We start from the raw sequence: 57,671 nt of genomic DNA on the forward strand, positions 1-57,671 counted from the left end.
CGCGACGGCCGCCGGCGGCGCGCCCCAGAGGTTGATTGTGTCGGAGACGTCGGTCGCGCAGGGCGCGGTGCCCGGCGCGTAGAGCGGGATGCGCTCGTAGCCGGCGCGCGTCGGTGGAGCGGCGATCGTGCTGGCGTCACTCATCGCCCGCCTCCTCGCGCTCGTCGGCACTCGCCTCGCGGATGTCCTTCACGCGCTTCCGGAACGCCCGCTCCCGCAGCCGCGTCCGCCCCCCATCGCGGTCCTTCATCCACGCGCGCGCCGCCGCCGCGTGGCCCGGCAGCCCCTCCGCGTCGGCGAAGCGGCCCACGTCCCACGCCAGCTTGTTCGCCGCCTGCGGCGTCACGCGCTGGTACGTCGTCCAGCGCACGAAGTCGAGCGTCGACAGCCCCGAGTAGCTGCGCGCCAGCCCGCCCGTCGGCAGCACGTGGTTCGCACCCGTCATGTAGTCGCCGTACGCGACGCTGCTCGTCTCGCCCACGAACACCGTGCCCGTGTTGCGCACGCGCGCCAGCACCAGCTTCTGCTCCGGCTCCCCGATCGCCAGCAGCAGGTGCTCCGCCGCGTAGTCGGTCGCGAACGCCGCCGCCTCGTCGTACGTCTGCGCGACCAGCACGCCGCCCTGCGCGCCGAGCGCCGCCTCCACGATGTCACGCCGCGCGGCGTCGGGCACCAGGTCGGCGAGCGCGGCGACCACCTGCTCCGCCGTCTCGTCGCCCACCGCCACGCACACCACGGCCGCCAGCGGATCGTGCTCGGCCTGGGCGATCATCTCGCGCGCGACGGTCACCGGGTCGGCCGTGTGGTCCGCGATCGCGAGCAGCTCGCTGGGCCCCGCGGGGCTGTCGATCGCGCAGACGCTCGACACCTGCGCCTTCGCCTCCGCGACGTACGCGTTGCCGGGGCCGACGATGCGGTCCACGCGCGGCACGCTCTCGGTGCCGTAGGCCAGCGCCGCGATCGCGCCCGCGCCGCCGATCGCGAACACGCGGTCGACGCCGGCCAGCGCGGCGGCGGCCAGCACGACGGCGGACGGCAGGCCATCGGGCCCTGGCGGCGAGCAGAGGACGACCTCCTCGACGCCCGCGACCTTCGCCGGCACGACGCCCATGATGACGCTGCTCGGATACGCGGCGCGGCCGCCGGGCGCGTACACGCCCACGCGCCGCAGCGGATCGGGGCGGCGCCCGACGACGATGCCCGGCTCCGGCTCGACCTCGGTCGCCTTGGGCTTGAACGCCGCGTGGACGGTGCGGACGTTGGCGATGGTGCGCTCCATCGCGCGCATCAGCCCCGCGTCCAGCTCCTCCAGCGCGGCGCGCCACTCGGCGCGCGGCACCTCGAGCGCCGTCAGCTCCGCGCCGTCGAACTCGCGCGCCATCGCGCGCAGCGCCGCGTCGCCCTCGCGCCGCACGCGCGCGACGATGTCGGTCGTGCGCGCGCGGATCGCGGGATCGCCGGTACCCGCACGGTCGCACAGCAGCCGGCGCTCGTCGCCCGCGAGCGCGTCGATCCGGCCGACGAAGCGCAGCCGCACCTCGCCGGGCGCGTCGTCGTCCTCGCCGCCCTCTGGCGACAGCGGCACGCCCGCCTCCGCCGCCGCCTGCCGCAGGTCGTACGCGATCCCGGCCGAGACGAACTCGCCCTCGCGCGCCGCCTGCTCCTCCTCACGCTTCCGCGCCATCACCACGCTCCGTGTCCAGTTCCGCCCCACCCGTCCCACGCTTCATCGTCTTCCGCCGTTCCGTCTTCCGCCGTTCCGTCCTCCGCCCCATCGCGCTCTTCAAGGCATGAGGCGCTCGATCCGCGTCACCAGGATCCCCTCGCCCCCCAGCGACTTCAGCTGCGCGATCGTGCGGTAGATCGACGCCGCGGGCACCACCGCGTGCACCGCCACGTACGCGGAGGTCCCCACCGCGCCGCCGTTCAGCAGGTCGATGACCGTCGGGCCGTTGAGCCCCGGGAGTACCTGCTTGACCCGTTCCAGCGCCTCGCGCGGGACGTTGGCCATCACGTAGCGCTTGCCCCGCGCGCGCAGCACCGACTCCAGCGCCATGACCAGCTCGTCGAGCGCGCGCTGCTTGTCGGTGGGCGTCTCGCCCGCGGCGGCCAGCGCGCCGGGCGCGGCGATGAGGCGCGCGCTCGACTCCAGCACCGTGGCGACCTCGCGCAGGCCGTTCATCTTGAGCGTCGAGCCGGTCGACGTGAGGTCCACGATGACGTCCGCGATGCCGAGGTGGGGAGCGATCTCGACGGCGCCGGAGATCGGGACCAGCGTCACCGCCTGGCCGCGCTCCTCGAAGAACTGCCGCGTGACGCCCGGGAAGACCGTCGCCACGCGCACCGCGCCCGCGCCCGTCGGCCCGAACGCGTCGAGGTCGTCGGCGGTGCGCACGCGCGAGTCCTCGCGCGCCGCCAGCACCACGCGGCAGCGGCCGAAGCCCAGGTCGAGCAGCGCGCTCAGCGCACGCCCCGACTCGCACACCAGGTCCCACCCGGTGACGCCCGCGTCGGCCGCGCCGTCGGCGACGAACTCGGGGATGTCCTGCGCGCGGACGAAGATCGCCTCGAACTCGCCGCCGAGCGACGCGGTGAGCGCGCGGTCGCCCCGCACGCGGACCTCGAGCCCGGCGTCGTTGAACAGCTCGCGGGCTTCCTCGGCGAGGCGGCCCTTGTTGGGGAGTGCGATGCGGAGCATGGCGCGGTGGCGCGTGTGGGACGGCGGGCGCGTGGCGCGGCCCGCGGCAAAACGAAAACGGCCCGTCCGGTGAGGACGGGCCGCAGCGAGTGGCGAGCGGTGGTGTCGGCGGCGGTCGCCGTCTCACCCACACGCGCACGGCACGCCGCGGCCCGGACGGCCGTGACGATGATGCGCATGATGGTGGCGGGGCGCGAGCGACATGGGGCGGAAGCTAGGCGGGCACGTGGCCCGTGGGAAGGGCGCGCGTGGCGCGGCGGGAGTCGATGGCCCGCGAACCCGCATGGCGTACGGCTTCCCGGAGGGTGCGGGTGTGCAGGCCGCGTGGCGCCTGGCCTTGCGCGCGGCCGGCACCGCGGCGAGACTGCCGCCCGCCGCGCCGCGCCGCACGCGCGACGCGCCTGTTGCGCGTGACGCGCGTTGCGCGACGGGCGGGCCGCGCGTCCTGCGCGCGGCTGCTGCGCGTCGGCCGTGCCGTGCTCGATGCACTGCCGCTCCCACCTCACCGCCATGGTCGCCGGCGCGGTGCCGGCGGCCCCCACCCCTGCCCGAGGTCGCCCCATGAACAAGGCCGAACTGATCCAGCACATCGCCGACGAGCACGAGCTCTCGCGCGCGCAGGCGCAGCGCATCATCAACAGCATGTTCGACCCGAACACCGGCGTGATCGCGAAGGCGCTCAAGAAGGGCGACTCGGTCTCGATCACCGGCTTCGGCACGTTCGAGCAGCGCAAGCGCGGCGCCCGCACGTTCCGCAACCCGCAGACGGGCGAGCCCGTGAAGGCGAAGGCGAGCAAGGTCCCGGCGTTCCGCGCCGGCGCGACGCTCAAGGGCACCGTCCGCGGCACCGCCAAGGGCAAGTGAGCCACGCGTGAGCCGCACCGACGGCTCACCGGCACGTCCCGCAGTTACCGCACGTCCCGCACGTCCCGAACGCCCGGTCGGCAGCTGCCGACCGGGCGTTTCGCGTCGGGTGCGGTGACGGCGCGACGGTGTGGCGTCGATCACGCGGCGCGGCACCAGGTCTGCACCGGGGCCGCACCGCGCCTGCGGTTCCATTGCTTTCATTCCGGGGCGCGCATAGCATTCCGCTGCTGCCGGGGACGCTCGGCGGCCCGGTCGCACATGGTGTGCGCATCGGCTCAGTACGGCCTTTGGAGGCTTCCTTACATGCGTTTCAGCGCTTTTGCGTTTGCGGCCAGCGCGCTCGTGCTCGCGGCTTGCGGTGGTGAGAAGGCGGCGTCGGCGGATTCGGCGGCGGCGCCGACGACGGATTCGGCGGCGGTCGCGGCTCCGGCCCCGACGGCCGACGCGGGTGCGACGGCCACGGCGGCTCCGGCCACCGGCCAGACGCACGAGGTCAAGATGGTCGGCGACGAGAAGGGCTACCGCTTCGAGCCGGCCGACCTCAAGGTCAAGGCGGGCGACGCCGTGAAGTTCACGATGGTCTCGGGTGGCCCGCACGACGTCTCGTTCGACGAGGCCGCGATCCCGGCCGCCGGCAAGGCGCAGCTGACGGCGAACATCCCGAACCCGTCCGCGCCGCTCAAGTCGCAGATGCTGCTCAACCCGAACGAGACGATCACGATCAGCTTCGCGAACGTCGCGCCGGGCGCGTACAACTACCACTGCACGCCGCACCTCGCGATGGGGATGAAGGGCGTGATCACGGTCGAGTAAGACCGCACGATCCTCGCAGTGCCCGCAGTCGCGAAGGCGCCGGCCCACCAGGGCCGGCGCCTTCGTCGTCCCGGGGCACGGCGGGCGAGCGAGGTGCGTTGAGGTGCGGCGTCGCCCTTGCCGCTGCGAGGGACCCACGCGACGCTCGACGCTCACCGCTCGACGCTGCCTCCATGATCCGCTGGGGCCTCTGCTGCCAGTTCCTCGACGCGCCCATCAAGTTCCGCACGGCGACGCACCGCTACGTGTCGGGGCTCGACGCCGCCGCGCGGCGCGACTACCTCGCCGCCATCGCGCGCGACAACGCCGACGCGCTGGCCCGCGCCGTCGAGCGCTGCCACGAGATCGGCGTCGGCGCGTTCCGCATCAACAGCCAGATCCTGCCGCTCGCCACGCACCCCGTGAGCGGCTACGCGCTCGGCGATCTCGACGACGGCGAGGCGGGCGCGCTCGAGGCGGCGTTCGCCGCGGTGCGGCCGCTCGCGCACGCGCGCGGCGTCCGGCTCAGCCTCCACCCCGACCAGTTCGTCGTGCTCAACTCCGAGCGCGAGGCGGTGCGCGACGCGTCGCGGCAGGAGCTGGAGTTCCAGTGCTGGGTAGCGGAGGTCGTGGGCGCCGACACGGTGACGCTGCACGTCGGCGGCGCGGCGGGCGGCAAGCCCGCGGCGCTGGAGCGGCTGGCGCGCGCGGTCGACCAGCTGTCGCCGCGCGCCCGCGCGCGCCTCGCGCTCGAGAACGACGACCGGCTGTTCACGCCCGAGGACCTGCTCCCCTTCTGCGCGCGCACGGAACTGGCGATGGTCTACGACGCGCACCACCACCGCTGCAACCCCGACGCGCTCTCGGTCGAGGACGCGACGCTGCGCGCCGCCACGACGTGGGCGGGGCGTGACGCCACGCTCGCGCCGACGGCGCGCGAGCCCTACTTCCACGTCTCGTCGCCGCGCGACGGCTGGGACGCCCGCAACCCGCGCCCGCACGCCGACTACATCGACCCCGCCGACCTGCCGCCGCTCTGGCGCGACCTGGCGCTGACGGTGGACGTCGAGGCGAAGGCGAAGGAGCGGGCCGTGCTGGACATCAAGGGGCGGGTGGAGCAGGGGGCGGTGCGGTAGCTTACGACCGAGAAGGCTGCGTGCTGCGTGCTCCGTGCTGCGTGTGGAGCGTCCCGAGCGGCCGGACACGCAGCACGGAGCACGATGCACGCAGCTTCGGGATCCAGATCCTCATGTCCACCGACCTCCGCCCCGCCCCTGCCGCCGCCCCGCTGACGCCCCCCGGGGCGCGCGGCGTGGTCGTCGACGAGGCGCTGCCGCTGCCGCCCGGCGTGCAGCTGCGGGCCGCGTGGGCCGCCGCGCGCGCGCGCAACGCGATGCGGCATCGTGGGCTGCTCATCACCGGCGCCGTGCTCGCGCTGGTGCTCGCCCTCGGCGCGCTCGTGCTGGTGCCGCGCGAGGCCATGCGTGCCGCGCGCAACGCCGCCCCGCGCCCCGGCGAGAAGGTCGACACCACCGCCCTCGCCGCCGCCGTGCAGGCCGAGCAGCGCGAGTTCGCGCTCGCCGACTCGTCGGTGTCGGCGGGGCGCGCGGCCGCCGCGCGCGCGCGCCAGGTGCTGCTGGCCGCGCGCGCCCGCGCCGCCGCCGCGCTGCCGCCCGCGACGCCCGCCGCGCGCGACTCGCTGGCCGCGGCGCTGGGCGCGCTGGAGCGGCTGCTCACCCGCGCGCAGACGTCGCCGCTGCCGTCCTCCTACCGCGCGCTGGCCGAGTCGCCCGAGCTGCGCGGCGACGCGCGCGTGCGCGTGCTGGTGGACTCGCTGGACGAGGTGGAGCGCGAGCGTGAGGCGTTCGGCGTGGTGGGCGGCGTCGACCCGATCTACGTCTCGCTCACCAACACGACGACGCGACTCGGCCGCGCGATCGAGGCGGTGGCCGAGCGGCGGCGGACGGCGCTGCGCGACGCGCTGACGGCGAGCGAGAGCGCGCCGATGACGCCCGGAGCCGGCGCCCCGGGGGCCCCGGGCGCACAGGGCGCCGCGCCGGCGGCGCCGGCCGCTCGCGGCGCGGGGGTCCCCCCCCAAACACAGGATGCCGCCGGCGCTGCCCAACCCGCGGATCCCGCGAACGCGGCGCCGACCACCGGAACGCCGGCGCCGCTCGTGCTCTCCGCCGCCGACTCCGCGACGCTGGCCGCGCTCCCCGTGGCCGACACACTGGGCGTCGCCACCCGCCGCGACGCGGCGCGGACCCGGCTGGCGCAGGCCGAGGCCACGCTGCGCGCCGCGCGCGCGCGCAACGACGCCGTGGACCGCCGCGTCGCGGCCGCGCGCGCCCGCGCCAACTTCGACACGCCGCCCGTCGCCATGCTCGGCGCCGCGCTGGCGCTGGCGCTCGTCGCCGGCTTCGCGGCGGCGCTGGGGGGCGAGGTGCGCCGTCCGCGCGTGGCCGACGCGCGCGAGGCCGAGCGCGTGACGCGCACGCGCGTGCTCGCCGTCGTGCGCCCCGAGGCCGTGATCGCCGAGCGCGCGCGCCGCCGCGCGGACGTCGACACGCCGCCGCTCGTGGACACGTCGGTCGAGAGCTACCGGCTGCTCTACCTCAGCATGGCCGCCACGGGCGCGGCGGTGCCGGTCGTCACCGTCGTCGGCGCGGAGGCCGCGATCGCCGCCGCCGTCGCCGCCAACGTCGCCGCCATCGCGGCCGAGGACGGGCGCAGCACGCTGGTGGTGGACGCGGACATGGGACGCGCCGCCGCGTCGGTCGCCTTCGGCGTCGGCATGCGGCCGGGGCTCGCCGAGGTGCTGCGCGCGGGGCTGCCGGTGACGGAGGCGATCGTGCCCGTCCCGGTGGGGCGCGCGCTGCATGTCGATCTCGTGCCCGCGGGCCTCGCGCCCACGCCGCCGATCGTGCGCGCCGCGCACGAGCTGCCCCCCGGCGCGCAGCGCCACGACGACGATCCGGTCGTCCTCGGCTCCGCGCTCGAGCCGCTGCGCGACGACCTCGCGCGGCTCTCGCGCCGCTACGACCTGACGGTCGTCAGCATCCCGCCGACGGAGGTGGACCGCGGCGCGCACAGCGTGCTGGTGGCGCCCGACGTCATCGTCTGCGCGCGCACGGGGCACACGCCGCTCACCGGCCTCGCGCGCGAGATCACGCGCCTGCGCGCCCTCGGCGCGCGCGTGCGCGGGCTGGTGCTGTGGGAGGGCGAGCCGCCGGTGATCCCGACGCGCGCCGAGCTGCGCGAGGCGGCGCGGGACACGAGAGCCGCCTGAGCTTCTGCTGCGTGCTGCGAAGTACGAGACAGGATGACAGGATGAACCAGGAGGCTCCATGTGGCGCGCCGCTCCAAGCGCCCGCGTGGAGCCTCTTCGTCATCCCATCATCCTGTCGAAGGCATTCGCCGTTGCGGCTGCCGTGCGCCGCCCCCCTCTGCCTGTTGGAGAGGACGCGGATGCACTGGATGGAGCGGAGCTGCGGATCGTCCCGCGTGGCGGCGACGCCCCATGCACCGAGAGGGGCGATCCGAACGATCCGCCTTATCCGGAGCATCCGCGTCCTCCCCAATGGGCCAGCAGGTCCGGCGCGTCGACGCGTCCCGAGGCGGTTCACGCAGCACGGAGCACGCAGCGTTCAGGTGTCTCCGGCGAGCGCCCGCACCGTCGCCAGCGTGTCGATCTCCGCCACCGGCTTGTCGTCCCGCACGCGCAGGATGCGCGGGAAGCGCAGCGCGTAGCCGGCCTTGTGGCGCGCCGACTTCTGCACGACGTCGAACGTCACCTCCAGCACGATCTCCGGCCGCACCTGCTGGAAGCGCCCGAACTTCTGCACCGTCAGCGCCTGCAGGCGCGTCGTCAGCTCCGCGATCTCGGCGTCGGTCAGCCCGTTGTACGCCTTGCCGACCGTCAGCAGCGTCGCGTCCTCGTCGGAGGCGCGCACCGCGAACGTGTAGTCCGACAGCACCTTCGCGCGGCGCCCGTGGCCCCACTCGGCGCCCACGATCACGACGTCCAGCGTGGCGAGCGCCTTCTTCAGCTTGATCCACAGCTTGCCGCGCCGCCCGGGCGTGTACGGCGAGGCGAGCGACTTCGCGATCAGCCCCTCGTTCCCCGCCGCGCGCGCGGCCGCGAACGCCTCCTCCACCGCCTCCGCCGTCTCCGCGAGGCGGCTTGGCGCGAGGCGCGCGTGCGGGAGCGGCCACGCGAGACCCTCCAGTCGCGCGCGGCGCGTCGCGTACGGCTCGTCGAGGATCAGCGCGCCGTCCCACGCCAGCGCGTCGTACGCCACGAACTGCGCCGGCGCCTCCGCGAGGAGCGTCGCATCGGGCGCCTTGCGCCCCAGCCGCTTCTGCATCGCCGCGAACGGGAGCGCGCGCAGCGGATCGGCGGGATCGTGCACCAGGAGCTCGCCATCCAGGATGACGGAGAACTCCTCGACGCTCGACGCTCGACGCTCGACGCTCAGGCACGACAGCGCCTGCACGACTTCCGGGTATCCGTGGCTGATCTCGTCCAGCGTCCGCGAATACAGCGCCACGCGCGCCCGTCCGTCCGCGTCGCGATGCACGTGCGCCTGCGCGCGGATGCCGTCGTACTTGTCCTCGATCGCGAACGGCGCCGGCAGCGCGGCTGCGATCTCCTCGGCCGTCTCCAGCGGCTGCGCGAGCATGAAGCCCAGCGGGTGGAAGAGCGCGAGCTGTGCGTCGTCCAGCCGGTCATGGCGCGCCAGCACCGCCACCTCGCCGACGTCGCCGCGCAGCAGGTTCGCGTGGCGCACCGCGTCCAGCTTGCGGCCGAAGCCCTTCGCCAGCGCCTCCTCGACCTGCGCCTCCTTCAGCCCGATGCGCAGCTCGCCGCTGCCGAGCAGCAGCTTCACGACGTACTGCGTCTCGACGGGGCCGAGCGTCGCCAGCAGCGCGCGCACCTGCTCGCGCTTCGCGAGCGAGCCGCGCGTCGCCGCGATCGCGTCGAACGCGGCCGCGACGTCGACGAGCGTGCGCCCGCTCGCGGGCGGCGTGCCGTCCCGCTCCTCCAGCAGCAGGCGCGCGGCGTCGCCCAGGTCACCGACCATCAGCGCGCGCTCGCGCAGCGTCTCGCGCGCGATGCCCGTGGCCGCGGCGAGCGCCTCGTACACCGTCGCGCCGCCGACGCTCGTCGTGCGCGCGTCGTGCTGCGGGAACACGTGCCCCGACAGGAAGCGCGCCGCGATCGCGAGCGCGTCGTCGCCGAGCGTCGGCAGGTAGGCCGCGAGGGCGGCCCCCTTCTCGAGGCGCTTGGTCGTGGCGCGCACCGCTTCGGCCACCGAACACCAGGTCTGGAACGTCTCGTCGTCGCTCATGCCGGATCGTGGAGGGGCTGCGTGCTGCGTGCTCCGCATCATTGCGCCGGACCTTCCTGTCCTTTTGGAGGGATGCGGATGCTCCGGATGGAGACGGATGCTGCGGATCGCTCCGCGCGGCGGCGACGTTCCATGCGCTTAGAGGAACGATCCGAACGATCCGTTCCGATCCGGAGCATCCGCGCCCCCCCAACAGGCGAACGGGCCCGGCGCACCGAAGCGTCCCGAGGCCGTTCACGCAGCACGCAGCGCCATGCTCAGAAGAGCCCGAGCTGGTTGGACGGCTTCGACGGTGGCGGCCCCTCATCGGGCTCCGGCTCCTCCGCCTCGTTCGGATGCTCCATCAGGTGCTCCGCGTCGATCCCCAGCTCGCGCAGCCGCCCCGCGAACGTCGCCGGCCCGTGCACCGTGTACACCTTCGACGCGCCGCTCTCGCGCGCCGTGCGCACCAGCTCCGTGTAGTCCGCGTGGTCGGAGAACGGCAGCACCAGGTCGCAGTCCTTGTAGATGTTCCACGCGCCCGGATGCAGCGCCCAGCCCGTGAGGTACACCGTGCGCTTCGCCGGGAGCTTCTGCACCATCGCCGTCTTGCGCGTCTGCGGCGTCGTCATGAGCACGCGGTCGCCGATCTTCCCACGCTCGTAGCGGCTCCACGTCCCCGGCCCCGGGAAGGTGTAGCCGAGCTGCTCGTGCAGCGCGCAGAGGTTCGCGATCGCGCCGTGCAGCACCACGTCGCACCCGGCGCGCGTCAGGTGCCACAGTGCCTCCTGCCCCTTCCCCAGCGCGTACGCCAGCACGACCGGCGTCGCGCCCGCGGCGCGCGTCGTCTCCACGAACTGCAGCAGCTCCGCCACCAGCTGCTCCGCGGGCGGGAACACGTAGCGCGGCTCGCCGAACGTGCACTCCATGATCAGCGTGTCGACGCGCGGGATCGTCACCGGCGGCGAGAACGGGTTCTCGCGCAGCTTGTAGTCGCCCGTGTACGCCACGCGCCCGCGCGCCGACTCGGCCACCAGCATCGCGGAGCCGAGCGCGTGACCCGCGGGCGTGAGCGTGACGGTCGCGTCGCCGAAGCGCGCGGGCTCGCCGAACGGCAGCGTCACCGCCTCGCGCGCGCCGCGCCGCGCCGCGTGCAGCGCCGCCGTCTCGGGCGTGCACACGATGCGCGCGGCGTCGGAGCAGTGGTCGCCGTGCGCGTGCGACACGAACACCGTCCCCGGCGCGCGGCGCGCATCGAGGTGCAGGTCGGCGTCGGGGAGGTAGAGGCCGTAGGCGTCGCGAGTGACGAGCACGAGTCGGCGGTGAGGGCAGCCTGGATCCGGAGCACGCCTCAGGGGCACGATGCGCGCCCGCCGGGCTGCCCGATTCTTGCGGCACGCGCGCCGTTCGGGATCGGATAGCCGCGGTCACGCGTATGAAACGCATGACGTGGCCCTTCGCCGTTCCCGCCTCTACGTTTCCGCCGATTGGGGGAGCATGCGCGCCGACCGTGCGCGGCCCGGGCCCGGCCCGCGCCGCCGTCGGCCGCGTCTCCCCTTCCCGCTTCGCCTGCATGCCGTGACCGAGCCCGACCGCGACACCCCGCCCGAGCATCCGCGCGCGACGCCCGAAGGGACGGCGCCGCCCGCCGCGCCCGCCGGCGAGCCCGCGGCGCCGAGCCCGCTCGAGCGGCTCCAGCGGCGCTACCTCGAGGCGCAGCTCCGCGGCGACCGGCGCGAGGCGCTGCGCCTGATCGACGAGGAGGGGATCGCCCGCGGCCACTCGGTCCCGACCCTCCACCTGCACGTCATCACTCCCGCGCAGCAGGAGATCGGGCGGCTCTGGCAGCAGAACGTCATCCACGTCGCGCAGGAGCACGCGGCGACGGCGATCTCGCAGCTCGTCGTCTCGCACCTCTACCGCTTCCTCCCCGTGCGCCCTCCCGTCGGCCGACGGCTGCTGGTGGCCTGCGCGCCCGGGGAGCGCCACGAGATGGGCGCCCGCATCGCCAGCGACCTGCTCGAGGCCGCCGGCTTCGCCGTCCACTACCTCGGCGCCGACGTCCCGGTGCGCGACCTCGTCGCCCACGCCGTCGCGACCCGCCCCGACCTCGTCGTCCTCTCGGCCGCCACGGGCCTGTGCACCTCCGGGCTGGTCGAGGCCGTCCGCGCGCTCCACGCCGCGCTCGGCGACCAGCTCCCCGTGATCGTCGGTGGCGCCGCCTTCACCGAGGCGGACACCGCGCCCCCGTGCCAGCTCCCCGATGGGGTCCTCCAGCACGGCATCGATGCCCCCGGGCTCGTCGCGCTCGTCTGCGACCGCCTCGGCATCCCCCGCCCGCCCGCTCCCGATCCCGTCGTCCAGGCCGCCGCGTGACCTCCGCTCCTCCGCACGACCCCTTCGAGGCGCTCAGCCGCGAGGCCGCGCTGCGCTGTGCCCCCGACGGCACCGTGCACTGGGCCGACGCCCGCGCCGCGCGCCTGTTCGGCCTCGCCGAGGGCCGCCGCCTCGCCGACGTCCTGATGGCCGGCTCCGAGGACAAGGCGCAGCGCCTGCTCGACGCGGCCCGGCGCGACAGGGTGCGCGACTGGGAGCTGCAGCTGGTCGACCCCGAGGGCGTCCCGCGCGCCGTGCGCTTCGCCGCGGGCCCCGCGGGCGACGGCGAGATCGCCATCGTCTGCAGCGCGAGCCCCGAGGACGTCGCGACGCAGCTCCAGCAGATGGGCGACACGCTCGAGGAGCTCTCGCGCCTGCAGCGCGAGTCGTCGCGCCAGGCGCGCGAGATCCTCTCCGGCCGCGCCGAGATCTCGCGCCTGGGCACGGACCTCGACGACGCGGGGCGCGGCATGCGCGCCCTCTACGACGAGCTGGCCGAGTCGGCCGACTCGCTGAAGGTCGCCACCGAGTCGCGCGGCCGGCTGGTCGCCGACATGGGCCACGAGCTGCGCGCGCCGCTCAGCTCCATCCTCGGCCTCGCGAAGCTGCTGGCGAGCGGCATCGACGGCACGCTCGCGCCCGAGCAGGAGCGGCAGGTCGCCTTCATCCGCCGCTCGGCCGAGGAGATGCTGGAGCTGGTGAACGACCTGCTCGACCTGTCGCGCATCGACGCGGGCAAGCTGCGGCTGCGCCCCGCGCCGTTCACGGTGGACGCGCTGTTCGCGCTGCTGCGCGGCCAGCTGCGCCCCCTCGTCGCCGACGGCGCGGTCACGCTGACGTTCGCCGACGAGACGGGCGGCCGCGTGATCGAGAGCGACGAGGGCAAGGTCGCGCAGGTGCTGCGCAACTACATCACGAACGCGCTCAAGTTCACCGAGCACGGCTCGGTCACGGTGAGCGCGCGGGTGGACGACGAGGGGATGCTGCGGTTCGCGGTGCGCGACACGGGCATCGGCATCTCGGCGCCGGACCAGGCGCTGGTGTGGGACGAGTTCACGCAGCTCGACACGCCGATGCACCGCAAGCACAAGGGCTCGGGGCTCGGCCTCAGCCTGGTGCGCAAGCTCGCCACGGTGCTGGGCGGCGAGGCGGGGCTCGAGAGCCAGCCGGGCGTCGGCACCACGGCGTGGCTCACCATGCCCGTGCTGCACCCCGACGTCGCGCAGCTGGCCGCGATGCGCGAGCGCGGCGCGCACCTGTCGGCCGGCGAGGCGCCGGTGCTGGTGCTCGAGGACGACCCGCAGGAGATGTTCGTCTACGAGCGCTACCTCGCCGGCTCGGGCTTCCGCGTCATCCCCGCACGCTCGGTGGCCGAGGCGCGCGAGGCGGTGCGGCACGTCACGCCGGCGGCCGTGGTGCTCGACGTGATGCTCGACGGCGAGACGAGCTGGCAGTTCCTCGAGGAGCTGAAGCGCGACCCGCGGCTGTGCGACGTGCCGGCGCTCGTCGTCACGGTGCTCGACCGCGAGCGCAAGGCGCGCGCGCTGGGCGCGAGCGAGTTCTTCGTGAAGCCGGTGGAGCAGCAGTGGCTGCTGCGGAAGCTGCAGTCCCTCGCGTCGCAGCGCGCCGACCGGCAGGTGCGCACGGTGCTCGTGATCGACGACGACGACGTGTCGCGCTACCTCGTGCGGCGCCTGCTGGCCGAGACGCCGTACCGCGTGATCGAGGCGGCGGACGGGCCGGACGGCGTGGTGATGGCGCGCGAGCAGCGCCCCGACGTCATCATCCTCGACTTCGTGCTGCGCACCGCGACCGCGTTCGACGTGCTGGACCAGCTCAAGCTCGATCCGGACACGCGCGGCATCCCGGTCGTCGTCAGCACGTCGCGCCAGCTGGCGGAGGAGGAGCGCCGCCGCCTGGCGACCGACACGGCGGCGATCATGTCGAAGGACCGGCTGTCGCGGGAGGTGGCGCTGGCGCGCATCCGCGACGCGCTCACGCTGGCCGTGGGCACGCAGGGCGTGTAGCGCCGTTGGGTAGCACCGTTGGGTAGCACCGTTGGTGATCACCCGTTGATCAGGGCCATGAGGGCGAGGGTCGGATGATGGAGGGAGGAGGCAAGGCGTCGGGCGTGGATCCGGCGCGGCCGCGCGCCGACGCGGCCGATCACGGCCGCATGCCCGTGGTGCTCGTCGTCGACGACAGCGACGCGAAGCGCTACGTCTCCGCGCGCTGGCTGCGGCGCGCGGGCTTCGAGGTGATCGAGGGGCGCACGGGCCAGGACGCGCTGGCACAGGCGGTCCAGGCGGACCTGGTGGTGCTCGACGTGCGCCTCCCCGACATCAACGGCATCGAGGTCTGCCGCCGGCTGCGCGCCGACCCGATGACGGCGCAGGTCCCGGTGCTGCACCTCTCCGCGCACGCCACCAGCGCGCACGAGCGCGCGTCGGGGCTGGACGGCGGCGCCGACGGCTACCTCACGCAGCCGGTGGACGAGGAGGAGCTGATCGCGACGGTGCGCGCGCTGCTCCGCATCCGCCGCGTCGAGGGCGCGCTGAAGGTCAGCGAGGAGCGCTACCGCCTGGCCGCGCGCGCCACGAGCGACGTGCTGTGGGACTGGGACCTGGCGACGGGCGTGCTGCGATGGAGCGACGCCGCGACGGCGCTCTTCCGCCGGCCGCCCGCCGCGGTGCAGTCGTCGGCGGCGTGGTGGTTCGCGCAGCTGCATCCGGACGACCGCCCGCGCGTGGTCGCGGGGCTGCGCGCGATCATCGACGGCGACGGCGAGCACTGGACCGACGAGTACCGCCTGCGCCGCGGCGACGGCACGTGGGCCACCGTGTACGACCGCGCCTTCGTGGCGCACGACGAGCGCGGGCTGCCGGTGCGCATGATCGGCTCGATGCTCGACGTCACGGAGCGCCGCCGCTCCGAGGACGCGCTCGAGCTGCTGGCCGAGGCGGGCAGCCGGCTCGCCGGCGCGCTCGACTCCGAGGAGACGCTGCGCCGCTTCGCGCGCTTCGTCGTCGGCCGCGCGGCGGACGCCTGCGTGATCTTCGCGGGCCCCGCGCTCGACGCCAGCGCCGAGGCGCAGCTCGTCCCCGACGTCGTCGCGGCCGAGGATCCGGCGCGCGACCGCGTGCGCATCGCCGAGGCGGAGGCGACCGACGCGCGCATCGCGCGGCAGCTCGACGCGCTGCGCGCCGAGCACGACTCGCCGGCCGCGCGCGCCGCCGTGACGCTGCTGCAGCGCCATCCGCAGGGCCTCCTGCTGGACGTGGCGCGCGACGCGGACGCCGACGGGCGCCTCGACCCGTCCGACGCCGCCGCGCGCGCCACGCTGCACCGCGCGCTCGACCTGCCGTCGGCGCTGCTGGTGCCGCTGGCCGCGCGCGGCCACACCTTCGGCATCGTGCTGCTGGGACGCGGCGGGAGCGCGGGCGGCACGCCGTACGTGGATGGCGACCTCGCGCTGGCCACCGAGCTGGCGGGCCGCGCCGCGCTCGCGGTGGACAACGCGCTGCACTACGAGCGCGCCGTCATCGCCAACCGCGCCAAGAGCGACTTCCTCGCCGTGATGTCGCACGAGCTGCGCACGCCGCTCAACGCGGTGCTCGGCTACGTGGACCTGCTGCACCTCGGCATCGCGGGGACGCAGGGGCCGGCGGCGTCGCAGTATCTCGACCGCATCAAGCTCGCGACGCGGCACCTGCTCGGCCTCATCGAGCAGATCCTGCTCTTCTCGCGCATGGAGGCGGGGCGCGAGCTGGTGCACGCCGTGCCCACCGACGCGGCGGCGCTGGCGCGCGAGGCGGCGTCGCTCATCGAGCCGCTGGCGCGCGAGAAGTCGCTGGAGTTCGTGCTGCGCGTCGGCGCGCCGATCGGCGAGGACGGCGTGATGCCCGAGGTCGTGCCGGTCGCCGCGGACGCCGGCGCGGATGGCGCGCAGGCGCCGCCGCCCGAGCTGCCGCTGGAGACGGACGTCGACAAGGCGCGGCAGATCCTCCTCAACCTGCTCGGCAACGCGGTGAAGTTCACGGCGAAGGGGCAGGTGCGGCTGGACGTCGTGTCGGACGCCGCGGCGGTGCGCTTCGTCGTCAGCGACACGGGCATCGGCATCGCGCCGCAGCACCTGGAGCGCGTGTTCGATCCGTTCTGGCAGGTCGAGCAGCGCAAGACGCGCACGGCCGGCGGCAGCGGGCTCGGACTGACGGTGTCACGGCGGCTCGCGCGCCTGCTGGGCGGCGACGTCTCGGCCACCAGCGTGGCGGGGCGCGGCAGCCGGTTCGTGTTCACGGTGCCGCGGACGACGGAGCTGAGGAGAACGGAGCTGCGGATGACGGAAGGGCGGAGAACGGAACTGCGGAGGACGGACGAGCGTGAGACGGAACCGCGCGAGACGCGGGCGCGGAGCACCGCCACCGCAGGCTGAGGTCTCCGCCATTCCGTCACACGCCGTATCGGTTTCCGCAGTATCGTTCTCCGCCGTTCCGTCCTCCGCCTCACCGTTCCCGTCTTGTGGTCTGACACCCTCCTCGCCCTCGAGCGCGCCCACCTGCTGCGCGTCGCCCTGTGGAGCGGCGGCAGCATCCTCGCGGGCTCGCTGCTGCTCGCGCTGCTCGCCGTCCGCGGCCGCCTCGCGGCGTCGGCGCTCGTGAAGCACTTCGCCATCCAGACCGCCGCCTGGGGCGCGGTGAGCCTCGCGCTCGTCGCGGCCGCGTGGCGCGGCCTGGCGCTCCGCGACCACGCCGGCGCCACGCAGCTCGAGCGCGTGCTCTGGCTCAACATCGGCCTCGACGCGGGGTACGTGGGAGTCGGCGCCACGCTCGCCGTCACCGCCTGGCTCCTCGGCCGACGGCTGGGGGGCGTGGGGGCGGGGCTGGGGATCGTCACGCAGGGCCTCGCCCTGCTCGTGCTCGACCTGATCGCCGCATCCCAGATTCGTAGTTGAGCGCAGAGGCGGAGGACGGAGCAGCGGAGAACGATGAAGCGGAGGACGACAGGGCGTGAGACGATACGGCGGCCCTCTCGGCTCGACGCGCCACGCTCGAAGGGTCCGCCTCATCGTCTCACGCTGCATCGTCCTCCGCCGTTCCGTTCTCCGCCGTTCCGTCCTCCGATTTTCACGACGATGTCAGAGATCACGCTGGACCTCAGGGATCGCCCCAAGGCGCAGGCCTACGCGGAGCTCGACCAGCACGTCCGCGCCGTCCTCGAAGGCGTCTCCGATCCCATCGCCGCCATGGCGACGGTCAGCTGCCTCGTGCACCACGCGTTCGGCCACCTGTGGACCGGCTTCTACCGCGTCGTCGAACCCGGCGCGCTGCTGCGGGTCGGGCCGTACCAGGGCACGCTCGGCTGCCTCGAGATCGCGTTCGGGCGCGGCGTCTGCGGCACCGCGGCGGCCGAGGGGCGCACGGTGGTCGTCGAGGACGTGCACGCGTTCCCGGGCCACATCGCCTGCGACGGCCGTTCGCTGAGCGAGATCGTCGTCCCCGTGTACGACGCGGCGGGGACGCTGCTGGCGGTGTTCGACGTCGATTCCGAGCACCGCGCCACCTTCGACGACGACGACCGCGCGGGGCTGGAGCGGATCCTCGCCTGGTTCCGCGAAGCACCGGCGCTGGCCGCGCTGTAGATTCCCCGCCCCGCCTCACCCGCACGACGGGCTCGATGACCGGCTACTCCGATCGCATCCACCACGCGCTCGCCTTCGCGGACAAGCACCACGACCGCGAGGTGCGCAAGGGCACGCGGCTGCCATACTTCACGGCGCCCGCGAACCTCGCCGTCATGCTCACGCGCTACGGGCAGGACGAGGCGACGGTGGTCGCCGGCGTGCTGCGCCAGACCGTCGAGGACTACCTGCGCGACGGCTACAGCGTGGACGCGGTGCGCGAGCGGCTGGCCGACAAGTTCGGCGAGACGACGGTGGACGTGCTGCTGGCCGCGGTTCCGCGCCGCCTCGACGACGACGGCATCGAGCTGTCGCACGAGGAGCAGAAGGGCGACCTGCTGGCGCGCCTCGCCGCCGCGCCCGACGCCGCGCGCTGGGTGTGCGCCGCGCACGAGGTGCACGAGGCGAGCGCGCTGCTCGCCGACCTGCGCCGGACGTCGTTCCCCGAGTCCGTGTGGCAGCGCGTGAGCGAGGGCCGCGACGCGCGGCTGCGCTGGTACCAGCAGGTGGCCGAGCAGCTGCTCGCGGTCGGCTTCGACACGCCCGTCGTCGCGGAGCTGCGCGCCGCCGCCGACGCGCTCACCACGGCGGCGTCGGGCGTCGAGCAGTCGTAGTTCGGCGCGCCGGGCCCGAACTACTTTAGACAGGATCACGACGGATTGGACGGACAAGAGCGGATTACGCTCCTCACGGCGCATGGAGTCACGCGCTACGAGGAGCGTAATCCGCTCTTGTCCGTTGAATCCGTCTAATCCTGTCTAAGCCGTTCGCAGTTCCGGGTCCGGCGCGCGAGGACCGGAGGAGCATGCGACAGGATTACAGGATTTGCAGGATTGACAGGATTCATGGCGTCGCGTGGCGCGAAAGCGCGTACCGCCACGCGGAGCGTAATCCTGTCAATCCTGCAAATCCTGGTAATCCTGTCTGAGCCGTTTGCAGTTCCGGCTCTGGAGCGACGTCAGACGCCCGCCGGCTCGCGCACGACGTCCGCCGCCGGATACGTCCGCGCGACGTAGCCCTCGAGGATCTCGAGGAACTCCGCGACGATGTTGTCGCCCTTGAGCGTCGTCAGCAGCCGTCCGTCCATGTACACCGGCGCCTTCGGCTCCTCGAACGTCCCCGGCAGCGAGATGCCGATGTTCGCGTGCTTGCTCTCGCCCGGGCCGTTCACCACGCAGCCCATCACCGCGACCTTCATCTCGACCACGCCCGGGTGCGAGCGCTGCCACACCGGCATCTGCTCGCGCAGGTAGGTCTGGATGTCCTCCGCCATGTGCTGGAAGAAGGTCGACGTCGTGCGCCCGCACCCCGGGCACGCCGTCACCTGCGGCGCGAACGACCGCAGCCCCAGCGACTGCAGGATCTGCTGCGCGACCAGCACCTCCTCCGTGCGGTCGCCGCCCGGCTTCGGCGTCAGCGAGACGCGGATCGTGTCGCCGATCCCCTCGCTCAGCAGGATCGCGAGGCCCGCCGTCGACGCGACGATGCCCTTGCTCCCCATCCCTGCCTCGGTGAGGCCGAGGTGCAGCGGGTAGTCGCAGCGGCGCGCGAGGCGGCGGTACACCTCCACCAGGTCCGCGACGACGCTCACCTTCGCGCTGATGATGATCCGGTCGTGGCCGAGCCCCACCTCCTCCGCCAGCGCGGCGGAGCGGAGCGCGCTCTCCAGCATCGCCTCGATGTAGACGTCCTTCGCGTCGCGGGGATGCCCCGCGGCCGCGTTGGCGTCCATCATCTGCGTCAGCAGGTCCTGGTCGAGCGAGCCCCAGTTCACGCCGATGCGCACCGGCTTGTCGTGGTCGATCGCGACCTGCACGATCTGCGTGAAGTTCGCGTCGCGGTGCCGCGTGCCGACGTTGCCCGGGTTGATGCGGTACTTGTCGAGCGTCGCCGCGCACGCCGGGTGCTTCGTCAGCAGCAGGTGGCCGTTGTAGTGGAAATCGCCCACCAGCGGCACGTCGAGGCCCATGTCGTCGAGCCGCGCGCGGATCTCGGGGACCGCGGCCGCCGCCTCGTCGTTGTTCACCGTGACGCGCACGATCTGCGAGCCTGCCCGGTGCAGCGCCGCCACCTGCAGCGCCGTCGCGGCCGCGTCGGCGGTGTCGGTGTTCGTCATCGACTGCACGACCACCGGCTGCGACGCGCCCACGCCCACGCCGCGCACGCGCGCGGTGACGGACGGGCGGCGCGCGCCGAAGGTGGTGACGGGAGTGGCGCTGGTCGCGGACGCGACGGGCGCGTCGCCGGCGATCGGGAGGGGAACGGAGCTCACGGCAGGTCCTGCACGGCGGAGGCACGACGGGGAGGTGATGGCGGCCGACGGCGCGGCCCCTGCGAAAGCTAGCGCGGCCGGGACGGCCGAGGGATACTCTCCGGCAGGCCCACTCCCCCAATCGCCCGACGCCCATGACCAGTTCCGACGCGCCTCCCCGCGGCTCCTTCGCCCGCCGCAACTGGGGGAAGCTCACGCTCGCCACGCTCGTCCTCGCGCCGCTGCTCGTCATCGGCGTCTGGACCGCGATCGCGCTCGGCTTCTCGTACTCGAACGGCACGCGCACGGGCTACAACCAGAAGCTCTCGCGCAAGGGCTGGCTGTGTAAGACGTGGGAGGGGGAGCTCGCGCTCTCCAACGTGCCGGGGCAGGCGCCGGAGCTGTTCAACTACTCCGTGCGCGACGACGCCGTGGCGGCGCAGATCCAGAAGCTCGAGGGACGGCGCGTGGCGCTCAGCTACGAGGAGCACCGCGGCGTGCCGACCACGTGCTTCGGCGAGACCGACTACTTCGCCACCGGCGTGCGCGCGGTGGACGTGGATCCGCTGGCGCCCGGAACGCCCGGAACGCCTGGAACCCCGGTGACGCCCGGCACACCGGCGGCGCCGGCGGGCGCGGACACGGCGCGTGGTGGCGCGACTCCTGCGCCTGCGCCCGGCGCACCCCGCGCGCCCTGACGTCTCCAGACGTTTCCGGGCGCGGCTCGAACACCCACGCCCCGCATCGCATGACGACTCTCCGTCGCATCCTCGCCGCCGCGCCGCTGGCGCTGGCCCTCACGACGGCTGCACACGCGCAGACCACCGGCACCGGCGCGCCGACCCGCCCCGTCAGCTTCGGCGTCGCGGGCGGCCTGTCGATCCCGACCGGCGACTTCGGCGACGTCCTCGAGTCGGGCTTCCTCGCCGGCGGCCTGCTGGAGTTCACGCGCCCGGCGTCGCCGATCGCGTTCCGCGTCGAGGTGGACTACCAGCGCTTCAGCATCAAGGACGAGCTGGACATCGGCAGCCCGTCCGACACCCGCGTGATCAGCGGCGTCGCGAACGTGCTGTACAAGTTCGCGGGTGAGACGGCGCGCCCGTACCTCCTCGGCGGCGTGGGCCTGTTCAACGTCGGCGCGACCGTCGAGGGCGCGGACTCGGAGAACAAGTTCGGCTTCAACCTCGGCGCCGGCCTCGAGATCCCGCTCTCGGGCATCACCGCCTTCGGCGACATCCGCTACCAGTCGATCCAGACCGAGAACACGGCGCTCAACCTCATCCCGATCCGCGTCGGCATCCGCTTCTGAGCGGATCGCCCTTCGGGACGCGCGACGGCGGCGGACGAGAAGCTCTCGTCCGCCGCCGTTCCGCATGCGCGGACACGCGCGGGCGTCAGCGCCCGAGCGGGAAATCGAGGCTGCCGTAGAGCGTGATCGCGCGGTTCCTCACATCGTCGGCGGAGACGAGCTTCGTGAGCCCCAGCGTGTAGCGCGCGCCGACGTTCAGCCGCTGCCGTCCGATGTCGAAGCCCAGCGCACCGCCGAGCATCAGCCCCGCGTCGAACGACTTGAGGTCCTCCTCGTCCTCCTCGTTCGCGATGTCGCGGCACGGCCGCGACGCGCTGACACCCTGACCCGACGCCTCGACGTCGCACGACGCCTTGAACGCCAGCGCGGGCCCCGCGAAGAGGTGCGGCCGCACCGCGCTGCCGGTCGTCGGCATGTCGACGCGCAGCAGCAGCGGCACCTCGACGTAATCGAGCTTGAAGGTCGCCGTGAAGCCGTCCTCCGAGAGCGCGGCGCCCTTCTGGGCGAACAGCACCTCGGGCTGGAACGAGACGACGGACGTCAGCGGAACCGTCAGCGCCGCCCCGGCCACGAACCCGGTGCGGTTGCCCCACTCGTCCACCGGATCGCCGGACAGGGTGGCGATGCTGGCGCCGGCCAGGACGCCGAGGCGCGGCGCGGGGCGCGCGACCGGCTGTGCGGCGATAGGGGCCACGAGGGTGGCGGAGAGCGTGACGGTGGCGGCCAGCAGGGTGCGGACTCGCATGCGGCTCCGGGAGCGGGTGGTCGACGGATGGTCGACGGGGCGGCCTCGCGTGCGCGCCACGATGCGGCCGCCGGCCGCCGCGGGCAACGGCGGGCAGCGCTTCCGACACCCGCCGCACGTCTCGCGAACCGCGACGGAACCTCGTCCCTTGGAGGGGGTAAACTGCTGCGCTATTGTGCGACCCCCTACCCACCCGTATCTTCGTCCTGCCTCGGTGGGACCATGACACGGGTGTCGTGCGTCGTGCCGAGAACATCCACCGCGATGGATGCAGGTATCGCGGAGTTTGTCGGGGTACGGCGTGTTCCGCTCCCTGGACAAATCAACACACAAGGAGAGCTGGACATGCGTACGACCGGCAAGGTGAAGTGGTTCAACGACGCGAAGGGCTTCGGGTTCATCACGCCCGACAACGGCAGCAAGGACTGCTTCGTCCACTACAGCGCCATCCAGGGCCAGGGCTTCAAGACGCTCGCCGAGGGTGATGCCGTGGAGTTCGATATCGTCCAGGGCCAGAAGGGTCCCGCGGCGGAGAACGTCCAGCGCGCCGGCTGAACCGAGCCGGGTGCGTGACAGCGGGGCGTCGAGGAGATCCTCGACGCCCCGCTGTGCTTTGACCCACCGCGTCCCATGTACGCGCGCTGTCTGTTCTGCCAGGCAGACCTCGGCCGCAACGAGGCCATCGAGGCCTTCCCCGTCGGCCGCCGGCTCGCGTACGACGCCGCGCGCGGGCGGCTCTGGGTGGTGTGCCGCGCGTGCGAGCGCTGGAACCTCACGCCGCTCGACGAGCGCTGGGAGGCGATCGAGGCGGCCGAGCGACTGTATCGCGACACGCGCCGCCGCGTGGCCACCGAGAACGTCGGGCTGGCGCGCGTCGCCGACGGGACGGAGCTGGTGCGCATCGGGCGGCCGCTGCGCCCCGAGTTCGCGGCCTGGCGCTACGGCGACCAGTTCGGGCGGCGGCAGCGGCGCGCGATCGCGATGGGCGTCGGCACCGTGGGCGCGGCCGGCGCGGCGGTGGTCGCCGGGCCGGTGCTCGGGCTGGTCTCGTTGAGCACCGTGTGGCCGCTGCTCAACTCCGTGAACGTGCTGCTCAACGCGCGGCGCTCGAAGCGGGTGCTCTCCGTTCCGGTCTCGCCCGCGCGAACGCTGCGCGTGGCCGCCATGCACGCGCAGCGCGCGCGTCTGGTGCCGTTCGGCGAGGCGCGCTGGCGCCTGGAGGTGCACGGTGTCCTGCCGGACGACGCCAGCGCGGAGCGCTGGCTCACGATGGATCAGCCCACGCGGTCGGTCATCCTGGAGGGCGAGGACGCGCTGCGCGCCGCCGCGACGCTGCTCCCGCGCGTCAACCACGCGGGCGGGAGCGCGCGCACGGTGCGCGACGCGGTCGCGATGCTGGACGAGACCCCCGATCCGGCGACGCTCTTCGAGCGCGTGGCCGACGATGAGCGGCGGCGCTTCTACGGCCGCTCGTGGCAGCTCGGCGAGGACGGCGTCGTGAGCCGCTTCCCGACCGCCGTCCGGCTGGCCCTGGAGATGGCGGCGCACGAGGAGCGCGAGCGGCGGGCGCTGGAGGGCGAGCTCGCGGAGCTGGAGCGCGCCTGGCGCGAGGCCGAGGAGATCGCCACCATCGCGGACGCGCTGCTGGTGCCGGGCAGCGTCACCGATCGGCTGCGGCGCCTGCGCGGAAGCGGGTGAGCCGGAGGGGGTGAACCGCGGCGACTCCTCCGGGTGACCCATCCGGAAGAGTCAGCCGACGGCTATCCATCGGCCCGCGCCCCGCCGTCCCACGCCACGCCCCGGAGACCCCATGTCCGCCCGCCGCTCCGCCCTCCGCTCGCTCGCCGGCGCCCTGATCGCGGTCGGCGCCGTCCTCCCCGGCCCGGCGTGCGCGCAGGCGCCGGCCGCGACGCCGCTCTCGGCCGCCGCCCGCGCCGAGGTGATCGACGCGCTCGCCGGACAGCTCGCGCGCCTGTACGTCGACGCCGACACCGCGCGCCTGATCGCCGACCGGCTGCGGGGCCGCCTGCGCGCCGGCGCGTACGACACGGCCGCCGCGCCCGCCCGCTTCGCCGAGCTGGTGACGACGGACCTGCGTTCCGTGAACGGCGACCTGCACCTGGGGCTCCAGTTTCGCGGCGGCGCGACGCCCGGCCCCTCCGGTGGCGACCCGTCGGCGCAGGCGCGCGCCCGCAACTTCGGCCTCGAGCGGGTGGAGATCCTGCCCGGCAACGTCGGCTACCTCGAGGTCACCGGCTTCATCGGCGCGCCCGGCGTCGAGGAGGCGCTCGGCGACGCGATGCGCTTCCTCTCGCGCACCGATGCGCTGATCGTCGACGTGCGGCGCAACGGCGGCGGCAGCGGGCAGATGAGCCACCTCGCGTTCAGCCACTTCCTCGGTGAGACGCCGGTGCCCACGATCCGCGTCGTGGAGCGCGGCACGGGCCGCGACGAGGTCTCGCGCAGCGTGGCGCGGGTGCCCGGCCCGCGGCGCCCCGACGTGCCACTCTACGTGCTCACGAGCCAGGGCACCGCGTCGGCGGCCGAGGAGTTCACCTTCGTGCTCCGCAACCGGAAGCGTGCGACGATCGTCGGCGACCGCACCGCCGGCGCCGGCCACATGGTGCGCGGCGTGCCGGTCGGCCACGGCTTCGTCGGCAGCGTCTCCATCACGCGCGTCAGCGATCCCGAGTCCGGGCTCGAGTGGGAGCGCGTGGGCGTGCAGCCCGACGTGCGCGTGCCGGCCGAGCGCGCGCTCGACGTCGCGCACGCGGCGGCGCTGCGCACCATCGCGCAGCGCGCCACCGACGACGAGCGGCGCACGTTCCTCGCCCGCATGGCCGAGACGGTGGAGGCGCGCCTGAAGGACGTGCGGCCGGACGCCGCGTCGCTCGCGCGCTGGACCGGCGTGTACGACGGCGGCCGCCGCGTGGAGCTCGTGGATGGGCGGCTCGTATACCGGGCGCGGCCCGGCGTCATGGGCGACGTGCTGGTCCCGCTCGGCGACGACCGCTTCGCGGCGGGCACGACGCGCTTCGCGTTCGCGCGGGAGGGCAGCGCGCCGCGCCTGACGATCGAGCGCGTGGACGGCTCGCGGCTCTCGTACCCGCGCACCGCGTCGCTCGCCGCCGCGCCCTGACGGGAGGGCGGTCACCCGCTGGCCCGTGCGGTCCCGAAGTGCGACGTTTCGGGAGGCGCCCACGCACGTCCCCGCACCCGCCCTTCCGTGAAGTGGTCCTGGCGCATCGCGCGCATCGCCGGCATCGACGTCCACGTCCACGCGACGTTCCTGCTGCTGCTCGCCTTCTATGCGCTGAGCACGTACCAGCGCACGCGGTCGTACGAGGCGAGCGCGATGGCGGTCGGCTTCGTGGGGCTCGTCTTCGCGATCGTGCTGATGCACGAGTACGGGCACGCGCTGACGGCGCGGCGCTACGGCATCGCGACGCAGGACATCACGCTGCTTCCCATCGGCGGTGTCGCGCGGCTGGAGCGCATGCCGCGCGAGCCGCGGCAGGAGCTGATGGTGGCGCTCGCCGGGCCGGCGGTGAACGTCGCGCTGGCCATCCTCCTGTGGACGGGGCTGCGGCTGTTCGACAGCGCGCCCGACCCGATGGCCGTCTCGACGGCCGACGCGAACTTCTTCGGCCGCTCGCTCGCGCAGCAGCTGCTCGGCGTCAACATCTGGCTCGCGGCGTTCAACCTGCTGCCCGCGTTCCCGATGGACGGCGGCCGCGTGCTGCGCGCGCTGATCGCGTGGCGCACGGGCGACTACGCGCGCGCCACCGTGCGCGCGGCGACCATCGGCCGCGTGTTCGCGGTGCTGTTCGGGCTCGCGGGGTTCTTCTGGTTCCACACGCCGATGCTCGTGCTCGTCGCGCTGTTCGTCTGGATGGCCGCCGCCAGCGAGGCCGACGCGGTCTCCGGCGAGAGCGGCATCAGCGAGCTGCCGCTGTCGCGCGTGATGATCACCGACGTGCGCACCCTCGCCCCCGAGGAGCCGATCGGCCGCGCGGTGGAGCTGCTGCTCGCGGGCTTCCAGCAGGACTTCCCCGTGATCGAGAACGGCGCGCTCGTGGGCGTGCTGACGCGCCGCGACCTGCTGCAGGCGCTGCGCGACCAGGGCCAGGCCGCACCCGTGCGCGGCGCGATGCGCACCGACTTCGCCGTCGCCGCGCCCGACGAGGCGCTGGAGGACGCGCTCGCGCGCCTGAAGGACTGCGACTGCCAGGCGATGCCCGTGGTGCGCGGCCGCACGCTGCTCGGCCTGCTGACGCTCGACAACGTCGGCGAGTACGTCATGGTCCGCTCGGCGCTGCGGGGCGCGCGGGCGTAGCGCAACGGCGAACAGCATTGCGAGGATGACGATCGGATAACGTCTGATAACGACGGATGGCTCCGGTGGAGTGCGAGGAAGCTCACCGCCACGCGGAACCATCCGCTCTTATCAGATCCTGTCAGACTCTATCCTTGTTGCCGTTGCCGTCCGGGTCCGGCGCGCGGGCCCTCCGTGGCTTTTGGTGAGGATGCGGATGCTCCGGATGATGCGGATGTTGCGGATCGTCCCGCGTGGCGACGACGCTCCCTGCACCCGACAGAAGCGATCCGAACGATCCGTTCCGATCCGGAGCATCCGCACCCCTCCAAAGGGCCAACGGGTCCGGCGTGATGACGGCTGCGAAGGCACGGAGCGCATCCGCGGCCCGCTGCCCGCGGTCCGCAGCGCTCGATGGCGACGTCCTTGCCATCGCCAGCTGCCGCATCACATCGCGCCGCGCGATGGGGTCGTGTGGCGCGCGACCACCGGGCATGGGAGGAGGGGACGATGACGGGTCGTGACGGAACGACGATGACGAGATGGTGCGGCGCGGCGGGGCTCGCGCTGCTGGCCGCCTGCGGCGGTGGCGCCGAGCGGCGCGCGGACTCCGCGGCGGGCGCGGTGACGGACAGCGCGGCGGCCGCGCCCGAGGCGCAGATGAAGGCGCTGCTCGACCAGCACGCCGCGCTCGGCCCCAGGCCGATCGAGACGCTGACGCCGCAGGAGGCGCGGCAGCAGCCGTCGCCGAAGGACGCCGTGATGGCGCTGCTCGTGGCGCAGGGCAGGGACACCGTGCCGACCGCGCTCGTGCCCGGCGTGACGTCGATGGATCGCAGCATCACCGGCGCGGCGGGCAGCATCCCCGCGCGCATCTACACGCCCGCGGGCGCCGGCCCCTTCCCCGTCATCGTCTACTACCATGGCGGCGGCTGGGTCATCGCGAGCAAGGACGTCTACGACGGCGGTGCGCGCGGCCTGTCCAAGGAGGCGAACGCGGTCGTCGTGTCGGTCGACTACCGCCTCGCGCCGGAGGCGAAGTTCCCCGCGCAGCACGACGACGCGCTCGCGGCGTATCGCTGGGCGCTCGCGAACGCGGCGTCCATCAAGGGCGACCCGAAGCGCGTCGCGCTCGCCGGCGAGAGCGCGGGCGGCAACCTCGCGGTGGCGACGGCCGTCGCCGCGCGCGACGCGAAGCTGCAGAAGCCCACGGCCGTGATCTCGGTCTATCCCATCGCGCAGCCCGACACGACGACGGCGTCGTACGAAAGCTACGCGATGGCGAAGCCGCTCAACCGCCCGATGATGGGATGGTTCGCCAAGCACGCGACGCGCACCCCGGCCGACCTGCAGGACCCGCGCATCAATCTGGTGAAGGCGAACCTCGCCGACCTGCCGCCGGTGACGATCATCAACGCCGAGATCGACCCGCTGCGCGACGACGGGATGATGCTGGAGCAGGCGCTGAAGGCCGCGAACGTCCCCGTCGAGCGCCGCCTGTACGACGGCGTCGCGCACGAGTTCTTCGGCGCCGCGGCGGTGGTGGACAGGGCGAGGGACGCGCAGGCGTATGCGGGCGCACGTCTGAAGACGGCGTTCGGCGCCTGACGTCGAGCGTATGGCGTCGAGCGGGTCCGGTGCGAGGGAGTGCTCCCTGCCGCCGGACCCGCTCGACGCTCGACGCTACACGCGCGACGCTCGACTCAGAGCGCGACGTTCGCCACCAGCTCGTTCCCGTGCGCCGGCGTGTCCTGCGCCGGACCCAGCGCCGCGCGCGCCGCCTCGATCTGCTCGCGCACCGCCTTCGGGCCCGTCCCGCCGATCGCCTCGCGATGCGCCACGCTGCTGCGCGCCGACAGCGCGTCCAGCACGTCGTCGCCGAACAGCGCGTGCGCCTGCGCGAACCGCTCGCGCGGCAGCTCGTACATCTCGATGCGCTTCTCCTCCGCCTCGCGCACCAGCGCGCCCACGGCGCCGTGCGACTCGCGGAACGTCGCGCCCTTGCGGACGAGATAGTCCGCGAGGTCCGTGGCCATCATGCTGCTCGACAGCGCCGACTCCATGCGCGCCGTCTCGAACGTCAGCTCGTCCACCGTGCCCGCCACCGCCGGCACCACCAGCAGCATCGTGTCCACGGCGTCGAACAGCGCGCGCTTGTCGTCCTGCAGGTCCTTGTTGTAGCCCGTCGGCAGCCCCTTCAGCGTGCCGAGCATCGCCACCAGGTCCCCCAGCAGCCGCGCCGCCGAGCCGCGCGCCAGCTCCAGCGCGTCCGGGTTGCGCTTCTGCGGCATCATGCTGCTGCCCGTCGAGAAGCCGTCGCCGAAGCGCACGAACCCGAACTCGCTCGACCCGAACAGGATCAGGTCCTCGGCGATGCGCGACAGGTGCGCGCCCATCATGGCGAGCGCGAAGATCGCCTCGGCCACGAAGTCGCGGTCGCTCACCGCGTCGATGCTGTTGCGCGCCACCGCGTGGAAGCCGAGCGACTCCTTCAGCAGCAGGCGCGACACCGGGAACGCCGTCCCCGCGATCGCGCCGGAGCCGAGCGGCAGCTCGCTGGCGCCGCGCGCGGCGGCGGCCAGGCGGCGCCGGTCGCGCTCCAGCGGCCAGAAGTGCGACAGCAGCCAGTGCGCGACGCTCACCGGCTGCGCGCGCTGCAGGTGCGTGTACGCCGGCATCAGCGCCGTCTCCAGCGCCTCCGCCTGCGTGACCAGCACCTGCTGCAGCGCGCGCACGGCGGCGTCGACGCGCCCGCACGCCTCGATCGTCCAGAGGCGCGTGGCCGTCGCCACCTGGTCGTTGCGCGACCGGCCCGTGTGCAGCTTGCTCGCGACCGCGCCGACCGCGTCGTGCAGCAGGCGGTCGATCATCGTGTGCACGTCCTCGTCGCTCGCGATCGGCTGCGCGCCGTCCGCGAGCTGCTGCGCGACGATGCCGAGGCCGCGCTCCAGCTCGCGGCTCTCGTCCATCGTCAGCACGCCCGCGTGACCGAGCGCGATCGCCCACGCCTTCGACAGGCGGACGTCGTGCGGCCAGAGGCGGAAGTCGACGCCGATGGAGCGGTTGATCGCGTCCAGCAGCGGCGACGGGCCGCCGGCGAACCGGCCGCCCCACAGCTTGTGCGCGCCGCCCGCCTCGCTCAAGCCGACGCCTCCGCCAGCTCCTGCTCGCTCGGCGGGAACTTCGCGTCGCCCGACTCCGCCGGCTTGTCGCCGACCTCGGGGTCGGGCGTCGTCAGCGAGTGGTGCTGGCGCATCTCCTGGTCCTTGATCGCGCGCACGCGCTGCGACAGCCCGTAGAGGCGGATGTAGCCCGCCGCGTCGCTCTGCTGGTAGACGTCGTCCTCGCCGAACGTGACGAACCGCTCGTCGTACAGCGCGAACTTGCTCTCGCGGCCCACGACGACGGCCGAGCCCTTGAAGAGGCGCATCGTGACCGTGCCCGTGACGCGCTCCTGCGTCGCGTTCACGAACGCGTCGTACGCCTCGCGCTCCGTCGTCCACCAGCGGCCCTCGTACACGAGGTCCGCGTAGCGCGGCGCGATGAGGTCCTTGGCGGCCAGCGTGCGGCGGTCGAGGATCAGCTGCTCCAGCTCCGAGTGCGCGGCGTAGAGGATGGTGCCGCCCGGCGTCTCGTACACGCCGCGCGACTTCATCCCGATCATGCGGTCCTCGACGAGGTCGATGCGGCCGACGCCGTGCTTCGCGCCGAGCGCGTTCAGCGTCTCGACGAGCGCGATGGGGCCGAGCGCCTTGCCGTTGACGGCGACGGGCGTGCCCTTCACGAACTCGATCGTGACCTCCTCGGGCGTGTCCGGCGCCGCGACCGGGTCGGTCGTCAGCTGGAACATGTCCTCGGCCGGCGCGACGGCCGGGTCCTCGAGCTGCCCGCCCTCGTGCGAGAGGTGCCAGATGTTGCGGTCGCGCGAGTAGATCTTGGTGATCGTCGCGGCGACGGGGACGCCCTTCTCGGCCGCGTAGCGGAGCGCGTCCTCGCGGCTGCGGATGTCCCACTCGCGCCAGGGCGCGATGACCGGCAGGTCGGGGGCGAACGCCATGTAGGTCAGCTCGAAGCGGACCTGGTCGTTCCCCTTGCCGGTGCAGCCGTGCGCGAGCGCGTCGGCGCCCACCCGGCGGGCGATCTCGACCTGGCGCTTGGCGATCAGCGGCCGGGCCATCGAGGTGCCGAGGAGGTACTTCCGGTTGTAGATCGCGCCGGCGCGGAGCGTCGGGAAGATGAAGTCGCGGACGTACTCCTCGCGGAGGTCCTCGACGTAGCACTCGTCGGCGCCGGAGGCGATCGCCTTGGCCTTGATCCCTTCGAGCTCGTCGCCCTGCCCGATCTCGGCCGCCACGCAGACGACGCGGGCGCCGGGATAGTGCTCCTTGAGCCAGGGCACGATGATCGACGTGTCGAGGCCCCCGGAGTACGCGAGGGCGATGGTGCGGACGGCGGGACGCGAGGTCATGCGCAGGCTCCGGTTAAGTATGCAGTAGTCTTGCATAATCAACCAATCGGGGGCGCATGTCAATTGGCCGGAAGGAGTTGGCGCACCTCGTCTAGTCAGCGCCGCCAGGCCGGCGCGCCGGACCCCTGCGGCTCTTGGAGAGGATGCGGATGCTCCGGATGAAACGGATCATTCGGATCGCTCCGCGCGGCGGCGACGTCCCATAGACGGAGAAGAGCGATCCGTTCGATCCGTTCCGATCCGGAGCATCCGCTTCCCTCCATCAGGCCACCAGGTCCGGCGCGCCGACGCGTCCCGAACGTCCCTGAATCCGTAGCCCGCAGTCCGCAGTGCCGGTTCCCACCACGGCACGACACGCGTCACCACGGTACGGTCGCCCCGTCGTGCGCCCCGCATCTTCGGCCCGAACCCTCTGCCGGAGACGCCTCATGCCCAGCCGACGCCCGCCGCGCCCCGACCCCGCGCCCCCGCCCGACGACCCGCTCGGCGCCGACGCCACCCAGCCCGCCGACGACGGCAGGAAGGTACCGATGGCCGACGCCGCCGCCGCGGAAGCCGCCGCCGGCCGCACCCCCACCCAGCCCGGCTACCGCGGACTCCGCGTCTGGCAGAAGGCCCTCGAACTCGCCGGCGGCGTCTTCGCCCTCACCGCCGACTTCCCCACCTCCGTCCGCGACAGCCTCGGCGTTCCCATGCGGCGCGCCTCCGCGGCAGTCCCGGCGGCGATCGCCGAAGGCAACGTCCGCTACACCCCCCGCGAGTACGCCCACTACATCTCGCAGGCACTCGGCACGATCGCGGAGGTCGAGACGCTCCTCTTCCTCTCGGTCCGCCTCGGATACGCCACCGAGGCCGACATCGCGCCACTGCTCGGCCACTGCGTCGAGATCAGTCGCATGCTGCGGGCACTCAACCGGTCGGTGCAGCCGCCGACCGCCCCCATCACGGACCGGCCGGCGCGACGGCGCTCGGCCGTCCGTGAGCCCGGCATCTACCCGTAGCGCCCGCAACGCACCGGGGCAGACACGCCGCCGGCCCGCGACCTGCCTACCGAGCGAAGCGGCCGACACGCCGTCCACGGGACGGCCAACGGACACCGAGCGGAGCCATGGCACCACGGCGCCGGACCACGCGGAGGCCCCGCACCGGTCCGACGCCCGCTCGCGCACGCGAGCCCCGCGCGCTCACCCCTCGGCCATCTTCTCCAGGCGGCGGATCACCCGCTCCCGCGCCGCGGCCGACCGGCACACGATCAGGATCGTGTCGTCCCCCGCCACCGTCCCCAGCACGTCCGGCCACGCGGCCGAATCGAACGCCGCCGCCACCGGCTGCGCCCCGCCCGTCACGGTGTGGAGCACCACCAGCTCCCCCACCCCGTCCACCCGGTCGAACAGCTGCGGCAGCAGCGACTCCAGCGCCGCCCGCGCCTGCTCCGTGTCCCCGGACTGGTCGGTCGTCACGTAGCGCATGCCGTCGTCGGTCGGCACCCGCGCCAGCCGCAGCTCGTGCAGGTCCCGCGACAGCGTCGACTGCGCGACGTCCCACCCCCGCCCCACCAGGAGCTTCCGCAGCTCCTCCTGACTCCCCACTGCGGTCTCCTCGACGATCTCCAGGATGGCCTTCTGGCGGTCGCGCTTGGTCGGCTGGCTCACGGACGTGGGCACACGGGACACGGGAAGACCTCCGGCAGGAACGACGCGCCCCCAGAGCTCGGCGTCGGTTGAATTCGGGGATGGGCTGGAATATTATGCAGGTCCTATGAATAACATTCCGGTCGGCATTCTGGGAGCCAGCGGTTACGCCGGGCGCGAGCTCTGCGCCCTCGTCGCCGCGCACCCCCAGCTCACCCTCGCCTTCGCCACGGCCGATCGCCGCCGCGGCGAGACGGTGCGCGTGCCGGCCCCCCTCGGCGTCGCGGGTCGTCCCACCGACGTCACCTTCGTCGCCACCGACGACGCCCCGCTGGGCGATGCCGCCCTCGTCTTCAGCGCCCTCCCCCACGGCGCGTCGGCCGAGTGGAGCCGCCGGGCCCACGAGGCGGGCGCGAAGGTCGTCGACCTGTCGTCCGACCTGCGCCCCGGCCACCTGACGAGCGAGCTCCTCGCCACGCTCGGCGCCCGGCGCTCGGCGCTCGCTCTCACGTCCGCCGGAGTGAGCGCCGAGCGCCGAGCGCCGACTGACGAGGAGTCGAGCATCCCGTACGGGCTCACGGAGCTCAACCGCGAGGCGGTGCGAGCGGCCGAGGTGGTGGCGAATCCGGGCTGCTACCCCACCGCCATCCTCGTCGCGCTCGCCCCGCTGGCGCGCGCCGGGCTGCTGGCCACGGGCGCGACCGTCGTCGCCGACGCCGCCAGCGGCGTCACCGGTGCCGGCAACAGCCCGCGCGAGGACCTCCTCTTCGGCGAGGTCACCGGGAGCTTCCGCGCCTACGGCGCCGGCAACGTCCACCGCCACCTCCCCGAGATGCGCGCCACCCTCGGCGCGCTCGGCGCGGACGTCGACCTGATCTTCACGCCGCACCTGCTGCCGGTCGCGCGCGGGATCCTCGCCACCTGCACGGTCCCCGTCACCGCCGCGCCGGCCGACGCGCTCGCCGTGTGGCGCGACGCGTACGCCGGCGAGCCGTTCGTCGAGGTCGTGGACGCGCTGCCGTCGCTCGCCGACGTCCAGCACCGCAACGTCGTGCGCCTCACCGTCCTTCCCGTGAAGGGCGTGCGCACGCCGACGCTGCAGGTCTTCGCCGCGATCGACAACCTGATGAAGGGCGCCGCGGGTCAGGCGGTCCAGAACGCGAACCTGATGCTCGGTCTCGACGAGACCGCGGGACTCCCGCGTTGAGCGGAGTGGTTCCCCCGCACGGCACGGTCGCCGACGCGCACGCCGCCCTGCACGAGGTCTTCCGCGGCGCCGTCGTCGTGAAGCTCGGCGGGCGGACGCAGGGCGACCCTGCCCTGCCCGCCGCGCTGGCCGCCGTGTCGGCCGCCACCGGCGGGCGCCTCGTCGTCGTGCACGGCGGCGGCGACGCGGTGAGCGAGATCCAGCGCGCGCGCGGCATCACGCCCGAGTTCATCGGCGGGCGTCGCGTCACGACCGACGCCGACGTCGACGTCATCCGCATGGCGCTCTCCGGGCTCGCCAACAAGCAGCTCGTCTCCGCGCTCCTGGCCGCCGGCGTCGCCGCGCTCGGCCTCTCGGGCGAGGACGGCGTGCTGCTGGAGGCCGCGCCCACCGCGGACGTGCGCATGGGCCGCGTCGGTGAGCCCGCGCGCGTGAACGTCGCGCTGCTCGCGCTGCTGGTGGGCGCGGGCTACTGCCCCGTGATCAGCCCCGTCTCCGCGAGCACCGCCGCGCGCGGCGTCGCGCTCAACGTCAACGGCGACGACGCCGCGGCCGCGGTGGCCGCCGCCGTCGGCGCCGCGGAGCTGTTCTTCATGGCCGACGTGCCGGGCGTCCTGGTGGACGGCGCTCCCGTCGCCTCGCTCGATCCCGCCGGGGCGGCCGCGCTCGTGCGCGCCGGCACCGCGGGCGGCGGCATGGCCGCCAAGCTCGACGCCGCGCAGGCGGCGCTCGCCCGCGGCGTCGGCCGCGTGCGCATCGGCGATCTCGCCGCGCTGGCCGATCCGGCCCGCGGCACCGCCATCGTCACCGGAGCCGCGGCTCCGGCGACGGCCTGACCACCGCTTCTCACCAGGCCCTGCCCCATGGCCACCGCCGTCTCCCCGTCCGTCGTGCCCGACACCGCCGCCACGCCCTCCACCGAGGGCGCGCTGCTCGGCACCTACAAGCGCGCGCCGATGCGCATCGTGCGCGGCGAGGGCGTCACGCTGTACGACGAGGACGGTCGCGCGTACCTCGACCTGGCGAGCGGCATCGCCGTCAACGCCCTGGGCTACGGCGACGCGGGCATCGCGCGCGCCGTACAGGAGTCGCTCGACACGGGGCTCGTCCACGTGTCGAACCTCTTCCGCACCGAGCCCGGCGAGCGTCTCGCGCAGTGGATGGTCGACCACTCCTTCGCCGCGCGCGCGTTCTTCTGCAACTCGGGCGCGGAGGCCAACGAGGGCGCGTTCAAGTTCGCGCGCCGCTGGGCGCGCACCCTGGTGCCGGCCGGCGCCGAGGAGGCGCCGGGTCCGTTCGGCACCTGCCCGAAGCACGAGATCATCTCGCTGCGCGGCGCGTTCCACGGCCGCACGATGGGCGTGCTCGCGGCGACCGACCGCGCGCAGTACCGTGCGCCCTTCCGCCCGCTCGCCGGCGGCATCTCGATCGCGGAGCGGGACATCAAGGAGCTGGACGCGACGCTGGACGCGGAGCGCGTGTGCGCCGTGATCGTCGAGCCGGTGCAGGGCGAGGGCGGCGTGCGCGTCGTCGACCACGGCCTGCTGCGCGAGCTGCGCGCGATGACGGCCGAGCGCCGCATCGCGCTCGTGTTCGACGAGATCCAGTGCGGGCTGGGGCGCCTCGGGACGCTGTTCGCGTACGAGACGACCGGCGTCGTGCCCGACATGATCACGCTCGCCAAGCCGCTCGCCGGCGGCCTGCCGATGGGCGCGGTGCTCGTGAACGCGGACATCGCGGCCGCCGTCCAGCCGGGCGACCACGGCACGACGTTCGGCGGCGGCCCGCTGGTCGCGAACGTCGCGCTGCACGTCTGCGAGCGCCTGGGCGATCCGGCGCTGCTGGCGCACGTGCGCGAGGTGGGCGCGTGGTTCGGCGACGCGCTGCGCGCGATGGCCGCGCGCACGGGCAGGGTGCGCGCGGTGCGCGGCGCGGGCCTGATGTGGGGCGTCGACACGCACGAGCCGGCGGGGCAGATCGTGGCGCGCGCGCGCGACGCGGGGCTGCTGATCCTCACCGCCGGCGACCACACGCTGCGCCTGCTGCCGCCGCTCGTGATCTCGCGCGACGACCTCGCGCGCGGCCTCGAGACGATCGAGCGCATCATCACCGAGGGGCCGCAGTCGTGACGCCCGTGGAGCTGGTGCGCGACGGCGCCCCGTCGCGCGACGAGATCGTGGTGCGGCGCGCGCGGCTGTCGGACGTCGACGGCATCGCGGCGCTCGTCCAGGAGTGGGCGGCCGAGTCGCTGCTGCTGCCGCGCAGCGCGGGCGAGATCGTGCGGGCGATCGACGACTTCGTGGTGGCGACGGACGGGCGCGCCCGCGTGCTCGCCTGCGCCGCGCTGCGCGAGTACTCGCCGTCGCTGGCCGAGCTGACGAGCGTCGCCGTGTCGCGCGCCGCGCACGGCCGCGGGCTGGGGCGGCTGGTGGTGTGCGCCGTCGAGACGCTGGCGCGCATGCGCGGCCACGACGCGATGTTCGCGCACACGCTGCAGCCCGCGTTCTTCGCCGCGCTGGGCTACGAGCCGGCGGAGCGCGCGTGGTTCCCCGAGAAGCGCGCGCGCCCGCACACGCTGTGCGTGCAGCGCACGCTGACCGCCGACGAGCAGCCGTTCGCGGCCGCGGCCTGACGTCCTACATGATCGCGCGCGGCCGGTGCGTCCTCACGACGCGCCGGCCGTCGTCGTTTCGGGCTGCTCGAACACGCGCCGCGGCCGTGGCGACTCGTTCGGCACCTGCACGTCCTCGTAGATCTCGTCGAGCGTGAGCGTCGCGCCGACGGGGCAGGGAAGGGGTACGCTCCCCGATGCGCCGCTGATCGTCTCGCGCTGCCACTCCCCTGTATCGTCGCGCCAGTGGCGATGGACGGCGCGCCACGTCGCCTCGATGACCAGATATGCCTGGAGCGAGGCGATTTCCTGGTAGGCGATCCGCTTCTCGCCGAGGTCCGTGCGCGCGGTCGACGGCGAGAGCACCTCGATGACGAGGCAGGGATCGGTCAGGTCGAGCGCATCATCCGACGGGCGTGGTCCGCACGAGACCATCGTGTCGGGATAGTACACGTCGCCGCGTGGCGTCCTGATCCGGAATCCCTGGTGGTACGCTCGGCAGGCCGTGCCTCGCGTGCGGGTGCGCAGCCCGACGGCGACGTTCAATCCGATGTCATGGTGTGCGAGCGTTCCACCCGACATCGCATATGCGAATCCACCCACGTACTCGTATCGCAGCTCCCGGCTCTCGCTGAAGCGGAGATACGCGTCGTATGACATGGGACCGATGGGCTCGGCCGGCGCGTCGTCCGGCAGCTGACCGTCAGGGATGCGGAACGCCATGGCGCGACCTCGGCACGGGGAGAAGGCTCCCTACGCTACGCTCGGCTCGGCCGGCGAGGCAACTCGGCCGGGGCAACGGCCTCACGTCGAGCCGGCACTCCCCGCGTCGTCCGCCGGCGGCCTTCCGCACGTGGGACAGGGCGCATGCGCGTCCACGCCGCGCGCGCGCTGCAGCTCCTCCAGGAACGCGGCGCCGAGGATCGCCGTCGGCAGCGCGAAGCTGGCGATGCCGAACACCGCGAGGCATCCGCCGATCAGCTTCCCGATCGTCGTGACCGGATACACGTCGCCGTAGCCGACCGTGGTGATGGTCGCCACGCCCCACCACAGTGCCTCGGGGATGCTGCTGAACTTCTCCGGCTGCGCGTCGTGCTCCGCGAAGTACACCATCGTCGAGCCGACGAGCAGCAGCGACCCCACCGCGCCCATCGCCAGCAGCAGGTCGTCGCGCCGCGCGCGGAAGATGCGCTGCGCCATCGCCAGCGAGCGCGCCGTGCGTCCCAGCTTGCCGACGCGCAGCAGCGCGAAGATCCGGGCGATGCGCGCGGTGCGCAGGTCGAACGTCAGGTGCGGCAGCAGCAGCGCCATCACCGCGATCAGGTCGAGCAGCGCGAGCGGCGAGCGCATGAAGCGCAGCCGGCCGCGCCATCCGTCCGCGTAGCGCGGATCGACGGGCGCGGACCAGACGCGCGCGACGTACTCGACGACGAACACGGCGCCGAGCCCCACGTCGAGCGCGCCGAGCGCGAGGCTCCAGCGCGTGGCGACCGAAGGGACCGTCTCGAGGACCATCACCGCGATCGCGAGGACGATGGCGCCGAGCAGCGCGTAGTAGCACGCGACGTCGAGCGGGTCGCCGGCTTCGGCGCGCCCGTCGAGCAGGCCGTGCACGCGGCGCTGCGCGGCGCTCGGTGGTGCGGGCGCGCGGCCGGCGACGACGGTCGCGGTGGTACCGGGTCGCACGGTGCCCATGCGCGTGGCGGGATCGCGGGGCCGGGCGCCCGGACGGGCGCCGGGTTGGCGCGGTGCCCCATCGTGCACGCGCGTCGCGCCGGCGTCAATCGAGGGCGAGGCGGCGCGTGCTTGACAGCCGGCGCGACCGGCCGGTACGCTACCGCAATCCAGAACGGTGTTCGGCTCCCCACGCCGCCACGTCTCCCGCATGTCCGCCGCCCGCCGCGAGGCCCAGCGCCCGCGCGACACCGACCTCCGCACCGCGGTCCTCGACGCCGCGCGCACGCAGCTCGTGCGCGAGGGGTATCGCGACCTGAGCATGCGCGACGTCGCCAACGCGGTCGGGTGCAGCGTCAGCAGCATCTACCTGTACTTCGCGGGCAAGGACGAGCTGGTGCACACCCTCATGGACGAGGGCTTCGAGCGCTGGTACCGCAGGCAGGTGGAGCTGACGGAGCAGGGCGGCACGCCGGAGGCGCGGCTGGAGGCGGTCTGCCGCGCCTACGTGGAGTTCGGGCTCGCCAACCCCGAGTTCTACGAGATCATGTTCATGTTCCATTCGGACCGCATGGCGCGGTACCCGAAGGACCTGTTCCGCCGCGCGCGCCGCAACCTGGAGCTGATGGCCGACCTCGTGCGCGCCTACGCGCCCGACACCGTCCCCACCGACGACGACGCGCGCATCCGCGCGACCGCGCTGTGGGCGACGCTGCACGGCATCGTCTCGACCATCATCAGCGACCGGCTGGACCGCGGCATCGACCGCACGCGGTACGTCGAGGGGACGATTCGATATGCGCTGGCCGGGGTGCGGCACGCTGCTCCCGAGACCTCCACGCGGAGCTGAGTCTCTCGTCGTGCTGCGTGCTGCGTGCACGACCTCGGGACGCGTCGTCGTTCCGCGGAGATGGTGCCTATTGGGGGGATGCGGATGCTCCGGATCTGCACGGATCATTCGGATCGCTCCTCGTGATGGACGGAACGTCGCCGCCACGCGGGACGATCCGGAGCATCCGTCTCGATCCGGAGCATCCGCATCCCTCCCCAAAGGCCAACAGGGGTCCGGCGCAATGATGCGGACCACGCAGCACGCAGCTCTCAACGAAGATCGACGATGACTGATCGATTCAGATTGGACGGCCGCGTCGCCGTCGTCACCGGCGCCAGCAAGGGGATCGGTGAGGCGATCGCGCGCGCGCTGGCCGAGGCGGGCGCGCGCGTCGTGGTGAGTAGCCGCAAGCAGGAGGCGGTGGACGCGGTCGCGCACGCGATCGGGCAGGCGGGCGGCGAGGCGATGGCGGTCGCCTGCAACGTCGGCCGCATCGACGAGGCGCGCGCCCTGGTCGACCGCACGATCGCCGAGTGGGGCGGCGTCGACGTCGTCGTGAACAACGCGGCGGTGAACCCCGTCTACGGCCCCGTGCTGGAGCAGGACGACGCCGTGTTCGACAAGATCCTGGCGGTGAACGTGAAGGGGCCGCTCGAGGTCTGCCGCCGCGCGTACGCGAGCATGGCCGCACGCGGGCACGGCAGCGTGATCAACGTCTCCAGCATCGGCGGCGTGTCGCCGGAGCCGGGCCTCGGCCTCTACAGCGTGAGCAAGGCGGCGCTGATCTCGCTCACCAAGGTCATGGCGCAGGAGTGGGGACCGGCCGGCGTCCGCGCGAACGTGATCTGCCCGGGGCTCATCAGGACGAAGTTCTCGCAGGCGCTCTGGCAGGACAAGCAGGTGCTGCGGCGCACGCTGGCCGAGCAGCCGATCCGGCGCATCGGCGTGCCGGAGGACGTCGCGGGGCTGGCGCTCTTCCTCGCCTCCGACGCGGCCGCCTACTGCACGGGCGGCGTGCACATGGCGGACGGCGGGTACCTGACGTGACGGGCCGCGCGCAGTCGGGGGCGGAGGAGGTCGCGAACGCGATCACGCACGGCCTGGGGCTGCTCGCGAGCGCGATCGCGGTGCCGGTGCTGCTCGTACGCACGATCCCGTACACCGATACGGCGCTCGACGTCGGCATGGCGGTGTTCGGCGCGACGCTGTTCCTGATGTACCTGACGTCGACGCTCTACCACGCGGTGCCGCATCCGCGCGCGAAGCACCTGCTGCGCACGCTCGACCACTCGGCCATCTACTGCCTGATCGCGGGCACGTACACGCCGTTCCTGCTCGGCGCGCTGCGCGGCGCGTGGGGCTGGTCGCTGCTGGTGGTGATCTGGGTGCTCGCGGTGCTCGGCGTGACGGCCAAGTGGACCGTCGGCTTCCGCTTCCCGCGACTCTCGACCGCCGTGTATCTGGCGATGGGGTGGCTGATCCTCGTCGCCACGGTGCCGCTCGTGCGGCACGTCTCCCCGTCCGGGCTCGCGTGGCTGGTGGCCGGTGGATTGTGCTACACGTGCGGCGTCGCCTTCCACGCGACCGACCAGCGGCTGCGCTTCGGGCACGCGGTGTGGCACCTGTTCGTCGCCGGTGGCAGCGCGTGCCACTATTTCGCGGTGCTCTGGCACGCCGCGCCGCGCCCGGCATGAGCGACGGTCCCGCATACCTCGCCGCCGCTTGCCGCGCGGCCGCGGAGGTGCCCGAGCTGGCCGCCGCGCGCGCGCACGTGCGCCCGGTGCGGCGCGTCGGCGTCATCGGCGGTGGGACGATGGGGCGCGACATCGCGTTCGTGCACCTGCTCGCGGGCCACGACGTCGCGCTGCGCGAGGCCGACGCGGCGCGTCTGGACGCGGCGGTTGCCGCGGTGCGCGGCCACGTGGCGCGGCGCGTCGCGCGCGGCGACGCGACCGAGGCACAGGGCGGGGAGCTGCTCGCGCGCCTGACGCCCACGCTCGACGACGCGCCGCTCGCCGATGCGGACCTGATCGTCGAGGCGGTGGTGGAGGTGCTCGACGTGAAGCGCGAGGTGTTCGCGCGCATCGGGGCGCTCGTGCGCCCCGACGCGATCCTCGCGTCCAACACCTCGACGCTGCCGATCGCCGAGCTGGCCGCGGTGGTGTCTGATCCGTCGCGCGTGGTGGGGCTGCACTTCTTCAGCCCCGCGCGCGTGATGCGGCTGGTGGAGGTCGTGCGCGCCGCGGCCACCAGCGACGCGACGGCCGCCGCCGCGCTCGCGCACGTGGCGGCGATCGGCAAGGTGCCCGTGCTGGTGGGCGACTGCTACGGCTTCGTGTCCAACCGCCTCAGCATGGCGTACCTCGCGGAGGCGACCGCGCTGCTGGACGAGGGCGCGAGCCCGGCCGAGGTGGACGCCGCACTCGTCGCGTTCGGGATGCCCATGGGCCCCCTGACGATGAGCGACATGGCGGGCGTCGACATCAGCCACCTCGCGCAGCCCGGCCTGCAGCGCGCGTACGGCGCCCGCGCGCGCCGCAGCCCGGTCGTCGCACGCCTCTACGCGCTCGGCCGCCACGGCCAGAAGGCGGGGAAGGGGTGGTACCGCTACGAGGCAGGGAAGAGCGGCGACGCGGCGCGCCACCCCGACCCGGAATTCGACGCGCTGCTGGCCGAGCAGCGTGCGGCGCGCGGCATCACGCCGCGCAGCATCGCATCCGACGAGATCGTCGCGCGCGTCGTCTACGTGACCGCGAACGAGGGCGCGCGCTGCCTGGAGGAAGGCATCGCGCGCACGCCGGAAGACGTCGACGTCGTGATGGGCCTCGGCTTCGGCTTCCCCGCGCAGCGCGGCGGGTTGATGAAGTACGTGGACGACGTGGGTGCGACGCGCGTGGTGGCAGCGCTCGAAGCGTGGCGCGCGCGAGCGACCAGCGAGGAGGAAGCTGCGCGGTACGAACCTGCGCGGTGGCTGGTAGCGCGCGCCGAGCGCGCGCAGCGCTGAGCGTCGAGCGGCGAGCGGCGAGAGGGCGCCCAAACAGCACGGATGCCCGGGGCGGGCGGCGGGATGGTGCGCGCAGGCGACCTGCGACCGTAGCAAGGAGACTCACGCGCAGCCGTGAGGCTCCGCAGCGCAAGGTCGCCGGGAGCCGAAGCACACCATCCCGCCGCCCGCCCACGCGCGAGGACCCATGCAGAGCGGGGCCGGCCTCCACGAAGGAGACCGGCCCCGCCTCGCATCAGCAGCGGGCGTCGATCAGACCGCGTCCGACAGCGACGTGAAGTTGAAGTCGCGTGCCTTGACCGGCGGCACCACGATCGCCTGCCCCGGGCTCCCGTCCTCGCTCGCGCTCACGCGCACCGGCACGCCCATCATCTCCAGGTTGTTCAGCATGAAGATCGGCGACTCGTTCCAGCGCAGGTTCTTCACCGCGCGCGTGATCTTGCCGTTCTCGATCAGGAACGTGCCGTCGCGCGTCAGCCCCGTGAACAGGATCGTCCGCGGATCGACGCCGCGGATGTACCAGAGGCGCGTCACCAGCAGCCCGCGCTGCGTGCTGGCGATCATCTCCTCCAGCGTCGCCGTGCCGCCGCTCATGCGCAGCCCGCTCACGCTGCTCGGCGCCACGCCCTGCTTCTGCGCCCAGTAGCGGTCGTAGGCCAGGTTCTTCACCACGCCCTTGTCGATCCACGTGTTGGCGCCCACCGGCGTGCCGTCGAAGGTGAACGGCGCGCCCGGCGTCTCCGGATCGAACGGGTCGGACGACAGCGTCACGCGCTCGTCCACCACCTTCATGCCGATCTTCGTGCCGCCGCCCGGCTTCGAGAAGAACGAGCGGCCCTCGTCCGCGTTGCGGGCGCCGAGCGAGCCGGCGATGAGCTGCACGAGGTTGGCGACGGCCGTCGGCTCCAGCACGACCGTGTAGCGTCCCGGCTCGATCGCCACCGGGTTCACCGAGCGCTTCGCCTTGTCGATCGCGCGCGCGCCGAGAGCGCCCGCGTCGATCTTCGTCCAGTCGTGGTGCGACGCGCCGGCCCAGCCCGAGCCCGTGCCGTCGGGCGTGCGCACCGTGGTCGTCATCGACGACGACGTCTGGCGGCGGTACGCGAACAGCCCCTTGCTGTTGGCGATCGCGAACGCGCCCGCGTTGGTCTCGAGGTAGCCCGTGGACGTCAGGTTCGCGCCGCGCGACGGCTCCGTCACCGCCTTCACCGCGTTGGCGCGGCCCGCGGGATCGAGCGTCGCCGTGGCCTCGCTCCATCCGGCCTCCGTGGCGCGGTACTGCTGCGGCCCGAGCTCGGGCAGCGCCTCCGGATCCTCGGGCGCCAGCCGCGCGAGCGCCTCCGCGCGCTGCACCACCGCGCGCAGCGACGCGTCGTCGAGCTTGTTCGTCGTCGCGCTGGCGGCGCGCTTCCCGAACACGGAGCGCATCGTCACCACCGCGTCGTACGTGTCGCCGGCGGTCGAGACCTGGTTCACGGCGAAGCGCGTGTTGCCCGAGACGCCGCTGCTGATGGTGACGCGCGCCTCGTCGGCCGTCGAGTACGACAGCACCTTCCTCGCGATCGCCTCGCAGTCGGCGCGGGAGAGGTAGCGGGCGGGCGCCGAGTTGCTACTCGCGTTCGCGTCGGTGAACAGCGAGCGCGGCGCGCCGGCATCGTGGAAGGCGCTCACGCGGTCCGTCCGGTGTTGATGACGTTGACGTTGCGGAAGCGCGACGGGACGCACCCGTGGCTCACCGCGTTGCTCTGCGACGGCTGGCCCTTGCCGTCGTTGTTCGCGCCGCCCAGCCAGTAGCTGCGCTTCCCGCCGATCATGTCGAGCGAGCCCCAGAACTCGGGCGTGCGGAACTGGTAGGCGACGTCCTTCAGCATGCCCACGACCTTGCCGCCCTTGATCTCGTAGAACAGCTGCCCGGCGAACTGGCCGTTGTAGCGCTGCTGGTCGATCGAGAACGAGCCGTTGCCGACGATCGCGATGCCGCGGTCGGTGGCGCTGATGAGGTCCTCCCAGACGTAGTCCTTCTCGCCCGGCAGCAGCGACACGTTCGGCATGCGCTGGAACTGCACGTCGGCCCACGACTGCGCGTACGAGTTGCCGTGCGAGCGCATCGTCTTGCCGCTCTTCCTGTACCACCAGTCGAGGTATGGCGCCTGCTCGCGCGTCGTCTGGTAGTCCACCACGACGCCGTCCTTGATGATCATGTACGTCTCGGGCTGCACGCCCTCGTCGTCCCAGCCGCACGCGGCCAGCGAGCCGACCTGGTTGCGGTCGGCCTGGATGTTCATCAGCGGCGATCCGTACTTCAGCTGCCCGAGCACCTTCTCCGGCGGCGTGACGAAGCTGGTGCCCGCGTAGTTCGCCTCGAAGCCGAGCACGCGGTCGAGCTCCGTGGGGTGCGCGACGCTCTCGTGGATCGTGAGGAACAGGTTGCTGGGGTTGAGGATCAGGTCGTAGCGCCCGACCTCCACCGGCTTGGCCGCGAGCTTCTCCGCCGCCTCGCCCGCCCACTTGGGCGCGTTGCCGACGAAGTCCGACTCGGTCACGTGCTCGTAGCCGCGCCCCATCGGCGCGACCTCGGTGCTCTGCCGCGACTGGAAGTCGGAGTTGTCCGCCGCGACGGCCGTGATGTTCATGTTCGGCGTCGTGCGGTAGAGCGTCTGCACGGTGTACGTCCCGTCGGTGGACGCGAACGTCTTCTCCTCGCGCAGGAAGTTCATCCCCGACGTGACGAAGCGGACGCCCTTCACCTTCAGCGCGGCCTCGTTGGCGGCCAGCAGCAGCGCGACCTTGTCGGCCACCGGCACCTCGAACGGGTCGACCTTGATGGGGCTCTTCCACTCGCCGTTGGGCGTCGGCGTCACGGGCGCGAGCTGGTGCGGGCGCACCTGCGCGGCGCGGTTGGCCTTGGCCTGCGCGACGGCCTGGCGCGCGGCGGCGGCGATGCCGTCGGGCGACAGGTCGCTGGTGGCCGCGAAGCCCCACGCGCCGCCGACGAGGGCGCGCACGCCGGCGCCGAACGTCTCGCCGTCGGCGAGGCCCTGCACGCGGCGCTCGCGCGTGGCGACGAACTGCGTGCGGTTCTGCGCGATGCGCACGTCGGCGTACTCGGCGCCGCCCGACTTGGCCGCGTCGAGCGCGCGCATGGCGAGGGCGCGGATGGCGGGATCGCCCGGGGAGGGGAGGGGACCCGTCGGAAGCGCGCTGGCGCTGCGGGCGCCGAGCGCGGCGGCCGCGGCGGCGGCCGTCGTTCCGAGGAGGAAGTCGCGACGATTGAGGGGCACGCTGGGGCTCCGGGACGCGTGAAGGCCCGGCGCGGGTGGAGGCGCCGGGACACCGGAATACGATAGCGGCGTGCGCGGCGTTGAGGGCGAACGGCGCTTGCGGGCTGCGCGCTGCGGCTGGGACCTCGGAACGCGTCTTCGCGCCGCGGAGATGGGGCCTGTTGGGGGGATGCGGATGCGCCGGATCGGAGCGGATCGTTCGGATCGCTCCTCGGCGCGCACGGAGCGTCGCCGCCACGCGGCGCGATCCGCCGCATCCGCGGCATCCGAAGCATCCGCGTCCTCCCCACAGGCAGCAGGGGTCCGGCGCGCGAGCCCCTGAACGGCATCGGACAGGATGACGAAGAGGCTCCGCACCGGCGCATGGAGCGTCGCGCCGCGCAGCGCCTCCTGGTCATCCTGTCATCCTGTCATCCTGTCCGAATGCAGTGCGTTGTTCGGACCCGCAGCCCGGAGTCCGCAGCGCGGCTCAGAGCGCGTCCCGCTCCCCCGCCATGATCGCCACCCACGGCGCCATCACCTCGCGCCCGGGATAGCCCGGGTAGACGCGCTGCACGCGCCCCCCCGCATCCAGCGCGAGGAAGGTCGGCGTCCCCTGCACCTGGAGCGTGAACAGCGCCTCCGCCGCCGGCGTCACCGGACCGGCCAGCACCGCGCCCCGCACGTCGGCCGCGCCCACCATCGCCGCGCCGTGGTCCGCGCCTTCGAGCGTCACCACCCACAGCCGCGGCAGCGCGCGCCCCGCCGCCAGCCGCCCGAAGTCGCGCAGCGCCTCCTTGCACACGCTGCAGGTGCGCGAGACGACCATCACGATCGCCGGCTCGCCCAGCCGCGCCAGCGGCGTGACGCGCCCGTCGGCGGTGCGCACCGAGAGCGCCGCGACGCCCGCGCCCGGCCCGAACGCCATCGTCGCCGCGCGCGCGTCGGCGGCCGGGGCGTCGTCCGCGCCGCGACTCTGCCGCAGGCCCAGCCACAATCCGCCGCCGACGGCCAGCGCCAGCACGAGCGCCTCGCGCCAGGGCATCGCGCGCGTCTCCCGCGGCGCGTCCATCAGGCCGGCCCGGTGGAGTGCGCGGGCTCGTTCGTCACCGGCGTGTCCTCGTCGGTCAGCGGCACCGTGAAGTTGTAGCGCTCGAGCGCCAGGCGCCCCGTCGCATCCGGACGGTACGTCGTCACCGAGCAGTTGGCGAGGTCGTAGCGCCGCCACAGCTCGCCCAGCCCCGCCTCGTCCAGCCGGTCGAGGACGTAGCGCGCGCACAGGATCACGATCTGGTGGCAGACCACCAGCACGCGCTCGCCGGCGTGCTCGCGCGCCACCGCGTCCAGCGCCGCGCGCACGCGGAACGCCACGTCGGCGCCGCTCTCGCCGTTCGGCGGCCGGTAGTAGAAGTGGCCGAGCTGCTGCCGGAGCGCCCACTGCTCGGGATGGCGCTGCGCGACGCCGTGGTGCGTCAGCGTGTAGAAGAGCCCCAGCTCCTTCTCGCGCCACCGCTCGTCGAGCAGGACCGCCTGCACGGGCGCCGCCCCGTTGCCGCTCGCCACCGCCTCCGGCGCCAGCGCGCCCGCCGCCACGATCCGCTCGGCCGTCCGGCGCGCGCGCGCGTACGGCGACGCCACCACCACCGTCGGCCGCTCGGCCGCGGGCTGCTCGCTCCACCACCGGCCCAGCGCCGTCGCCTGCCGCTCGCCGAGTGGGGAGAGCGGGACGTCGAGGTCGGAGTGCCTGATGTCGATCTCGGCCGACGCGGACGCGAGCGCGGCCTCGCGGGCGACGTTCGCGGCGCTCTCGCCGTGTCGGACGAGCCAGAGCGTGGCGGGCGCGGGGGGCTGCGGCATGCCCGCAATCTAGCGCGGCCCGGGTCCCACCCGGGTCCGGCCCGATGAACGGTGCGACACGGTAAATTGCCGGGACCACCTCCGCCCTCCGCCGCATGCCGCGTCCCACGTCCGCCCCGATCGCTCCCGTCCTCGCACGCACCGCCGCGCTCACCGGGCTGCTGCTGGCCGCGCCCGCCGGCGGCGCGCAGGCGCAGGCGGTGGCCAAGACCGTCGCGCCGGCCGCTGCGAGTTCGGCGGCGCAGGCGCAGGTGCAGCCGCCGACGCTGGTCGTGTTCATCACCATCGACCAGATGCGCCCCGACTACTTCACGCGCTTCGGGGCGCAGCTCACGGGCGGGTTGAAGCGGCTGTACGACGGCGCGGCGGTGTTCACCGAGGGGCGCTACGACCACGCGATCACGGAGACCGCGCCCGGCCACTCGGTGACGATGTCGGGCCGGCATCCGGGCGGCACCGGCATCCTGCTGAACGACGAGGGCGTGCCCGATCCGTACTCGCCGCTCATCGACTCGAAGGACGTCGGCGCGTCGCCGTTCAAGTTCCGCGGCTCGGCCCTCATCGACTGGATGCGCAACGCGGACAGCAGCACGCGCGCGCTGTCGGTGTCGCGCAAGGACCGCGGCGCGATCCTGCCGCTCGGGCGCGCGAAGCAGGCGGTGTACTGGTACGCGCCCGACATGGGCTTCACGACCAGCAGCTACTACGCCGACACGCTGCCGACGTGGGTGCGCGACTTCAACCGCCGCCACCCGATCTCGGCCTACGCGGGCTACGTCTGGAACCCGCTGCTGCCGGCGGACGCGTACGCGGAGGTCGACAGCGTGCCCGTGGAGAACCGCGGGCGCACGTTCACCTTCCCGCACGTCATCCCGACCGAGCCCGCGCGCCGCGTGGGCAGCGAGCTCGCGGAGACGCCGGTGATGGACAGCCTGACGCTGGCGCTCGCGCTCGACGGGCTGCGCGCGCTGAACCTCGGGCGGGGGCCGGCGCCCGACCTGCTGAACATCTCGCTCTCGACGACCGACAACGTCGGCCACCGCTACGGCCCCGACTCGCGCGAGCAGCACGACCAGATCCTGCGGCTGGACCGCTACCTGGGCGAGTTCCTCGACGCGCTGTTCCGTGAGCGCGACTCGACGCGCATCGTCATCGCGCTCACCGCCGACCACGGGATGACGCCGATCCCCGGCGCCGCGAAGTTCACGCGCTCCGCCGACCCGGCGACCGGCGTGGGCCTCGTGAACGACACCGCGCTCGTGTCGGGCGTGCGCGACCGGCTGGCGGCGCGCGGCGTGTCGCGCAGCGCGCTGCTGTTCAACTACGGGATGCTGCGCGTCGATCGCCGCGCCGTGCAGGCCGCGGGATTGAACGTCGACTCGCTGGTCGCCGACGCGATGCGCGTCATCCGCGCCGATCCGCTGGTGGCGCGCGTGGCGCTGCGCCGCTCGCTGGCGACGGCCGACACCACGCGCGACCAGTTCGCGCGCTGGTGGCGCCACATGCTCCCGCCCGACGAGCCGGTAGAGGCGGTCGTGTCGCTCAAGCCGTGGAACGGGTGGTCGCGCTACGGCGGCATCGGGCACAACGCCGGCAACCCCACCGACGCGCACGTGCCGATCATGTTCTGGGGCGCGCCGTTCCGGCCGGGCAAGTACGCGGACCGCGCGCTTGTCGTCGACATGGCGCCGACGCTGGCCGAGGTGCTGGGCGTGCGGCCCACCGAGCGCGTGGACGGCCGCGTGCTGCGGCGCGCGCTGCGCTGACCATGGCGCGCCGCTCCCGCGGCCGCCCGCCCGGCGACGCATCGTCCGGCGGGCTGCCCCAGGCCTTCGACGCGATCACCTTCGGGCCCGAGCGCACGCTCAACCTGCGCGCGCACCTGCCCACGCGCAGCGAGGCGCTCGCGCGCACCGAGGCGTGGCTGCGCGAGAAGCAGATGGGCGGCGCCGACGAGGTGCTCGTCATCACGGGGCGCGGCGTCGGCAGCGTGGACGGCGTCTCGATCGTGCGCGAGGCGGTGCTGCAGCTGCTCGCGTCGCTCCGGCGGCGCAACGTGCTGCAGGGCTTCCGCGAGCACACGGCCGGCTCGTTCGTGGTGGAGCTGGCGCCGGTGCACGCGCTCTTCACCGCGCCCCGCCGCCGCCGCGAGCCGCCCCCGCCGCCGCCGCCCGATCCGCGCACGCTCGCGGGGCTCGACGCGGAGACGCGCAGCCTGCTCCGCACGCTGGCGACGGTGCGCCTGCAGCAGCTCGGCGTCCACAGCCCCACGAAGGCGATCGTCGAGGACGAGATGCTCGGCCAGTACGGCGCGCTCGCGCGCAGCATCCCCGAGGGCCCCGAGCGCGAGGCGCGGCTGCAGCAGGCGGTGATCGTGGCGCTGGAGGAGCTCGACGGCTGATCGCCGGGCAGCCGGCGCCGTCGGGGAGTTGCCGGAGGATGATGTGGCCGTCAGTATTGTCGCGCCCGTCGTCCTTCCGTGCCGCGGGCGCGCGACGTCCATCCTCCGCCCCCGCCCGCATGCCGTCCGTCCGTCCGCTCCGCCCCGCCGCGCTGGCCGCGTGCGGGCTGCTCGCCGCATCCTCGCTGCGCGCGCAGGCCGTCGCCCACGCGGGCCACGACCATCAGGCCACGACGGTCTCCACCAACGGCCTGCGCGGGAAGATCGCGGAGCTCTTCATCTTCGGGCCGGGGCAGGACCCGCTCTTCCTCGCCGGATCGGCCGGGTCCACCAACCCCGCGACGGTGCAGGCGCACGGCACGCACTTCATCCCGTCGGCGGCCGCGAGCAACGGGTCGATCATCGGCTTCATCGGCCAGGCGTTGAGCACGAGCGTCGCCAGCATCCCGATCGGCGCCACCACGAGCGGCGAGACGTTCCGCTTCGAGGGCGGCGTGCCGGTGAGCACCGCGACCTCCGCCGGCCCGATCTTCGCCGAGCGCGCGCAGACGCTGGGACGCGGGCGCGTGCTGGCGGGCGTGAACCGCTCGTCGTTCAACTTCTCGTCGCTGCGCGGCGTGCCGCTGCGCGACCTGCAGGTGAACTTCACGCACCAGAACACGAACGCCGCCGGCTGCTCGGCCGAGAACGGGGGGCAGGACTGCGCGCAGTACGGCGTGCCCGTGCTGGAGAACGAGGTGATGCAGGTCTCGCTGGACCTCGACATCGACGTCGCGGTGACGTCGTTCTACGTCACGTACGGCATCAGCGACCGCGTCGACTTCGGCGTCGCGGTGCCGCTGCTCCAGAACTCGTTCCGCGGCACGAGCAACGCGCAGATCGTCCCGTTCGGCGGCGGCAACGCGGTGCACTTCTTCGCCGGCACGCCGCAGAACCCGGTGCTCCAGGCGACGCGCAGCACGTCGTCGAGCGCGTTCGGCATCGGCGACGTCGCGGCGCGCCTCAAGGTCAACGCCAGCAACTCGGCGCGCACGGGCGTGGCGTTCCTGCTGGACGCGCGCTTCCCCACGGGCGAGGTGGACAACCTGATGGGGACGGGCGAGTTCGTGGGCCGCGGCCTGGCGGTGGTGTCGTCGCGCTTCGGCAGCTTCTCGCCGCACGCCAACGCGGGCTACCTGTACCGCGCCGACCGCGAGCTGGCCAACGACGCCTTCCTCGGCACGGTCGGCTTCGACCACCTGCTGGGGAAGGGCGTGACGCTCGCCGCCGACGTGCTGGCGGAGCTGCAGGTCGGCTCCAACCGCCTGGAGCTGCCGGGCACCGTGCAGTTCGACGCGCCGTTCCGCCGCAGCGTGGAGCCGACGAACATCCCGCAGATGCGCGACGACGTGGTGAACGGCTCGTTCGGCTTCAAGTTCACGACGGCGAGCCGCGTCACCGGCATCGCCAACGCGCTCTTCCCGCTGAACGACGGCGGGCTGCGGTCGCACACGACGTTCACGGCGGGGGTGGAGTACTCCTTCTGAGCGGGCACGGAGCGGCGGAGGACGGAGCGGCGGAGGACGGAAGGGCGGAAGACGATACGGCGTGAAACGATGAGGCGGCCCCTTCGCGCTCGAAGTATCGAGTCGAAAGGTCCGCCCTTCCGTTTCACGCCGTTCCGTTCTCCGCTTCTCTGTCTTCCGCCCTTCCGTCCTCCGCCTCTTCACCCTATCGGACCGCTGTGAGGACCCACCCAGCGTCCGCGCGCTTGAACGACGCCTGGAAGCTCACCGGGCTGCGCTCGCGCTGCCCCGCACTCGTCACGAACTCGTACGTCCCGGTCAGCTTCCCCTCAGCCGTCGTGCCGCTGACGTCCAGGTTGCTGAGCGTGAACGTCGCCCGCAGCTCGCGCACGGACCCGAAGAAGCGCTGGAAGTTCTGCTCCTGCGCCCCCGTGATCCCGGGGTAGGCCGCACGCACCGCCCCCATGTCGCGGGCCGAGATCGCGCGCGCGTACCGGGCGACCGACTCGGCGATCTCGCTGGCGGCGTTGGCGGACGACGCGGCAGCCGTCTCGGTGGTGGTGGCCGCGGGCGCGGGCGTGTTCGCTGGCGCGGGCGCCGGCTGTTCGGGCGCCCGCGTCACGGGCGCCGGCGCGGCGCTGCTGCCGGGCGTCGCGATGGGGCGGGAGACCGCGGGCGCGGGCGTGGTGCCGCTCGGAACGGCCGCGACCTCGCGCGGACGCGGCGCGGCGGGCATCGGCGCGGCGACCGACGGCGCGGCGGGCGCGGCGGGCGCGGGCGGCGTCGATACCGGCGCCGTCGTGGAATCGCTGGCGGTGGGCCCGGCCGTCGGCGGCGGCGTGGCCGGGCCCTGTGCGACGGTCGGCTCGGGCGTCGGAGCGGGCGCGCCGCGGTCGCGGAGCGCGAAGGCCCACACGCCCACCCCCAGCGCCAGCGCGCCGAGCGCGCCCGTGAACACCAGCGCGCCGCGGCCGGCGCCGGTCTTCGCCGGCACGGGCGGCGCGACGGTCGGACCGGTGGCGGACGCGGGCGACGCCGCGGCGCCGGGGACGGCGGTGGCCAGCCGCGCGTTGAGCGAGACCGACGCCGACGCCTGCCGCGCCCCCGACAGCGTGCCCATGATCGCACGCAGCTCGGTGAGGTCGTTCGCCATCTCGGCCGCCGTCTGGTAGCGGTGCTCCGGATCCTTCGCGAGCGACTTCGCGACGATCGCGTCCAGCTCGGGCGGCAGCTCGGGCGCGTAGGTCGAGGGTGGCGGCGTCGGCTCGCTCACGATCTTGTACAGCACCGCGTGGAGCGTCTCGGCCGCGAACGGCTTGCGGTGCGTCAGCAGCTCGTAGAGCACCGCGCCGAGCGAGAAGACGTCGGTGTGCGCGCCGATGGGGCCCGCGGTCACCTGCTCGGGCGCCATGTAGTTCGGCGTGCCCATCGTCATCCCCGTGCGCGTCATCTTCTGCGACGTGAGATGCGCGACGCCGAAGTCCATGATCTTCGCGCGCTCGTCGTCGGTGATGCGGATGTTCGCGGGCTTGATGTCGCGGTGGACGATGCCGCGCCGGTGCGCGTACGAGAGCCCGCCCAGCACGTCGATCGCGATCCCCAGCTTGCTGGAGAGCGAGAGCGCGGTCTGCTTCGCCAGCAGCGCCTCGAGGTCCTCCCCGTCGAGGAACTCCATGGCGATGAACAGGTGCCCGTCCACCTCGCCGAAGTCGTAGATCGTGACGACGTTCGGGTGCTGGAGCGAGCCGGCCGCCTGCGCCTCGCGGAGGAAGCGCTCGCGCAGCTCCTGCTCGCGCGCGACGGCGTCGCTCATGACCTTGATGGCCACGGGGCGCTGCAGCACCGGATCCAGCGCGCGGTAGACGGCGCCCATGGCGCCCTCGCCCACGAGGCCGAGGATCTGGTACTTGCCGATCGTGGTGGCGGGAGGCTGCGTGGCCATCGGGCGGGTGCTGCGGCGGGACGGGCGGCGGGGACGCGAAGTATCGACCCGGGGAGGACGACCGGCAACGGGGCGGCGGCACGGGACGGCGGCTGCGGGCTGCGGGCTGCGGATCCCACTCCGTGCCCTCGGCAGCCAGCCTCGCGCTCGGGTCCTCTCCTGTTGGAGGGGATGTGGATGCTTCGGAGGATACGGATCGGACGGATCGCTCCGCACGAGCGCATGGAACGTCGCCGCCATGGGGAGCGATCCGAAGCATCCGCTCAGATCCGGAGCATCCGCATCCTCCCCACCAGGCAAGAGTGTCCGGCGCGAGGATCCGAGGATCCGGGGTTCAGGATCCGCAGCCCGCCGCCGTCGTTCACGTCGTGTAGTACGTCACCGCGAACAGCACGTCCCGGTACCCGTCGAACAGCCGCGGCAGCACCCACGCCAGCACCGCGGTGCGCGCCAGCGTCCAGCGCCACGACTCGGGATACACGCGCCGCAGCGCGACGAACAGGTACGCGGCGACGACGGCCAGCGCGGGCACGCCGATCACGTTGTCGTCGTTCGCGAGACGGACGAACGTCTCGACGTACGGCCAGAGCCACCGCTGCTCCACCGGCAGCGCCCGCGCCGCCCGCACCACGCCGTGCAGCACGACCGAGAGGGTGCCCATCCAGGCCGCGAGGAAGAGCAGCATGAACGCGAGGAAGTGGATCGCGAACACGAGGTGCTGCACGAACGGCCGCCGGCGCCGCGCGTAGAGCACCGCCAGCAGCGCGCCGAGCGACGGCGCGAGGAGCAGCCACACCGACTGCTGCCGTCCGCTGGCCGCGTCGAAGCGGCGCGCATACTCCGCCACGGTGATCCGCTCGCGCGCCGCCTTGCGCGCCACCGCCTGCTGCACCGCCGTCGTGTCGCGCAGCACGATCGTGCTCACGCGGCCGTGCGTGTACTGCTCCAGCCGGAAGCGGAACCCCGTGCCCGCCGCCGACAGCAGCAGGAAGAAGGCGACGTTCACCAGCACGAACAGCTGCAGCGGACGCGCATAGCCGCGGCGCCGGCCGGCCACCCAGTCGGCGGTCAGCTGCCCCGGACGCAGCATCAATGCGCGCAGCGTGCGCCAGAGCGCGCCGTCCACGCTCGTGAACTGCTCGAACGCGTGCGAGACGAAGGTGCGGAGCGTGAAGTCCTCGGCCTCCACGCGCGCCTCTCCGCACTCCGGACAGAAGCGCGCGGGACGCTCGGCGCCGCAGCTGGGGCAGCGCTCGACGGCGTCGGGCGCGACCGGGTGGGGCGCGGGAGCCGGCGGGGCGTACGTGGCGGGGCGGACGGGCGCGAGCTGCGGCACGGCGGGGTGGGGCGGAAGGTGCGCCACGATACGGCCGGGCACTCCGCTGCGCCACCGCGGCCCATCCCGGCGGTATTCTTCGCGGCATCCGCCTGGCCCGTACCCCACGCGCATCCTGACGTGATCCGACGCTTCCCGACCGCCGCCGGCGCCGCGCTGGCAGCCGTGCTCCTCGCGCCGCGCGCCCACGCGCAGCCGGCCGCTCCGCTCCCCGGCTACTCGCCCGCCGCCGCGGCCCGCCAGCGCGCGCTCGAGGCGAGCGTCGTCGCGCGTCCCGACACGGCCCGCGCCCACGCGCACGTCCGCGCGCTGTCGGCCGAGACGCACGTCGCCGGCTCGCCGGCGCAGGCGCGCACGCGCGACTACGTCATCGACGCGATGAAGAAGCTCGGCCTCGAGACGGAGGTGCGCGCGTACCGCGTCTGGATGCCGCACGCGACCGGCGTGCAGCTGTGGCGTGTCGGCCCGAAGGGCGACAGCACCGCGCTGTCGCTGGCCGAGCCGGCGGTGGCGGGCGACGCGACGTCGGGCGCGGCGCAGTACCCGACCGTCAACGGCTCCAGCGCCGCCGGCGACGCGAGCGGCGAGATCGTGTACGTGAACTACGGCCTGATCGAGGACTACGCGCAGCTCGACTCGATGGGCGTGTCGGTGCAGGGGAAGGTCGTGCTCGCGCGCTACGGGCGGTCGTTCCGCGGCATCAAGGCGCGCGAGGCGGAGAAGCGCGGCGCGGTCGCGCTCATCATCTACAGCGACCCGGCCGACGACGGCTTCGTGCGCGGCGACGTGTACCCCGAAGGGCCGATGCGCCCCGCGTTCGGCGTGCAGCGCGGCTCCGTGTTCAACGGCAACGGCGATCCCTCGACGCCCGGCTGGCCGAGCCGCGAGAACGCGCGCCGGCTGCCGGTGGACAGCATGGGGACGCCGCGCATCCCGGTGGTGCCGATCGGCTACGGCAACGCGCAGCTGCTGCTGGAGGGCGTGCGCGGCGCGAGCGTGCCGCAGACGTGGCAGGGCGGGCTCGCGCTGCGCTACCACGTGGGCCCGGGGCCGATGCGCGCGCGCGTACGCGTCACCACCGACGCCGCGACCAACGGCTGGAAGACGATCTGGAACACGTTCGGCACCATCCGCGGCAGCGAGCAGCCCGACGAGATCGTGATGGTGGGCGCGCACCGCGACGGCTGGGGCCCCGGCGCCGCCGACAACGTCAGCGGCACGGTGAGCGTGCTCGAGGCGGCGCGCGCGGTGATGGAGGAGGTGAAGGCCGGCCGCCGCCCGAAGCGCACGCTCGTCTTCGCGACGTGGGACGCGGAGGAATGGGGCCTCGTGGGCTCGACGGAGTACGTCGAGGACGACTCGCTGCGGCTGTCGCGCCACGCGGTCGCGTACCTGAACCAGGATGTGTCGGCGTCGGGCCCCAACTTCGGCGGCGGCGGCTCGCCGTCGCTGCGCGCGACGCTGCGCGACGTCGCGCGCGTCGTGCCCGATCCGAGCGGGCAGGGGAGCGTCTACGCGGTGTGGCGGAAGCGCTCGGCCGTCGCCGACAGCGCGGAGCCGGCGATGGGCGATCCCGGCGGCGGCAGCGATTTCGCCGGCTTCTACAACCACCTCGGCGTGCCGATCGCCGAGTGGGGGTTCGGCGGCGCGGGCGGCGTCTATCACTCGCAGTACGACTCGTACGACTTCGCGCGCCGCTTCGCGGATCCGACGTTCGCGTACCACGCGGCGGCCGCGCGCGTGAACGCCGCGCTGATGCTGCGCCTCGCCAACGCGGAGGTGCTGCCGTACGACTACGTCGAGTTCGCGCGCACGATGCGCCGCTACCTGCCGGCGCTCGACCGCGCGGCGACCGCGCGCCGCCTCGCGAACGTGAGCACCGCGGCGCTGTCGGCCGCGATCGACCGCATGGAGCGCGCGGCTGCGGACTTCGCGACGGCGCGCGACGCGGCCCTCGCCGGCAACACGCCGGCCACGCGCCTGCGCGCCGCGAACGAGGCGCTGAAGCAGGTCGAGCGCGCGCTCACGCGCCCGCAGGGGCTGCGCACGCGGCCGTGGTTCCGGAACCTGATCTATGCGGCGGACGAGAACAACGGCTACGCGAACGTGGTCTTCCCGTCGGTCGCCGAGTCCGTGCGCGACGGCGACGCCGCGCGCGCATCGGCCGAGGTCGCGGATCTCGCGTCGCGCTTCGACTCGGCCACGCGGGCGCTGGAGACTGCCACGCGCTTGATTGCCGGACGGTAGAGTCCCGCACGTCGGCTCAGGACGGACGGCGGCGGATCGCGCTCGGAAATTGTGGCTGCGAAGCCCTGACCGCACTCGCGCGGTGCGCTCGCGCGTCCGGTCTTCGCTCGCCACAATTTCAGGTCGCGCGATCCGCCCCCATCCGCCCTTCGCCCACTGCCTCCGTCGTACGCCGAGTGGCGCGGTGGCCGATGCTGTCTCGCGCGGCTGCCCTCGCGGCGACGCGTGGGGCGAACCGTGGTGGGGGATGGCGCCGAGCGAGTCCCGAGCGCAGCGAGGGAACTCTCGCATCGGCGCGAAGCGGGGCGCGCAGGCTGACCGCCCACCACGGTGAGCCGCTACACCGATCTCAACGAGCGACCCGCGCAGGACCGAGACCCGCCTCTGCCACGGTCGGCGTCACGAACTGCCGGTAGTGGTCGAAGCGCTCGAGGATGAGGGCCACGTACGTGACGGGCTCGTAGCCGCGGCAGTAGCCGTACCGCACCACCGGGTCCGCGTGGTACTCCTGCTTCGCGAGCTGCAGCAGCCAGTAGGCGACCTCCTCCCACTTCTCGGGGTTGTCGCCGTGCTTGTCGGCCAGGCGCTGCGCGTCCACGATGTGGCCCAGCCCCGCGTTGTACGACGCGAGCACGAACTTCAGGCGCTCGGTCGAGTCGGCGATGCGCGACGCCCACTGCTTCTCGAGCCACTGCAGGTACTTCACGCCGCCGGCGACGTTCTGCGCGGGATCCGTGATCGCGCGCACGCCGAACTGCTTCGCCGTCGCGGGCATCAGCTGCATCAGCCCGCGCGCGCCCACCCACGACTTCGCGGTCGGGCGGAAGCGCGACTCCTGGTACATCTGCGACCCGAGCAGCCGCCAGTCCCAGCCCAGCGACGCGGCGTGCCGGCGCAGCAATGAGTCGTACGGCGACAGCGTGCCCGTCTCGGACGTCAGGTAGCGGCTCTCCACGCGCGCGAGGTACGCGCGCTGGTCCACGAAGTACTTCTTGTACAGCTGGTCGAACACGGGGCCCGTCTTCTCGTCGGCGATCCACGCGTCCAGCGTGTCGCGCAGCGCGCGGGCCTCGCGGCGCACGGCCCAGGCGACCTTCTGCGACGCGCCGACGACGGGCCGGATCTCGAGGTTGCGGTACGCGCTGGTCTGCAGCTGCGCGAGGTTCCCCTGCGCGACCGTGTACGCGACGTTGCCCTTCGCGACCTCGCGGATCACCGTCTCCGACGACGCCTCGACCTCGACGACGTTGATGTCGCCGGAGATCTCGTCCTCCAGCTCCAGCAGCGTGCGCGCGTAGGGCGAGTCCTCGGGGAGCGTGACGCGCCGCCCCGCGAG

Annotated in this window: 49 protein-coding genes (2 of these 49 only partly in view); 30 read left to right on the forward strand and 19 right to left on the reverse strand. The window is 73.7% G+C overall.

Annotated elements, in window-relative coordinates; all coding sequences use genetic code 11:
- The 3 genes from rosag_RS04840 to hisG form a co-directional block, all read right to left on the reverse strand.
- A protein-coding gene (locus rosag_RS04840; RefSeq protein WP_284348915.1) for a pyridoxal phosphate-dependent aminotransferase crosses the window boundary here: on the reverse strand, nt 1-144 show its start. 999 nt of this gene lie to the left of the window's left edge; 144 of the gene's 1,143 nt are visible here — the first part of the coding sequence; the start codon lies at nt 142-144; the stop codon falls past the left edge of the window.
- Complete coding sequence (gene hisD / locus rosag_RS04845) at nt 137-1,684, reverse strand: histidinol dehydrogenase (protein WP_284348916.1); 1,548 nt, start codon at nt 1,682-1,684, stop codon at nt 137-139. The genes rosag_RS04840 and hisD overlap by 8 nt, the downstream gene beginning before the upstream one ends.
- Nucleotides 1,685-1,783: 99 nt before the next feature.
- The gene (gene hisG / locus rosag_RS04850; protein WP_284348917.1) at nt 1,784-2,698 is read right to left on the reverse strand and encodes an ATP phosphoribosyltransferase; all 915 of its coding nucleotides are present in this window, start codon (nt 2,696-2,698) and stop codon (nt 1,784-1,786) included.
- Between the two features lie 561 nt (nt 2,699-3,259).
- Between hisG and rosag_RS04855 the strand changes: the two genes are divergently transcribed.
- From rosag_RS04855 to rosag_RS04870, 4 genes are all read left to right on the forward strand, one after another.
- On the forward strand, nt 3,260-3,562 hold the full coding sequence (locus tag rosag_RS04855; RefSeq protein ID WP_284348918.1) for an HU family DNA-binding protein: 303 nt from the start codon (nt 3,260-3,262) through the stop codon (nt 3,560-3,562).
- 306 nt (nt 3,563-3,868) lie between these two features.
- On the forward strand, nt 3,869-4,378 hold the full coding sequence (locus rosag_RS04860; protein ID WP_284348919.1) for a plastocyanin/azurin family copper-binding protein: 510 nt from the start codon (nt 3,869-3,871) through the stop codon (nt 4,376-4,378).
- Between the two features lie 173 nt (nt 4,379-4,551).
- A complete protein-coding gene (gene uvsE / locus rosag_RS04865) occupies nt 4,552-5,493 on the forward strand; it encodes a UV DNA damage repair endonuclease UvsE (RefSeq protein ID WP_284348921.1) in 942 nt (313 codons plus the stop codon).
- Nucleotides 5,494-5,606: 113 nt separating this feature from the next.
- Entirely contained in the window at nt 5,607-7,646 is a 2,040-nt protein-coding gene (locus tag rosag_RS04870) for a P-loop NTPase family protein (protein WP_284348922.1), read from the forward strand.
- Between the two features lie 358 nt (nt 7,647-8,004).
- Here the strand turns inward: rosag_RS04870 and rosag_RS04875 are convergent, their stop codons facing one another.
- The gene (locus rosag_RS04875) at nt 8,005-9,708 is read right to left on the reverse strand and encodes an ATP-dependent DNA ligase (protein ID WP_284348923.1); all 1,704 of its coding nucleotides are present in this window, start codon (nt 9,706-9,708) and stop codon (nt 8,005-8,007) included.
- A 257-nt stretch (nt 9,709-9,965) separates the two neighbouring features.
- Nucleotides 9,966-11,000: an MBL fold metallo-hydrolase gene (locus rosag_RS04880; protein ID WP_284348924.1), complete on the reverse strand. Its 1,035-nt coding sequence runs from the start codon at nt 10,998-11,000 to the stop codon at nt 9,966-9,968.
- 265 nt (nt 11,001-11,265) lie between these two features.
- Here rosag_RS04880 and rosag_RS04885 point away from each other — a divergent pair, with 265 nt between their 5' ends.
- From rosag_RS04885 to rosag_RS04910, 6 genes are all read left to right on the forward strand, one after another.
- Nucleotides 11,266-12,063, forward strand: coding sequence for a cobalamin B12-binding domain-containing protein (locus rosag_RS04885; protein ID WP_284348925.1), 798 nt, complete (start codon nt 11,266-11,268; stop codon nt 12,061-12,063).
- On the forward strand, nt 12,060-14,090 hold the full coding sequence (locus tag rosag_RS04890) for an ATP-binding response regulator (protein ID WP_284348926.1): 2,031 nt from the start codon (nt 12,060-12,062) through the stop codon (nt 14,088-14,090). Before rosag_RS04885 ends, rosag_RS04890 begins: the two co-directional genes overlap by 4 nt.
- A 74-nt stretch (nt 14,091-14,164) precedes the next feature.
- The gene (locus tag rosag_RS04895) at nt 14,165-16,495 is read left to right on the forward strand and encodes an ATP-binding protein (RefSeq protein WP_284348927.1); all 2,331 of its coding nucleotides are present in this window, start codon (nt 14,165-14,167) and stop codon (nt 16,493-16,495) included.
- 84 nt (nt 16,496-16,579) lie between these two features.
- A complete protein-coding gene (locus tag rosag_RS04900; RefSeq protein ID WP_284348928.1) occupies nt 16,580-17,014 on the forward strand; it encodes a DUF6992 family protein in 435 nt (144 codons plus the stop codon).
- 180 nt (nt 17,015-17,194) lie between these two features.
- Nucleotides 17,195-17,701 carry a GAF domain-containing protein gene (locus tag rosag_RS04905; RefSeq protein ID WP_284348929.1) on the forward strand — a complete coding sequence of 169 codons (507 nt, stop codon included), beginning with the start codon at nt 17,195-17,197 and terminating at the stop codon, nt 17,699-17,701.
- Between the two features lie 35 nt (nt 17,702-17,736).
- Nucleotides 17,737-18,354, forward strand: coding sequence for an HD domain-containing protein (locus rosag_RS04910; protein WP_284348930.1), 618 nt, complete (start codon nt 17,737-17,739; stop codon nt 18,352-18,354).
- Between the two features lie 344 nt (nt 18,355-18,698).
- Here the strand turns inward: rosag_RS04910 and ispG are convergent, their stop codons facing one another.
- Nucleotides 18,699-20,012: a flavodoxin-dependent (E)-4-hydroxy-3-methylbut-2-enyl-diphosphate synthase gene (gene ispG / locus rosag_RS04915; RefSeq protein ID WP_284348931.1), complete on the reverse strand. Its 1,314-nt coding sequence runs from the start codon at nt 20,010-20,012 to the stop codon at nt 18,699-18,701.
- Nucleotides 20,013-20,146: 134 nt separating this feature from the next.
- Between ispG and rosag_RS04920 the strand changes: the two genes are divergently transcribed.
- Nucleotides 20,147-20,689, forward strand: coding sequence for a hypothetical protein (locus tag rosag_RS04920; protein ID WP_284348932.1), 543 nt, complete (start codon nt 20,147-20,149; stop codon nt 20,687-20,689).
- A 50-nt stretch (nt 20,690-20,739) separates the two neighbouring features.
- A complete protein-coding gene (locus rosag_RS04925; protein ID WP_284348933.1) occupies nt 20,740-21,300 on the forward strand; it encodes an outer membrane protein in 561 nt (186 codons plus the stop codon).
- An 85-nt stretch (nt 21,301-21,385) separates the two neighbouring features.
- Here rosag_RS04925 and rosag_RS04930 read toward each other — a convergent pair whose 3' ends face one another.
- Nucleotides 21,386-22,045 (reverse strand): porin family protein, encoded by a 660-nt coding sequence (locus rosag_RS04930; protein WP_284348934.1) that lies wholly within the window; start codon nt 22,043-22,045, stop codon nt 21,386-21,388.
- A 345-nt stretch (nt 22,046-22,390) separates the two neighbouring features.
- Here rosag_RS04930 and cspE point away from each other — a divergent pair, with 345 nt between their 5' ends.
- From cspE to rosag_RS04955, 5 genes are all read left to right on the forward strand, one after another.
- A complete protein-coding gene (cspE, locus tag rosag_RS04935; protein ID WP_275833161.1) occupies nt 22,391-22,600 on the forward strand; it encodes a transcription antiterminator/RNA stability regulator CspE in 210 nt (69 codons plus the stop codon).
- Between the two features lie 75 nt (nt 22,601-22,675).
- A complete protein-coding gene (locus rosag_RS04940; protein WP_284348935.1) occupies nt 22,676-23,743 on the forward strand; it encodes a hypothetical protein in 1,068 nt (355 codons plus the stop codon).
- A gap of 112 nt (nt 23,744-23,855) precedes the next feature.
- Nucleotides 23,856-25,184: a S41 family peptidase gene (locus rosag_RS04945; protein ID WP_284348936.1), complete on the forward strand. Its 1,329-nt coding sequence runs from the start codon at nt 23,856-23,858 to the stop codon at nt 25,182-25,184.
- A gap of 87 nt (nt 25,185-25,271) precedes the next feature.
- The gene (locus tag rosag_RS04950; protein WP_284348937.1) at nt 25,272-26,381 is read left to right on the forward strand and encodes a site-2 protease family protein; all 1,110 of its coding nucleotides are present in this window, start codon (nt 25,272-25,274) and stop codon (nt 26,379-26,381) included.
- Nucleotides 26,382-26,894: 513 nt separating this feature from the next.
- Nucleotides 26,895-27,968: an alpha/beta hydrolase gene (locus tag rosag_RS04955; RefSeq protein WP_284348938.1), complete on the forward strand. Its 1,074-nt coding sequence runs from the start codon at nt 26,895-26,897 to the stop codon at nt 27,966-27,968.
- Nucleotides 27,969-28,063: 95 nt separating this feature from the next.
- On the opposite strand, the gene argH is transcribed toward rosag_RS04955, so the two are convergent.
- Both argH and rosag_RS04965 read right to left on the reverse strand, forming a co-directional pair.
- Nucleotides 28,064-29,503 (reverse strand): argininosuccinate lyase, encoded by a 1,440-nt coding sequence (gene argH, locus rosag_RS04960; protein ID WP_284348939.1) that lies wholly within the window; start codon nt 29,501-29,503, stop codon nt 28,064-28,066.
- Nucleotides 29,500-30,828: an argininosuccinate synthase gene (locus rosag_RS04965; protein WP_284348940.1), complete on the reverse strand. Its 1,329-nt coding sequence runs from the start codon at nt 30,826-30,828 to the stop codon at nt 29,500-29,502. The genes argH and rosag_RS04965 overlap by 4 nt, the downstream gene beginning before the upstream one ends.
- A gap of 428 nt (nt 30,829-31,256) precedes the next feature.
- Between rosag_RS04965 and rosag_RS04970 the strand changes: the two genes are divergently transcribed.
- The gene (locus tag rosag_RS04970) at nt 31,257-31,829 is read left to right on the forward strand and encodes a four helix bundle protein (protein ID WP_284348941.1); all 573 of its coding nucleotides are present in this window, start codon (nt 31,257-31,259) and stop codon (nt 31,827-31,829) included.
- Nucleotides 31,830-32,012: 183 nt separating this feature from the next.
- On the opposite strand, the gene argR is transcribed toward rosag_RS04970, so the two are convergent.
- Nucleotides 32,013-32,501, reverse strand: coding sequence for an arginine repressor (gene argR, locus rosag_RS04975; RefSeq protein WP_284348942.1), 489 nt, complete (start codon nt 32,499-32,501; stop codon nt 32,013-32,015).
- 85 nt (nt 32,502-32,586) lie between these two features.
- Here argR and rosag_RS04980 point away from each other — a divergent pair, with 85 nt between their 5' ends.
- From rosag_RS04980 to rosag_RS04995, 4 genes are read left to right on the forward strand one after another with little or no spacing between them, the layout of a single operon-like run.
- A complete protein-coding gene (locus rosag_RS04980) occupies nt 32,587-33,666 on the forward strand; it encodes an N-acetyl-gamma-glutamyl-phosphate reductase (protein WP_284348943.1) in 1,080 nt (359 codons plus the stop codon).
- 5 nt (nt 33,667-33,671) lie between these two features.
- Nucleotides 33,672-34,502, forward strand: coding sequence for an acetylglutamate kinase (argB, locus tag rosag_RS04985; RefSeq protein WP_284348944.1), 831 nt, complete (start codon nt 33,672-33,674; stop codon nt 34,500-34,502).
- 27 nt (nt 34,503-34,529) lie between these two features.
- Nucleotides 34,530-35,795 carry an aspartate aminotransferase family protein gene (locus tag rosag_RS04990; protein WP_284348945.1) on the forward strand — a complete coding sequence of 422 codons (1,266 nt, stop codon included), beginning with the start codon at nt 34,530-34,532 and terminating at the stop codon, nt 35,793-35,795.
- Nucleotides 35,792-36,298: a GNAT family N-acetyltransferase gene (locus tag rosag_RS04995; RefSeq protein ID WP_284348946.1), complete on the forward strand. Its 507-nt coding sequence runs from the start codon at nt 35,792-35,794 to the stop codon at nt 36,296-36,298. The genes rosag_RS04990 and rosag_RS04995 overlap by 4 nt, the downstream gene beginning before the upstream one ends.
- A 33-nt stretch (nt 36,299-36,331) precedes the next feature.
- Here the strand turns inward: rosag_RS04995 and rosag_RS05000 are convergent, their stop codons facing one another.
- Both rosag_RS05000 and rosag_RS05005 read right to left on the reverse strand, forming a co-directional pair.
- The gene (locus rosag_RS05000; protein WP_284348947.1) at nt 36,332-37,000 is read right to left on the reverse strand and encodes a Uma2 family endonuclease; all 669 of its coding nucleotides are present in this window, start codon (nt 36,998-37,000) and stop codon (nt 36,332-36,334) included.
- Nucleotides 37,001-37,081: 81 nt separating this feature from the next.
- A complete protein-coding gene (locus rosag_RS05005; protein WP_284348948.1) occupies nt 37,082-37,972 on the reverse strand; it encodes an ion transporter in 891 nt (296 codons plus the stop codon).
- Nucleotides 37,973-38,162: 190 nt separating this feature from the next.
- Between rosag_RS05005 and rosag_RS05010 the strand changes: the two genes are divergently transcribed.
- From rosag_RS05010 to rosag_RS05025, 4 genes are all read left to right on the forward strand, one after another.
- The gene (locus tag rosag_RS05010; RefSeq protein ID WP_284348949.1) at nt 38,163-38,801 is read left to right on the forward strand and encodes a TetR/AcrR family transcriptional regulator; all 639 of its coding nucleotides are present in this window, start codon (nt 38,163-38,165) and stop codon (nt 38,799-38,801) included.
- A 267-nt stretch (nt 38,802-39,068) separates the two neighbouring features.
- Nucleotides 39,069-39,830 carry a glucose 1-dehydrogenase gene (locus rosag_RS05015; RefSeq protein ID WP_284348950.1) on the forward strand — a complete coding sequence of 254 codons (762 nt, stop codon included), beginning with the start codon at nt 39,069-39,071 and terminating at the stop codon, nt 39,828-39,830.
- Nucleotides 39,827-40,477, forward strand: coding sequence for a PAQR family membrane homeostasis protein TrhA (gene trhA, locus rosag_RS05020; protein WP_284348951.1), 651 nt, complete (start codon nt 39,827-39,829; stop codon nt 40,475-40,477). The genes rosag_RS05015 and trhA overlap by 4 nt, the downstream gene beginning before the upstream one ends.
- Nucleotides 40,474-41,787 (forward strand): 3-hydroxyacyl-CoA dehydrogenase, encoded by a 1,314-nt coding sequence (locus rosag_RS05025; protein WP_284348952.1) that lies wholly within the window; start codon nt 40,474-40,476, stop codon nt 41,785-41,787. The genes trhA and rosag_RS05025 overlap by 4 nt, the downstream gene beginning before the upstream one ends.
- Nucleotides 41,788-42,039: 252 nt before the next feature.
- Here rosag_RS05025 and rosag_RS05030 read toward each other — a convergent pair whose 3' ends face one another.
- The 4 genes from rosag_RS05030 to rosag_RS05045 all read right to left on the reverse strand — a co-directional run bounded on the left by rosag_RS05030 (nt 42,040) and on the right by rosag_RS05045 (nt 46,904).
- A complete protein-coding gene (locus tag rosag_RS05030; protein ID WP_284348953.1) occupies nt 42,040-43,458 on the reverse strand; it encodes a TldD/PmbA family protein in 1,419 nt (472 codons plus the stop codon).
- Nucleotides 43,455-45,068, reverse strand: a complete 1,614-nt coding sequence (locus rosag_RS05035; RefSeq protein ID WP_284348954.1) for a TldD/PmbA family protein — start codon at nt 45,066-45,068, stop codon at nt 43,455-43,457. Before rosag_RS05035 ends, rosag_RS05030 begins: the two co-directional genes overlap by 4 nt.
- A gap of 469 nt (nt 45,069-45,537) precedes the next feature.
- A complete protein-coding gene (locus tag rosag_RS05040; protein ID WP_284348955.1) occupies nt 45,538-46,119 on the reverse strand; it encodes a TlpA family protein disulfide reductase in 582 nt (193 codons plus the stop codon).
- Complete coding sequence (locus rosag_RS05045) at nt 46,119-46,904, reverse strand: histidine phosphatase family protein (protein ID WP_284348956.1); 786 nt, start codon at nt 46,902-46,904, stop codon at nt 46,119-46,121. Before rosag_RS05045 ends, rosag_RS05040 begins: the two co-directional genes overlap by 1 nt.
- 95 nt (nt 46,905-46,999) lie before the next feature.
- On the opposite strand from rosag_RS05045, the gene rosag_RS05050 reads away from it, so the two are divergent.
- The 3 genes from rosag_RS05050 to rosag_RS05060 all read left to right on the forward strand — a co-directional run bounded on the left by rosag_RS05050 (nt 47,000) and on the right by rosag_RS05060 (nt 50,831).
- Nucleotides 47,000-48,670: an alkaline phosphatase family protein gene (locus rosag_RS05050; RefSeq protein ID WP_284348957.1), complete on the forward strand. Its 1,671-nt coding sequence runs from the start codon at nt 47,000-47,002 to the stop codon at nt 48,668-48,670.
- Between the two features lie 2 nt (nt 48,671-48,672).
- Nucleotides 48,673-49,305 (forward strand): Smr/MutS family protein, encoded by a 633-nt coding sequence (locus rosag_RS05055; RefSeq protein ID WP_284348958.1) that lies wholly within the window; start codon nt 48,673-48,675, stop codon nt 49,303-49,305.
- Nucleotides 49,306-49,424: 119 nt separating this feature from the next.
- Nucleotides 49,425-50,831 (forward strand): hypothetical protein, encoded by a 1,407-nt coding sequence (locus tag rosag_RS05060; protein WP_284348959.1) that lies wholly within the window; start codon nt 49,425-49,427, stop codon nt 50,829-50,831.
- A gap of 184 nt (nt 50,832-51,015) precedes the next feature.
- Here the strand turns inward: rosag_RS05060 and rosag_RS05065 are convergent, their stop codons facing one another.
- Both rosag_RS05065 and rosag_RS05070 read right to left on the reverse strand, forming a co-directional pair.
- Complete coding sequence (locus tag rosag_RS05065; protein ID WP_284348960.1) at nt 51,016-52,752, reverse strand: serine/threonine-protein kinase; 1,737 nt, start codon at nt 52,750-52,752, stop codon at nt 51,016-51,018.
- Nucleotides 52,753-53,113: 361 nt separating this feature from the next.
- On the reverse strand, nt 53,114-54,088 hold the full coding sequence (locus tag rosag_RS05070) for a DUF3667 domain-containing protein (RefSeq protein WP_284348961.1): 975 nt from the start codon (nt 54,086-54,088) through the stop codon (nt 53,114-53,116).
- A 120-nt stretch (nt 54,089-54,208) separates the two neighbouring features.
- On the opposite strand from rosag_RS05070, the gene rosag_RS05075 reads away from it, so the two are divergent.
- Nucleotides 54,209-56,335 carry a M20/M25/M40 family metallo-hydrolase gene (locus tag rosag_RS05075; protein ID WP_284348962.1) on the forward strand — a complete coding sequence of 709 codons (2,127 nt, stop codon included), beginning with the start codon at nt 54,209-54,211 and terminating at the stop codon, nt 56,333-56,335.
- A 349-nt stretch (nt 56,336-56,684) separates the two neighbouring features.
- Here rosag_RS05075 and rosag_RS05080 read toward each other — a convergent pair whose 3' ends face one another.
- Nucleotides 56,685-57,671: the 3' portion of an MltF family protein gene (locus rosag_RS05080; RefSeq protein WP_284348963.1), read on the reverse strand. 639 nt of this gene lie beyond the right edge of the window; only the last 987 of its 1,626 coding nucleotides appear in the window; its start codon lies beyond the right edge, outside the window — the gene reads right to left on this strand; its stop codon occupies nt 56,685-56,687.

Origin of the sequence: Roseisolibacter agri, assembly GCF_030159095.1 — a bacterium.
GTDB lineage: Bacteria > Gemmatimonadota > Gemmatimonadetes > Gemmatimonadales > Gemmatimonadaceae > Roseisolibacter > Roseisolibacter agri.

Coding starts and splice junctions, on each gene's coding strand:
- rosag_RS05050 (WP_284348957.1), top strand. CDS start 47,000: ATGCCGCGTCCCACGTCCGCCCCGATCGCTCCCGTCCTCGCACGCACC.
- rosag_RS04990 (WP_284348945.1), top strand. CDS start 34,530: ATGGCCACCGCCGTCTCCCCGTCCGTCGTGCCCGACACCGCCGCCACG.
- rosag_RS04930 (WP_284348934.1), bottom strand. CDS start 22,045: ATGCGAGTCCGCACCCTGCTGGCCGCCACCGTCACGCTCTCCGCCACC.
- rosag_RS04965 (WP_284348940.1), bottom strand. CDS start 30,828: ATGACCTCGCGTCCCGCCGTCCGCACCATCGCCCTCGCGTACTCCGGG.
- rosag_RS04940 (WP_284348935.1), top strand. CDS start 22,676: ATGTACGCGCGCTGTCTGTTCTGCCAGGCAGACCTCGGCCGCAACGAG.
- rosag_RS05000 (WP_284348947.1), bottom strand. CDS start 37,000: ATGGCGTTCCGCATCCCTGACGGTCAGCTGCCGGACGACGCGCCGGCC.
- rosag_RS05065 (WP_284348960.1), bottom strand. CDS start 52,752: ATGGCCACGCAGCCTCCCGCCACCACGATCGGCAAGTACCAGATCCTC.
- rosag_RS05060 (WP_284348959.1), top strand. CDS start 49,425: ATGCCGTCCGTCCGTCCGCTCCGCCCCGCCGCGCTGGCCGCGTGCGGG.
- rosag_RS04860 (WP_284348919.1), top strand. CDS start 3,869: ATGCGTTTCAGCGCTTTTGCGTTTGCGGCCAGCGCGCTCGTGCTCGCG.
- rosag_RS04970 (WP_284348941.1), top strand. CDS start 31,257: ATGCCCAGCCGACGCCCGCCGCGCCCCGACCCCGCGCCCCCGCCCGAC.
- rosag_RS05055 (WP_284348958.1), top strand. CDS start 48,673: ATGGCGCGCCGCTCCCGCGGCCGCCCGCCCGGCGACGCATCGTCCGGC.
- hisG (WP_284348917.1), bottom strand. CDS start 2,698: ATGCTCCGCATCGCACTCCCCAACAAGGGCCGCCTCGCCGAGGAAGCC.
- rosag_RS05005 (WP_284348948.1), bottom strand. CDS start 37,972: ATGGGCACCGTGCGACCCGGTACCACCGCGACCGTCGTCGCCGGCCGC.
- rosag_RS05025 (WP_284348952.1), top strand. CDS start 40,474: ATGAGCGACGGTCCCGCATACCTCGCCGCCGCTTGCCGCGCGGCCGCG.
- rosag_RS05040 (WP_284348955.1), bottom strand. CDS start 46,119: ATGGACGCGCCGCGGGAGACGCGCGCGATGCCCTGGCGCGAGGCGCTC.
- rosag_RS04855 (WP_284348918.1), top strand. CDS start 3,260: ATGAACAAGGCCGAACTGATCCAGCACATCGCCGACGAGCACGAGCTC.
- rosag_RS04870 (WP_284348922.1), top strand. CDS start 5,607: ATGTCCACCGACCTCCGCCCCGCCCCTGCCGCCGCCCCGCTGACGCCC.
- rosag_RS04875 (WP_284348923.1), bottom strand. CDS start 9,708: ATGAGCGACGACGAGACGTTCCAGACCTGGTGTTCGGTGGCCGAAGCG.
- rosag_RS04925 (WP_284348933.1), top strand. CDS start 20,740: ATGACGACTCTCCGTCGCATCCTCGCCGCCGCGCCGCTGGCGCTGGCC.
- rosag_RS04980 (WP_284348943.1), top strand. CDS start 32,587: ATGAATAACATTCCGGTCGGCATTCTGGGAGCCAGCGGTTACGCCGGG.
- rosag_RS04910 (WP_284348930.1), top strand. CDS start 17,737: ATGACCGGCTACTCCGATCGCATCCACCACGCGCTCGCCTTCGCGGAC.
- rosag_RS04945 (WP_284348936.1), top strand. CDS start 23,856: ATGTCCGCCCGCCGCTCCGCCCTCCGCTCGCTCGCCGGCGCCCTGATC.
- cspE (WP_275833161.1), top strand. CDS start 22,391: ATGCGTACGACCGGCAAGGTGAAGTGGTTCAACGACGCGAAGGGCTTC.
- rosag_RS05010 (WP_284348949.1), top strand. CDS start 38,163: ATGTCCGCCGCCCGCCGCGAGGCCCAGCGCCCGCGCGACACCGACCTC.
- rosag_RS04920 (WP_284348932.1), top strand. CDS start 20,147: ATGACCAGTTCCGACGCGCCTCCCCGCGGCTCCTTCGCCCGCCGCAAC.
- rosag_RS05045 (WP_284348956.1), bottom strand. CDS start 46,904: ATGCCGCAGCCCCCCGCGCCCGCCACGCTCTGGCTCGTCCGACACGGC.
- rosag_RS04895 (WP_284348927.1), top strand. CDS start 14,165: ATGATGGAGGGAGGAGGCAAGGCGTCGGGCGTGGATCCGGCGCGGCCG.
- hisD (WP_284348916.1), bottom strand. CDS start 1,684: ATGGCGCGGAAGCGTGAGGAGGAGCAGGCGGCGCGCGAGGGCGAGTTC.
- rosag_RS04955 (WP_284348938.1), top strand. CDS start 26,895: ATGACGAGATGGTGCGGCGCGGCGGGGCTCGCGCTGCTGGCCGCCTGC.
- uvsE (WP_284348921.1), top strand. CDS start 4,552: ATGATCCGCTGGGGCCTCTGCTGCCAGTTCCTCGACGCGCCCATCAAG.
- rosag_RS04905 (WP_284348929.1), top strand. CDS start 17,195: ATGTCAGAGATCACGCTGGACCTCAGGGATCGCCCCAAGGCGCAGGCC.
- rosag_RS05015 (WP_284348950.1), top strand. CDS start 39,069: ATGACTGATCGATTCAGATTGGACGGCCGCGTCGCCGTCGTCACCGGC.